The organism is Pseudomonas sp. NFACC39-1, from assembly GCF_900110355.1.
Lineage (GTDB): Bacteria > Pseudomonadota > Gammaproteobacteria > Pseudomonadales > Pseudomonadaceae > Aquipseudomonas > Aquipseudomonas tehranensis.
On record NZ_FODL01000002.1, the window covers coordinates 336,807 to 394,477 of the forward strand.

Here is a 57,671-nt window from a genome sequence, read left to right on the forward strand (position 1 = left end):
TGGCGGGTATCGGCATCGCACACCTGCCCGGCGTGGTGGTGCGCGAGGACCTGGCGGCTGGACGACTGGTGGAGTTGGTACCGGGCTGGACGCCCAAGTGCGGGATCGTCCATGCGATCTTCGCCTCACGGCGCGGGTTGCTGCCGTCGGTGCGTACGCTGATTGATTTTCTGGCCGAGGAATTCAGTCACAGCGACATGGCGTAGCGTGGAGGCAGCCATGCCAGCGGATTCTCCTTGTGGGAGCGGGCTTGCTCGCGAAGACGGTGTGCCAGTCAACATCTATGTGTCTGATACGCCGCATTCGCGAGCAAGCCCGCTCCCACAGGGACTCACAGTCCAGGCTTCTCCAAGGACGTTTATCAAGGCTGCCATTCATCAGGTGCGCCGCACTGAAAAGCTGTCAGGGCCTCAAAAAGACACCACGTATCTGTTTGCAGACTCAGGAGGTCCCATGAGCCATCCTCAAGACCCAGCCACTCCCCAAGCGGTGGACAACCCCAATGACGACGGCTTTGTCCTCGGCACTGCAGGCCGTGACGAAGACCCTAACGCCGCCCCGGCCTACGCCATCGACCGCCGCCACGACCGGGACGAGCTGACCCCCGAAGACGCCCGCGGCATGCCCGGTTATCCCGAGGAAAAACCAGCGGCCAAACCCAAGGAGAAGGGGGTTGAAGAGGCAGAGCCGGGGATCGAGACGCCTGAGCAGGGCAACGACAAGGTTGGATGAGCAGGGCTCATACCCGCTCACATTGCCGGGCGTCGACACCCAGTCGGTGGTATGGGAGGTATTGAGCGGCAAACGCCAGCTCAATTTAAGGCAGATTCGCTGGTTGGCGGGGCGCTTCGGCGTAACGGTTGAAACCTTTATTTGACGGTTCGCTGTGGGAGCAAAGCTTGCTCGCGATACCGGCTCCTCGGTTTTGGGGAAGACCGAGTTGCTTTCATCGCGGGCAAGCCTTGCTCCCACATGTCTTGCCCTCGCAAGACTGAAGCCTTTACGACGAACAACTGATTTCCAGGTGCTTGCCCCACTCCGGCGGACGTTGCGCGTAGCTGTCCATACCCGGCTGTTCCTCGAACGGCTTGCTCAACACCGTATGCAGGCGGCGCACTTCGTCGTAGTCGCCTGCCTCGGCAGCGTCGATGGCTTTCTGCGCCAGGTAGTTGCGCAGCACATACAGGGGGTTCACCGCGTGCATGCGGGCGCGCCGCGTGTCTTGATCGACAGCACCTTCACGGCTGACGCGGGCGACATAAAGCTCGCCCCAGGCGTCGAAGCCCTTGAGGTCGACGAAGTCATCGCGCAGGGCGGCGACGGCCTGCTCGGGGGACTGATCGCCTAGCCGGCGGAAGAACAGGCTGTAGTCGACGCCGCTGTTTTGCATCAATTGCAGCAGGCGCTCCACCAGTTTCTGGTCATCCTCCTCGGCGCTGGTCAGGCCCAGGCGGCGGCGCATCAGGTCCAGGTAGTGGGCCTGGTACAGCGGCAAATACAAACCGAGTGTTTCACGCAAGGCCTCGACGCTGATGAACGGCGTCAGGGCCTGGGCCAGGGCGCTGAGGTTCCATTGGCCAATCGGCACCTGGTTGCTGAATGAGTAGCGGCCCTGGTCGTCGGAGTGGTTGCAGATGAAATTGGCGTCGAAGTCGTCGAGGAAGGCGAATGGCCCGAAATCGAAGGTGATGCCCAGGATCGACATGTTGTCGGTGTTCATCACACCGTGGCAGAAGCCGTAGGCTTGCCATTTGGCGATCAGTTCGGCGTTGCGCTCGACGATCTCGCGGAACATCGCCAGGTATGGCTCCGGTTGTTCGCGGCACTCGGCAAAGTGCATGTTCAGCACATGTTCCGCGAGGCTGGCATGCAATTCGGGCTTTTTGGTGTAGTAGAAGTATTCGAAGTGCCCGAAGCGCACATGGCTCGGTGCCATACGCAACACCATGGCGGCACGCTCCTGCTTCTCGCGCCACACCGGGGTGTCGGAACCGATCACGCATAAGGCGCGGGTGGTGGGTATGCCCAGGGCGTGCAGCGCTTCGGACGCCAGGAATTCGCGGATCGAGGAGCGCAATACCGCCCGTCCATCGCCCATGCGCGAGAACGGGGTTTGGCCGGCGCCCTTGAGGTGCAGGTCCCAGTGTTCCCCTGCCTCGTTGTAGACCTCCCCCAGCAACAGCCCGCGGCCGTCCCCCAATTGCGGGTTGTAATGGCCGAACTGGTGCCCCGAATACACCATCGCCCGGGGCTCGGTTTCAGCCCACAGCTTGTGCCCGCCGAACAGCTCGGCGAACAGCGGTGCCTGGGCTTCGGCCGGGTCCAGGTCCAGCAAAGCCATGGCTTGGCGGCTGGCAACAACCAGCCGGGGGTTGTCGATGGGCTCGGGGAGCACATGGGCCGAGAAACCGTCGCCGAGACGGGCGAAGCGGTTATCGAAGGTCAATGTTTCCAGGGTTTTCATGGCCGTCTCCGGCGCGATGCCCGCAGGCCTCGCGCGATCAGTCGAGGGTGGCTGCCGGCGGCTCTGGCAAGGACTTGGGCCCTGGCGTGAGGGGAGGCTCAGGCGTCGCGGTTTTGGGTTCAGGCAAGACAGGTGTCAGCTTGTATTCCAGGCCTTGAAGATTTTTCAAGGAGACTTCTACCTGCCGGAACGCAATGCTGATGCCCTGTTTCTTGAATTCGCGGCTGATGAACCGGTTGATCTCGTCCAGTACCGGGTTGCGGTCGCCCAGGTCACGCACATGCATGCGCAACTCATGGTCCAGGGTACTTTCCCCGAAGTTCAGGAAGTACACCAGTGGTTCCGGCTCCTTCAGCACGCGTGGGTTCTCACGGGCGGCCTTGAGCAGCAGTTCCTTGACCAGGTCCAGGTCCGACCCGTAGTCCACGCCCAGCTTGAGGGTCACGCGGGTGACGGTGTCGGTCAGCGACCAGTTGATCAACTGCCCGGTGATGAAGGTCTTGTTGGGGACGATGATGTCCTTGCGGTCAAAGTCGGTGATGGTGGTGGCGCGGATGCGGATCTTGCTGACCGTGCCCGACAGGTTGCCGATGGTGATTGTGTCGCCGATCCGCACCGGACGCTCGAACAGAATCATGATCCCGGAGATGAAGTTGGCGAAGATTTCCTGCATGCCGAAGCCCAGGCCCACCGAGAGCGCGGCCACCAGCCATTGCAGTTTGTCCCAGCTCACGCCCAGGGTGGAGAGTGTGGTGACGAAGCCTATGCCGGCGATCACATAGGACAACAGCGTGGTGGCGGCGTAGGCGCTGCCCTGGGCCAGGTTGAGTTTGGACAGGACAAACACTTCCAGCAGGCCCGGCAGGTTGCGCGCCAGGGCAAAGGTGATGCCGATGATGATCAGCGCGCCGAGCATGTCGCCAATGCTGATGGGCACCATGCTCATGTTGGCGCCGGTACCGCTGGTGTATTCGTAGAGGGTGATGTTGTCCAGGTAGGAGAACACGCTGATCAGGTCCGACCAGACCCAATACAGCGCGGCGATGAAACCGCCCAGCAGGGCCAGGCGGATCAGGCGCAGGGACTGTTCGTTGACCTTTTCGATGTCCAGGGTCGGCTCCTCGACCACTGCTTCGCCATCACCGGCTTCCTTGGTCGCCTGACGCTTGGCCAAGGCGCGCTGGTAGGCCAGGCGCCGCGCCGCAACCGACAGGCCGCGCACGAAGGTGGCCTCGATCACCAGCCAGAACATCAGCAGGTACAGGGTATTGATCAGTCGGTCGCTGAGTTTGAGCGCGGTGTAGTAGTAGCCAAAGCACACGGCTACGAACAAGGCGATTGGCAGCGCGGTGAACATCACCCCGACGGCCTTGCGGAACAGCGAGGTGTTCTGGTGGGTCGGGCTGCTGAGCAACAGCCGGCTGAGCAGCCAGGCCATCAGGGCGTAGCAGGTCAGCACCACCGGCATGCCCAGTACATCGTCGGCCAGGGCCGAGGGTTGCAATTCGGCCACCGCCACCACGGCGACCAGCGCCAGTACCACCAGCCCGAGCCGGCGGATCCAGCCCTGGAGGAATTCGACCTGGGGTTTTTCCCAGCGGAAATGCAACTCGGCCACGCCACCGGGCGCCAGCACCCTATAGGCGGTATAGAACACCAGCCAGGCCTGGCCGATCTGCAGCAGCGCAGCGCCGAGGTTGGCGTTCTGGCCCCGGGCGTCGATCTGCAGGGCGTAGCCGCACAGGGCCAGCGCCAGGGCTACCGGCATCGCCAGGAGGATATTGATCAGAATCGCCTGCGGGGTATGCCACTGACTGTCACGCTTGAAGTGGCCGACGTCCTGGTGAACCTTGTTCAGCCGGGCATACAGATTCTTGCGTCGCCACAGCAGAGCACCGATGAGCAGCGCCAGGGGCAGGAACAGCAGCGGCCGCTGGGTCAGGCCGTCCGCCAGCTCACTGAGGCTCGAGGCCCAGGGTAGCGAGTCGACCTGTTTTTCCAGGCGAGCCGGCACGCCCCGCATCCATTCGAAATCCAGCGGTTTGTTGCTGGGAATCCAGAACATTTGCTCTTCGAGGGTCGCCCGCAGGTTTTGCGCGGTACTGAGCAGTTGCTTCTGGTTGAGCTGCAAGGTGATGGATTCGTTAAGCACCGCGCTCAACTCGCGATTCAGGCGTTCCAGCAGGTCGACCCGGGTCAGGGCCAGTTCCAGCAGGGTTTTGCGTAGTTGCGGCGTGACTTGTTCGGCAGGCTGCGATGCCAGCAGATTGTCGACATAGGCGCTTGGATTGTTCAGCAGTTCGCGTTGCTGGCTGACCTCGAACTGGTACAGGCGGATGTCGGCAATCTGGTCCGCCAGATTCTTGTCCAGTTCCAGGCGTGGCAGGGTCTGGCGCTGTTTGTAGAGAATCTTGGAAAGCAGCAGGCTGCCCTTGAGGACGCTGATTTGCTCGTCCAGGGCCGCGTCGGTCTGGGTAACGCTGTCCAGCAGTTGCTTGGTCTGCAGGTTCTGCTGGGTGACCTCATTGAGGCGGTCGGTGCTTTTGAGCAGATAGTCGGAAAGTTTCAGGTTGGCCGTGCTTTCGGTCGCCAGCAGGCTGCTGCCGCCGGCCTTCTGGGCTTCGATGGATTGCTGGGTCACCGTTTCCTGGGACTGGGCCAGTCGCTTCTGGTTGATCAGCGTTTGCAGGTCCTGGATTTCCTGCTCCATGCGGTCGATCTTTTCCGTCAGCAAGTCGTGCTGACTGTTGCCCAAGTCCTGCAACTGGCTGTTGCCGGCCAGTTCCTGGCGTCGCAACGGAATCAGCGCATTGAGTGCTGCCAGTTCGGCGTTGAGCTGGTCGCGCTGTTCGCCGTTCAGGGTTTTACCGGCATCCTTGCCCGTCTTGAGGATGGTGTTGATCTGCTGGATGCGGGTCTGGCTGCTGGCGATTTCGGCCTGGGCGCGCTCAGGGCGGGTCTGGGCGGTGATGATCAGGCTGTTGGCATCGGCCAGGGCTTTTTGCAGGTCACTCTGCTGGGTGGAACGGTCCGTCAGCATCTGTTCGAGCTGGGGAACCGGCAGGTTGGCGTAACGCTGCGCCACCGGCACCACGGGGGTGCTCTTGAGCCGGGCCAGTTCGCGCTGGTTTTCAATGTTTTGCTTGGGGGCACTGGCCAGCTGCTGTTTGAGATCGACCAGCTTCTGCTCGTATTCGTCTTTGCTGGTGAGCTGAGCCAGGGTCTTTTGCAGTATCTCCTGCAAGGACTTCTGCTCGGCTTCCGGCAGTTTGCGGTCAGCGATTTTGTCCAGGCTGGCCTGTACCGAAGCGCTGGTGAGCGGTTCAGCGGCTTGCAGTGGGCAGACGGAAAGACTCAGGCCCAGCAGGGCAATGGTGAAAAAGGAGCGCAGGGTAGGCATAGAGACCGGTCGAGCAAGTGAAAGTGGGAGCAGTTTAGAGGAACAAGCCGGGACCCGGGCGACTTCCTTCGGGGAATCTGACGCCCACTTTGCCGATCTTGTTCCCGTCCATGACCGCAACGGTCCAGAGGGTGTTGTTCCAATCCACCTGGTCACCGACCACTGGCGCGCCACCGACTTTCTGGGCGATGAAGCGGCCCAGGGACATGTCCGGATCGATGCCGTCCAGCTTCAGCCCGTACAGGGCCGCAACCGCGGCCAGCTGGGCGTCTCCTTCGAGTACGAAGTCGCCGAAGAAGCGCAGATCCAGGCCCCTTTGCGGTGCCTGGCTGAACAGTTTTCCAAGGGCCGGCAAATCGTGTTCATGGCCGATGACACACAGCAAATCACCGACCTCCAGCACCGTACTACCCGACGGATGGAGCAGTTGCTGGCCACGAAACAGTGCCGCGATCCGCGTGCCGTCGGGCATTTTCAGATCCCGCAGGGGCGAGCCGATGCACCATTTCTCCGCACCGAGGCGATAGATGAACAGTTCCCACTCGCTGGTGACGTGGACCTCCAGCGCTGCCCGGGAGATCGGCAACGGTTCTGGCGGGACGGTGACGTGCAGAAGTTTGGCGACCCATGGCAGGCTCGTGCCCTGCACCAGCAGCGACACCAGCACGATAAAGAACGCCAGGTTGAAGTACAGCTGCGCGTGAGGCAGGCCGGCCATCAGCGGGAACACCGCCAGAATGATCGGCACCGCACCGCGCAGGCCGACCCAGGAAATGAACGCTTTTTCGCGGCCATGGAAGGCCTTGAACGGCAACAGCCCCACCATCACCGACAGCGGACGTGCTATCAAGATCATCCACAACGCCAGACCCAGGGCAGGCAGGGCGATCGGCAGCAGGTCATGGGGCGTGACCAGCAGCCCCAGCACCAGAAACATGCCGATCTGCGCCAGCCAGGCCATGCCATCGAGCATGTGCAGGATGCCGTGACGGCTGCGCACCGGGCGGTTGCCGATCACCAGGCCGCACAAGTAAACCGCGAGGAAGCCGCTGCCATGCAAGGCGTTGGTCAGGGCGAACACCGCCAGGCCGCCGCTGATGACGAGGATCGGGTAGAGCCCGTTGGCCAGGTTGATGCGGTTGACCAATTGCAGCATCAGCCAGCCACCGCCCAGGCCGATTACCCCGCCAATGCCGAATTCACGCAACAAGTGCCCCAGCAGGTTCCAATGCAGACCTGTTTCACCGCTGGCGAGCATGCCGATCAGGGTTACGGTCAGGAACACCGCCATGGGGTCGTTGCTGCCGGATTCGATCTCCAACGTCGCGCTGACCCGCTCGTTCAGGCCCTTGCCGCCCAACAGCGAAAACACCGCCGCGGCATCGGTCGAGCCGACAATGGCACCAATCAGCAGACCTTGCATCAGGTTCAGATTGAACAGCCACGCTGCCGCCAGGCCGGTCAGCCCGGTGGTGATCAGGACGCCGACGGTGGCCAGCGACAAGGCTGGCCACAACGCCACGCGAAAGCTCGACACCCGCGTGCGCAAGCCACCGTCCAGCAGAATCACGGCCAGCGCGAGGTTGCCGACCAGATAGGCCGTGGCGTAGTTATCGAACAGAATCCCGGCGCCGTCGACACCGGCAACCATGCCCACGGCCAGGATGATCACCAGAATCGGGATGCCCAGGCGGGACGAAAGAGAACTGACCAGAATGCTCGCACCTACCAGCAACGCGCCGATCAAGAACAGGCTGTTGATGGTCGTCGCAGTCAAAGGCAGTACTCCGAGCAAGCGTTGGGGGCGGGCGCAAACTGACCATGCAGTCTGCGTGCCAGCGATTCTAACCTGTTGAAATGTGATGCTGTCAAAAAAGGTTGGGTACAAGCGCGGCAGCACCGTGGCGAGAGGGCTTGCTCCCGCTGGGCCCTGTAGGAGCTGGCGAAGCCTGCGATCTTTTGATCTTTATCTTTCGCTTTCGACTCAATGGGTCGTGGAAAGATCGCAGCCTCGTTGCACTCGACAGCTCCTACACAGCTCCTACAGGGCCCCGCGGGAGCAAGGTCCCTCGCCACAAAAGCCAGAGAGTTAAAGGCTGAACCGCCCAACCATGCTGTTCAAGTCTACGGCCAGGCGCGACAGTTCGGCGCTGGCGGCGCTGGTCTGGTTGGCGCCGGTGGCCGATTGCACCGACAGGTCGCGGATGTTCACCAGATTGCGGTCCACTTCACGGGCCACTTGGGCCTGTTCTTCGGCGGCGCTGGCGATCACCAGGTTGCGTTCGTTGATCTCGACGATGGCGGTGTTGATCGTGTCCAGGGACATGCCCGCGCCGCGCGCGATGTTCAGCGTCGACTCAGCGCGTTCGGTGCTGTTGCGCATCGAATCCACGGCGTGTTCGGTGCCGCTCTGGATGCTGCCGATCATGCGTTCGATCTCGCTGGTCGACTGCTGGGTGCGATGGGCCAGGGCGCGTACTTCGTCGGCCACGACGGCAAAACCACGACCGGCCTCACCGGCACGGGCCGCTTCGATGGCGGCGTTCAGGGCCAGCAGGTTGGTCTGGTCGGCCAGGCCGCGGATCACGTCCAGCACTTTGCCGATGTCGCGGGACTCATCGGCCAGGTTGCCGATCAGCGTGGCGGTGCTTTGTACATCGGCGCTCATGCGTTCGATGGCGCTGACGGTTTCCTGCACCAGGTCGCGACCATCGCCCGCAGAGGCTGTGGCGTCTTTCGAGGCTTCGGAGGTGCTCACCGCGTTGCGCGCCACTTCTTCGACGGCGCTGGTCATTTCGTTGACCGCCGTGGCGGCCTGTTCGATTTCATTGTTCTGCTGGGTCAGGCCACGGGCGCTTTCGTCAGTGACGCTGTTGAGTTCTTCGGCGGCGGAGGCCAGTTGGGTGGCCGAGCCGGAGATCCGTTGCAGGGTGTCGCGCAGTTTGTCCTGCATGGTCGACATCGCCCGCAGCAGGCGACCGGCTTCATCGCTGCCATCCACGGTAATCGGTCGGGTCAGGTTGCCCTTGGCGATTTCTTCGGCGGCGTCCAGGGCGCTGCCGATCGGGCGGGTAATGCTGTTGGTCAAAAGCCAGGCGAACAGCAGGGTCAGGCCGGTGGCGATGACCAGCAGCGTAACCACCCAATTGAAGGCCGTTGAGTACTGGTGTGTCGCGTTCTGATTGAGGGCCTCGGCTTGCTGGTTGTTGATTTCTACCAGCCGATTGATTGCCACGTTGATGGCGTCGGAGTTGCTCAGCAGTTCAGTGTTGAGCAGGGCGCGCAACTCATCGAGCTGATTGTTGCGCGAAAGGGTTTTCATCCGCTCTTCGAGCTGGCGGTATTGGCCCAGCAATTGAACGTACTGCTCGTAGGCGGCCCGCTCTTGCGGGGAGCTGATGAGTTTTTCGTAGGCGCTTTGAGCAGCCTTGATCTGCTGGTTGCGTTGCTCGAACAAGCTGAAGGTTTTCTGCTGGATGTCCGGTTCGCGGTTGACCAGCAAGCGATAGGACAGCACGCGCAGGCGCAGGGTCAGCGAGGTGAATTCATCCAGAGCCTTGATGCTGGGCACGCTGTTCTGGACGAGGCTTTCGCCGGACGCACGGATTTTGCTCATCTGGCTCAGGGCGAACACCCCGAGGGCCAGCATCAGGGCGCCGATCAGGGCAAACCCCAGGAACGCCCGCGGCGCGATATTCATATTACGTAGGGACATGGAAAGTACCGGAAGAGGGCGCGTCCGTGCGGGGGCTGTGACAGGTGTTCCCTGACTTATCGGTCATACGACTAAAGTCTTGAGTCGCTGCGTGCTTTTGTCGCAGGGCAGCGCCTGCTGCGCGACGAAGGGCGGGAACCAGATCTTCCATTCACAGTCTTTACAGCTCGCCAGCGAAGCACCGCCGCCCAAGCCGTGGCATTGACGGTGACTTTTCTTTATCGTACGCGCCCCTTTGAAAAAGCCTGGAAATCAATATGTTGGAAACATCCCTCAGCCAACTGGAACAACTGGTCAACGACCTGGTGCAACAGAACCGCCACCTCGCCGGCCTGAATGAGACGCTGAACGCGGAACTGGCCAAGGCCAAGGATGAAAATGAAAGCCTGCAACTGAGCCTGATGGAACAGGAAGAGCTGCACGGCACCACCGCCGCGCGCATCCAGGCCCTGATCGAGCGCGCCAGCGCCGGTCCTGTCAGCGCATGAAGCATGGTGCCGACGGGGTGACAGTCGTCTCGATCCTGGGAGAAGACTATTCAATCAAGGCACCGGCCGGGCAGGAACAGGCCCTGCTGGACGCCGCTTCGATGCTCAAGGCGGCCCTGGCCGACACCAAGAGGAAATACCCGACGCTGATCGGTGATCGCCTGCTGGTGCTGGCGGCCATGAACCTGTGCTCGCAACAGATGGAAATGCAGAAGCAACATCAAGCGGAACTCGACCGTTACCAAGAGCAAGTCAGCGCCACGGTCGAGGTCATTGCCAAGACGATTCAGCAGGCTTGAAGTCGCAACTTGGCTTACAAAGTGTCGTTGTCTGTACTTAAGTCATCGCGAGCAGGCTCGCTCCCACATGGGGCTGAGTGAACGCAATATCCGTGTTCACCGCCGATCCACTGTGGGAGCGAGCCTGCTCGCGATTGGATTTCAGCCTCGCCGCAAGAACTGGATCAGAACCACTCATCCCGCATCCCAAGGCATGTATCATCCCGCGCCTCGAGAATCGCCAGCTCATGGTGGCACCCTGGCACTTCCCAGGTCAGGAAATACCGCGCCGCTTGCAGCTTGCCTTTATAGAAGTCGGTGTCCGCCGCGCTCCCCTTGGCCAGACCTTCCTCGGCCCGAATCGCCTGTTCCAGCCAGCGCCAGCCAATCACCATGTGACCAAACACCTTGAGATACAGCGCCGAGTTGGCGAGGCTGCTGTTGACCTTGCCCTGGGCCAGGTCCGTCAGCAATCCCAGGGTGACCGTTTGCAGGCGCGCCACCAGCGCCTCCAGTGGCTGACGCAATGGCGTCAGTGATTCGTACGCCTGAGCGCGTTCGCTGGTGTCGGCCACGAGGCGGATCAGTTGCTTGAGCCCGGCACCGCCGTTTTGCGCCAGTTTACGGCCCAACAAGTCCAGGGACTGGATGCCGTGAGTGCCTTCGTGAATCGGGTTCAAGCGGTTGTCGCGGTAATACTGCTCGACCGGGTATTCGCGGGTATAGCCGTGGCCACCCAGAATCTGGATCGCCAGTTCGTTGGCCTTCAGGCAAAACTCCGATGGCCAGGATTTGACAATCGGGGTCAACAAATCCAGCAATTCATGAGCGCGTCTGCGCTCGGCTTCGCTTTCAAGGGTGGTGGTGTCGTCGAACAGGCGCGCCGCGTATAGGCCCAGGTCAAATGCGCCTTCAACGTAGGCCTTCTGAGTCAGCAGCATGCGACGTACATCGGCGTGCTGGATGATCGCCACGGGAGTGGTGGTGGGGTCCTTGCTGTCGGGCACCCGGCCTTGCGGACGTTCGCGGGCGTATTCAAGGGAATACAGGTAGCCGGCGTAACCCAGCATGACCGCACCCATGCCAACGCCGATTCGCGCTTCGTTCATCATCTGGAACATGTAGCTCAGGCCGTGGTGCGGTTTTCCTACCAAGTAACCGACGCATTCGCCGTTGTCGCCGAAGTTCAGCGCCGTGGAGGTGGTGCCGCGCCAGCCCATCTTGTGGAACAGCCCGGCCAGCAGCACGTCGTTACGCTGGCCAAGGCTGCCGTCGTCGTTGACCAGGAACTTGGGCACGATAAACAGTGAGATGCCCTTCACGCCAGGTGGCGCGTCCGGCAGTTTCGCCAGGACCATGTGCACGATGTTTTCCGACAGTGGATGATCGCCGCCGGAGATGAAGATTTTGTTGCCCTTGAGCCGATAAGTGCCGTCGGATGCCGGCTCAGCACGGGTACGAATATCCGACAGCGAAGAGCCCGCGTGGGGTTCGGTCAGGGCCATGGTGCCGAAGAAACGGCCCTCGATCATCGGTTGCAGGAAACGTTGTTTCTGCTCTTCGCTGCCGAAGCTTTCGATCAGGTTTGCCGCGCCCATGGTCAGGAACGGGTAAGAGGTCGACGCGGCGTTGGCCGATTGGAAGTGCGCGAAGCAGGCTTGGGACAGCAGCGTCGGCAATTGCATGCCGCCGGCGTCGAAACTGCGCGCGGCATTGAGAAAACCGGCCTCCAGGAAAGCATCCACCGCCGGCTTTACTTCCGGAATCAGGATCGCCTGACCGTCCTCGTAGCGCGGCTCGTTTTCATCGTTTTTGCGGTTATGCGGTGCGAAACATTTTTCGGCGATGCTGCGGGCGGTGCCGATGGCCGCGTCGAAGGTTTCGCGATTGTGCTCGGCGAACCGCTCGCGCTGGGTCAAGCCCTCTGCATCAAGGACTTCATACAGCTCGAAAGCCAGATTTCGGGAACTGAGCAACGTCTCGGACATGGCGGCTTACCTTTTCTTGGAATGGGCCGAGTCTAGGTGGGGGAATAGAGGGTGAACAGGAAGATTGATGACGGTGATGGAGGGGTGAGGGCGACACTAATCCATGTGGGAGCGGGCTTGCTCGCGAAAGCGCTGGGTCAGGCAAATCGATTGCGACTGATACACCGCTTTCGCGAGCAAGCCCGCTCCCACAGGATTCGATTGCCAGGCACCCATTGCAGGTGCCTGGCCTACAGCGGGTTTAGCCGATAGTCATCAGACTGGCGTTACCACCCGCTGCGGCGGTGTTGACGCTCAAGGCGCGCTCGATCACCAAGCGTTCCAGCGCAATGTTGGTTTCACCCTGGGACAAACCGTGCACCCCGACGATGGCGCCAGCGCGCTTGGCCACTTGCTGGCAAACGCTGCGCAGTTGATCCGAGTCGCCATGATGCAGGACGGCGTCGTACGCCACTTCGTCCTTGGCCCAGTCGGAAACCCGCTGGATGCGCGTTTGAATTTCTTTCGGCAAGCGTGCGAACAAAGCCTTGCTGGTGTCGGTTTCCGGCCACACAGCCGAGCCACCGACCGCCAGCACCGCCGCCAATTGCGTCAACAGATCGCCCTCTACGTCCGCCAGGCACAGCACGTGCTCGCGGGGCAGGATGGCGTAGCTGTTGCGTTCACCGGTCGGACCGGTCAGTTGGCGGGTGATACCGCTTTGCGACTGAGCCGCGAACTGTACGCACAGGGCGCTCAATTCGGCGAGTTTCTGGCTGTCTGCCCAGGCTTGCAGGGCGGTCAGCGGCTTGCTCATGGCGTCACGCAAACGCAGGTCTGGCGCATTGAGGGCGTCGTCACGGACGAACGACTGCTGGATCGCATCGGTAGGGCGGGTCGACAGCAAGCGGTACAGGTACAGCGGACCACCGGCCTTGGGACCGGTGCCCGACAGGCCTTCGCCGCCGAACGGTTGCACGCCGACCACGGCACCCACGATGTTGCGGTTCACGTAGACGTTACCGGCATGGACGTTATCGATCACCTTGGCGATGGTCTCGTCGATGCGGGTGTGTACGCCCAGGGTCAGGCCATAACCGGAGGCATTGATCTGGTTGATCAGTTGATCCAGTTCCTTGCGCTTGTAGCGCACCACGTGCAGCACTGGGCCAAAAATCTCACGCTGCAGCTCGTCGAAGCTTTCCAGCTCGATCAGCGTTGGCATCACGAACGTGCCGCGCTTGCACTCGGCGCTGTCAGCGATTGCCATCTGATAAACCGTGCGACCTTTGTCGCGCATGGCCTGGATGTGTTTCTCGATACCAGCCTTGGCTTCGGCATCGATCACCGGGCCGATGTCTACCGACAGGCGTTCAGGGTTGCCGAGGCGTGATTCGGCCATGGCGCCCTTGAGCATTTCGATGACTCGGTCGGCCGAGTCTTCCTGCAAGCACAGGACCCGCAGGGCGGAGCAGCGCTGGCCGGCGCTGTCGAATGCCGAAGAAACCACGTCGATGACCACTTGTTCGGTCAGGGCCGAGGAGTCGACGATCATCGCGTTCTGGCCGCCGGTTTCGGCGATCAGCGGGATCGGTCGCCCCTGGTTGTCCAGGCGCCCGGCGATGTTGCGTTGCAACAGACGAGCGACTTCGGTGGAACCGGTGAACATCACGCCTTTGACCCGATCGTCACCCACCAGGCGGGCCCCAACGGTTTCGCCACGTCCCGGCAGCAGTTGCAGCACGCCTTCCGGAATACCGGCTTCGAGCATCAGTCGCACGGCTTGGGCAGCCACCAACGGCGTCTGCTCGGCAGGCTTGGCCAGTACCGGGTTGCCGGCGGCCAGTGCGGCTGCCACTTGTCCGCTGAAAATCGCCAGCGGGAAGTTCCACGGGCTGATGCAGACCACCGGGCCCAGTGGGCGGTGGGCATCGTTGGTGAAGTCGTTGCGGGCCTGCACGGCGTAGTAACGCAGGAAGTCCACGGCTTCACGCACCTCGGCGATGGCGTTGGCGAAGGTCTTGCCGGCTTCGCGGGCCAGCAGCCCCATCAACGGCTGGATCTCGCCTTCCATCAGGTCGGCGGCGCGCTCCAGGATCGCAGCGCGTTCGGCCGGTGGCGTAGCCTGCCAGATCGGCGCCGCGTTGAGGGCGCACTGGATGGCGTTGTCGACGTCAGCGACCGTGGCTTCCTGCACATGGCCGACCACGTCACGGTGATCGGACGGGTTCAAAACCTGCGCCGGTGTTTCTTCGCTGGCTGGGCAACCGAGCATCGGCGCCGCTTTCCAGTTGTTGTGAGCGGTAGCCAGCAGGGCGCAGGACAGCGAGGCCAGGCGATGTTCGTTGGCCAGGTCGATGCCGCTGGAGTTGGCGCGTTCGCTGCCATACAGGTCGCGCGGCAGCGGAATACGCGGGTGCGGCAGGCCGAAACCGCCTTCCAGGGTTGCCATCTGCTCGATGCTGGCCACCGGATCGGCCACCAGCTCCTGAATGGAAATGGACTGGTCGGCGATGCGGTTGACGAACGAAGTGTTGGCGCCGTTTTCCAACAGGCGACGAACCAGGTACGCCAGCAGTGTCTCGTGGGTGCCGACCGGAGCGTATACGCGGCACGGACGGTTCAACTTGCCTTCGGAAACTTTGCCTACAACCTGCTCGTACAGCGGTTCACCCATGCCGTGCAGGCACTGGAACTCATACTGGCCCGGGTAATAGTTCTGACCGGCGATGTGATAGATGGCGGACAGGGTATGGGCGTTGTGCGTGGCGAATTGCGGGTAGATGGCTTCCGGCACCGACAGCAGTTTGCGCGCGCAGGCGATGTAGGAAACGTCGGTGTACACCTTGCGGGTGTAGACCGGATAGCCTTCCAGGCCTTCGACCTGGGCGCGTTTGATCTCGCTGTCCCAGTACGCGCCTTTCACCAGGCGGATCATCAGGCGGTGACGGCTGCGGCGGGCCAGATCGATGACGTAGTCGATCACGTACGGGCAACGCTTCTGGTAGGCCTGGATCACGAAGCCAATGCCGTTCCAGCCGGTCAGCTGTGGTTCGAAGCACAGACGTTCCAGCAGGTCCAGAGACAGCTCGAGGCGATCGGCTTCTTCGGCGTCGATGTTCAGGCCGATGTCGTATTGCTTGGCCAGCAGGGTCAGTGACAGCAGGCGCGGGTACAGCTCTTCCATGACGCGCTCGTACTGGGCGCGGCTGTAGCGGGGGTGCAGGGCCGAGAGCTTGATGGAAATGCCCGGACCTTCATAAATCCCGCGGCCGTGGGACGCCTTGCCGATCGAGTGGATGGCTTGTTCGTACGAGGCCAGGTACTTCTGGGCGTCATGTTCGGTGAGTGCGGCTTCACCCAGCATGTCGTAGGAATAGCGGAAACCCTTGGTCTCGAATTTGTTGGCGTTGGCCAGGGCTTCGGCGATGGTTTCGCCGGTGACGAACTGCTCGCCCATCAGGCGCATGGCCATGTCGACGCCCTTGCGGATCATCGGCTCGCCACTCTTGCCAATGATGCGGCTCAGAGAGGAAGTCAGGCCCGCTTCATTATGGGTGGCGACCAGTTTGCCGGTCAGCAGCAGGCCCCAAGTGGCGGCGTTGACGAACAGCGATGGGCTGTTGCCCAGGTGTGGGTGCCAGTTGCCGGTGCTGATCTTGTCGCGGATCAGTGCATCGCGAGTACCTTTGTCCGGGATACGCAGCAGCGCCTCGGCCAGACACATCAGCGCCACGCCTTCCTGAGACGACAGGGAAAACTCCTGCAACAGCCCCTGAACAATACCGGCACGGCCGCCGGCACTCTTCTGGTTACGCAGTTTTTCAGCAATCGAGGCGGCCAGTTTGTTGGTGGCTTCGGCCATGTCGGCCGGCAGGCGCGCCTGCTCGATCAGCATCGGCACCACTTCTGGCTCCGGACGACGGTAAGCGGCGGTGATAGAGGCGCGCAGGACCGATTGCGGCAAAATGCTTTCGGCAAACTCCAGGAAGCACTGGTGCGCGTGGTCGACCTGGACGTCGCCGGCTTCATCGTTGTCGGCACGGGTCGAACCGTTCAGTTCGGTCAGGGTTGCACCACCCTCGAGTTTTTCCAGGTAATTGAAAATTGCCTGCTTGATCAGCCAGTGGGGCGTGCGATCAATCGAGGTTGCGGCCGCCTTGAGGCGTTCGCGGGTCGGGTCATCGAGTTTGACCCCAAGGGTGGTGGTAGCCATATTTTTATCCTCATGTTTACCACGTATTGCGTGGCATCAGCTGGCGGCAAGATTAGCTGTGAGCTGGTCGAGGTGCAACCGGGTGCAACCTTTTTTCGACGAAAAAATAAGCAGCTCATCAGGAAAGTAAAATTCGTGACTCCAGCGGTGCCTCTGCTTAGTGCATTGGCTTCTAGCCAAAGGTTGATACCGCACTAAAAGGGAGCAAAAAACCGTCATTGGGCGAAAAAACCGACTAGGTGCAACTGATTCGAGCGAAACTGGTTGCACCTTATTTCATTTGTTGAATAGCATTCGCCGCCAAGGTGCAACCGGCTCGAAGTCGAGGGGCATCGGCTGATGGCTTTCCTGGGGAAACATCAGTCATAAATTCGCGGGTCCTGGAAACGTCAAACAAGGTCTATGGTTGACTTGTCGACGCTTCCTACTGCCACCGCTACATAAAAACAAAGCCAGGGCGTAACTCATGAGTGTTAGTAATCCCACCCTGATCACTTTCGTGATCTATATCGCAGTAATGGTCCTGATCGGCCTGATGGCTTATCGCTCCACCAATAACCTTTCCGATTACATCCTGGGCGGTCGCAGCCTGGGCAGCGTCGTGACTGCACTGTCCGCCGGTGCCTCCGACATGAGCGGCTGGCTGTTGATGGGTTTGCCCGGTGCTATCTACATGTCCGGCCTGTCGGAAGGCTGGATCGCCATCGGCCTGATCATCGGCGCCTACCTGAACTGGCTGTTCGTGGCCGGTCGCCTGCGGGTACAGACCGAGCACAACGGTGATGCGCTGACACTGCCGGATTACTTCTCCAGCCGTTTTGAAGATACCAGCGGCCTGCTGCGGATCATCTCTGCGGTGGTGATCCTGGTGTTCTTCACCATCTACTGCGCCTCCGGCATCGTGGCCGGTGCCCGTCTGTTTGAAAGCACCTTCGGCATGTCCTACGAGACAGCGCTGTGGGCCGGTGCGGCGGCAACCATTGCCTACACCTTCATCGGTGGTTTCCTGGCCGTGAGCTGGACCGACACCGTACAAGCGACACTGATGATCTTCGCGCTGATCCTTACGCCGATCATCGTGCTGCTGGCTACCGGCGGCGTGGACACCACGTTCCTGGCCATCGAAGCGAAAGATCCTACTGCCTTCGACATGCTGAAAAACACCACGTTCATCGGTGTGATCTCGCTGATGGGTTGGGGCCTGGGCTACTTCGGCCAGCCGCACATCCTGGCGCGTTTCATGGCTGCCGATTCGGTCAAGTCCATCGCCAAGGCCCGTCGTATCTCGATGGCCTGGATGATTCTCTGCCTGGGCGGCACAGTGGCTGTCGGCTTCTTCGGTATCGCTTACTTCTCGGCACACCCGGAAGTGGCCGGTCCCGTGACCGAGAACCCTGAGCGCGTGTTCATCGAGCTGGCCAAGCTGCTGTTCAACCCATGGGTGGCCGGTGTGCTGCTGTCGGCGATCCTGGCGGCTGTCATGAGCACCCTGAGCTGCCAGTTGCTGGTGTGCTCCAGTGCGCTGACCGAAGACTTCTACAAGGCTTTCCTGCGCAAGGGTGCGTCCCAGCTGGAGCTGGTCTGGGTCGGTCGCGCCATGGTGCTGCTGGTGGCGGTGGTTGCCATCTTCCTGGCGGCCAACCCGGAAAACCGCGTGCTGGGTCTGGTGAGCTACGCCTGGGCCGGTTTCGGTGCGGCCTTCGGTCCTGTGGTCCTGATCTCGGTGATCTGGAAAAACATGACTCGTAACGGCGCGCTGGCAGGCATCCTGGTGGGGGCGATCACCGTGATCGTCTGGAAACACTTCGAGCTGCTGGGCCTGTACGAAATCATCCCAGGCTTCATCTTCGCCAGCCTGGCTATCTACTTCGTCAGCAAGATGGGCTCGCCTACCGCCGGTATGCTGCAGCGCTTCGAAGCGGCTGAAAAAGATTTCCGCCTGAACCAGTAAGGCTTTCAGCGAGGCCTCGACGGCTCGCGCGAAGGTTCTGAAATAAAAAACGGCCCGTCCTCCATGAAGACGGGCCGTTTTTTATAGGGATCAGTCCAGCTCCGCGTCGGGCTGATTGAGAAATATCAGCACGCCCAGCAGCGCCATGTAGAACCTGAAGGCTGCGTCCTGGCCATTCCAGATTTCTGATTGCCACATCAGAAACCATTCCCCGCCGATGACCATGAAACCAAAGAACCAGACGAAAAAACCCATCGTCAAACCGATGATGGCCCAGCGCTTGGCCTGGGTGAAAACCACGCTCGGGAATTTACGTGCCTGCCAGAGACTGAGCGCGCCATAGCCCAGCAAGCCTGCGGTGAGCGCTTCGCCGAGGATGATCAGCCAGTAGGCACCGTGCCATGCCCAAGGCTGGTCGATGGCGCGATAGCGCGCGGCATTGTCGGGAAAGGTGGTGTCCATACTCAGCACGTGATGGACGAAATTGAAATTGGAGTGGTAGTCGGTGATGTTGTTGAACACGGTCAGCAAGGCGAAAGCGGCGAGGGCCAGGGTCATTGCGATTTTTGCGTAGCGAGTCGTCATGGGTTGCGTCCTTTGCTTTTTTGCGACGCGAGGAAGTTATCACGGCCTATTGCCGTACCGGAGGCTGCACGTTGTAGGAAGTTGCTGATTGTTTCGTGTAGCGACTCCGGTTGCTCGCCGTGCGCGGAATGTCTGTCGGAAAACGCAGCGGGCAATGCGGCTTTAATCTCCTTGAATGTAAGGCAATTCTGTTTTTCCTGAGGTCCGGTCAACTCCCCCTGGTGCTCATGCAGAATCGCCCGCTTTTATTCAGCAGAGGCACATCGGATGTTCGCGCCTGCCAACCAACCGCGTTTCACCCTGGCACTCGACAGCGGGCCGAATGAACTCAAGGTGCTTGAGTTCAGGGGCAAGGAAGCCATCAGTCAACCCTATTGCTTTGATCTGGAATTGGTCAGTGAGCGGCCGGATCTGGCGCTGGAAGACCTCCTGCATCGTCAGGCCTTTCTGGCATTTGATGATCAGGGGCGGGGGATACACGGCCAGGTGTATAGCGCGGCCCAGGGCGACTCGGGCAAGCGCTTGACCCGTTACCAGATCAGTCTGGTACCACGCCTGGCTTACCTGGACCATCGAATCAACCAGCGGATCTTCCAGCACCTGAGCGTGCCGGCAATCATTACCCTGATCCTGACCGATCACGGAATTCAGGGCGACGCGTTCCAGTTCAACCTCGGCGGGCAATACCCCGAGCGCGAATACTGTGTGCAGTTTGCTGAAAGCGACCTGGTCTTCATCGGGCGGATCTGCGCCGAGGTGGGGATCCACTATCACTTTCGGCACAGCCGCGACGGCCATCTGTTGGTGTTCGGTGACGACCAGACGGTGTTTCCCCGTCTGCCCGAGTCGACGCTGTACCTGCCCGGCAGTGGCATGGCCGCCAGCGAGCCGGCGATCAAGCGCCTGGCTGTGCGACTGCAGACCCGGACCACGGCGGTGACGCTGCGTGACTACGATTTCCACAAGCCCGGCCTGCTGTTGCAAGCCAATCTGGACAGTCAGCAGCAACCGGTTCTGGAGGCGTATCACTACCCCGGCCAGTTTACTGATCGCGACCATGGCCGGCACCTTACCCAACGCGCACTGGAGCGCCATGGCGCCGATCACCGTCTGGCCGAGGGGCGCAGCGACCAATGCGCACTCGTCAGTGGGCACTTCCTCCAAATCAACGGGCATCCCCGAGCGCAATGGAACGATCTCTGGCTGCTCACGCAAGTCACCCACCATGGGCACCAGCCACAAGTGCTGGAGGAAATGGTCAGTGACAGCCCGGATGAGTTCCAGGGCTACAGCAATACGTTCCTCGCCACCCCGTGGGATGTTTTCTTTCGTCCGCCCTTGTCCCACGAAAAGCCACCCGCCCATGGTTATCAGTCGGCGGTGGTGACGGGCCCCGTGGACAGCGAGATTCATTGCGACGAATACGGACGGGTCAAGGTGCAACTGATCTGGGATCGCCACGGTCAGCGTGACGAGCACTCCAGTTGCTGGCTAAGGGTGGCTTCGGGTTGGGCTCATGATCGCTACGGCAGCGTGATGATTCCCCGGGTCGGCATGGAGGTGCTGGTGGGTTTCATCGACGGTGACGTGGACAAGCCATTGGTCGTGGGCTGCCTGCCGAATGGCGCGAACCCGGTGCCCCTGGACCTGCCGGCCGATAAAACCCGCAGCATATTGCGCAGCCAGAGCAGCCCTGGCGGGGGCGGCTATAACGAATTGCGCATCGAGGATCGCCAGGGCGCCGAGGAGATTTACCTGCGGGCTCAACGCAACTGGACCCAGCATGTGCTGCATGATCAACGGGTTCAGGTTGATCACGAACGCAGCATCGTCGTCACCGGCACTGCGCGGCATGAGCTCAAGGCCGATGAGTTGCGCATCACCCATGGTCTGCGCCAGGTTGAGGTCAGGCAGGATGATCATCTGGTGGTGGCCGGCGAGCGGTCCATTCGGGTAACCAGTCAGGCCCTCAATGCCACCCAGCAATTTCACGTCAGCGCCGGGCAGCAAGTGGTACTGGATGGTGGCGTCAGCGCGACCATTCAGGCCGGCGGGCATTGGATCAACATAGGGGCCGGGGGGATTTTCAGCAGCGTGCCGATCCAGGTGGGTGGGGCACCGATAACCGCCAGGAGTGCCGCGCCAGGTTCACCTGGCAGTCCCGAAACACTTGTCGCGGCGGCAGCCGCTCAACTTTCCCTCGCGCAAGTTTTCAGCCTGCAGGGCCTGGCGCCATTCTGTGAGGAGTGTGAGCGTTGCAAAGGAGGCGTCTGCGAACCATTACCGGTGATGCCCAGGCGGGCTGATGTCCAGGAGCGTCCATGAGCATCGGTCAATCTCCCCGCGCCTGGCTTGAGCAACACCCCTTGCGGGCATCCGAGCAGCTCTACGCCATTTTCAGCTGCGCCAGCGCCGCCGGGCCGCTGATGGCCTGGAGGCGTTCGATGACGGTGGCGCCCAGCCCGATCTGGGCCGATACACCTTACGCCGATTGGGAAGCGGTCATGCCCTATGTCGGAGCTGTCGCCCCGGACAGTGAGTTTCTTGACTGGGTAGAGACGACCGACTCGCCCGATTGGGGCTGGCTGGCGGTGACCGCTTGCAGCCAGCAAAGCCTTGCCGAACATCTGCGCGGGCTCACCCAGGTTCTGCTGCCCGGTGGCAAATCGGTTTTTTTCCGCTTTTGGGATGGGCGTTTTATCCAGCCGATCCTGCGATCGAATGCGGTGGAGGTCGGCCAGTTATTACCGGCCATCAGCCGTTGCCTGATCAACGGTCGGTCTTTCGAGATCCCGGGAAGTGCCCTGCGCCCGGCCCGGGCGTTCCCCTGGTGGGAAGTGCCTGCGCTGTTGTTGCAGGAACTGGCCGGGGATACGACGGACTGCCTGCTCAATAACCTGCTCAAGTGGTTGAGCGAAGAGCATCCGTATTTGTTCGAACAGGCCGACGAGGACATCCTGCGCTGCAAGATCAGGCATTTTCTTGGGACGCCAGGGGTGGCCCATGGGCCAAAAGTCCCTCTGCAAGCATACTTGATGCAGGAATTGGGCAGATGACCACCGGGTGTGGTCACGGCCCGTCCACTCGGCTGCGACCCCCTGACGTTGGGCGCGCTTCAAGGTAAACTCCTCGGCCTTCGCAGGAGCCGCCATGAATTATCGCCATGCCTTCCACGCCGGCAATCACGCCGATGTGTTCAAACACCTGACCTTGACCCGTCTCATCGCTTTGATGTCGCGCAAGGAGCAGCCCTTTGCCTATCTCGATACCCATGCGGGCATCGGGCTTTACGACTTGCAGGGCGATCAGGCCAGTCGTACCGGCGAATACCTTGAAGGCATCGCGCGGTTGTGGGACCAGAAGGATCTGCCCGCGCTGACAGCCGACTACATGAAAGTGCTGCACGAGATGAACCCGGACGGGCAGTTGCGTTACTACCCGGGGTCACCGGAACTGGCGCGGCGCCTGACCCGGCCGCAGGATCGGGTGCTTCTGAACGAAAAACATCCAGAAGACGGTGTTCTGCTCAAGGACAACATGAAAGGCGATCGTCGCGTGGCGGTGCACCTGGGGGAAGGCTGGCACGTGCCCCGGGCGCTGCTGCCAGTGGCGGAAAAACGCGGCCTGATGTTGATCGATCCACCTTTTGAGCAGCTTGACGAGATGCAGCGCTGCGCCGCGTCACTCAAGGAGGCTATTGGCCGGATGCGCCAGACAGTGGCAGCAATCTGGTATCCGGTGAAGGACCAGCGGATGTTGCGCCGTTTCTATCAGGACCTGGCCGGCACCGGTGCGCCGAAATTGTTGCGAGTGGAATTGCTGGTGCATCCGCTGGCCACGCCCAATAGCCTGAACGGCTCCGGTTTGGCGATTGCCAATCCGCCATGGGGGCTGGAGGAAGAGTTGCGCGAGCTGCTGCCTTGGTTGTCGAAGAAGCTTGGTCAGACCCAGGGCGGCTGGCAGATGGATTGGCTCATCGCTGAAGGCTGATGGTTGGCCAGGTGCACTAATGGCATCGACGCCGGACATGTGGGAGCGAGCCTGCTCGCGATGGCGGAGGTACATTCAACATCAATGCAAGCTGACCCACCGCTATCGCGAGCAGGCTCGCTCCCACATTGGCTCCAAGGTGTACCCAGGAATCAGATCGGGCAAGTCACGCCCGTGCCGCCAATCCCGCAATAGCCTTCAGGGTTCTTCGCCAGATATTGCTGGTGATAAGCCTCGGCGAAGAAGAACGTCGGGGCTTCTTCGATTTCGGTGGTAATGACGCCTTTCCCGGCCTTGGTCAATTCAGCTTGAAATACTTGCGCGCTGTGCTTGGCGGCAGCCAGTTGGGTTGGGTTGGTGGCATAGATCACCGAGCGGTACTGGGTGCCGATGTCATTGCCCTGGCGCATGCCCTGGGTCGGATTGTGCAGCTCCCAGAACATCTTCAGAAGTTGCTCGTAGCTGACTTTTTCCGGCTCGTAGACCACCAGGACCACTTCGCTGTGGCCGGTAAGGCCCGAGCAGACTTCTTCGTACGTCGGGTTCGGCGTAAAGCCACCGGCGTAACCCACCGCTGTGCTGACCACGCCTTCGCGCTGCCAGAACTTGCGTTCCGCGCCCCAGAAACAGCCCAGGCCGAAGATCGCGAAATCCACGTCCATGGCAAACGGACCCAGCAGCGGCGCATCGTGGACGAAGTGTTTTTCCGGCACGGTCATTGGGGTTTCGCGGCCAGGCAGAGCTTGTTCTTGAGTAGGGAGCACGTTTTTGTTCACCAGGATTTCCGAGCGCAAGACCATCATCAGTCCTCTCAGTCAGATTGAATTGAGCGAATAAGACCGTCAGTGTGCCCAATGCCGATTAGTTAAGAAAGCGACAACTGTGGCGAGGGATTCAGCCCTGTTGGGCCGAGTCCTGCGGGCGCTGCCGACGGCCGTGACCCTTTGATCCTTCACTTTGGACTCAATTGGCGCGGGAAAGATCGCAGCCTCGTTGCACTCGACAGCTCCTACTGGCGTCAGACGAGCGGCCCCCGCGGATAGCGCTTGAGCTTTTCGATCAGCTCCGCGCCAGGGATCGGACGGTCGAACAGGTAGCCCTGGCCGACGTCGCAGCGATGGCGCCGCAGGAACGCCAGTTGCTGTGCGGTTTCGATACCTTCGGCCACCACCTTGAGTTTCAGGTTGTGGGCCATGGCGATCACCGCGGAGGTGATTTCCATGTCGTCCTGGTTGTCCGGGATCTCGTGGATAAAGCTGCGATCGATCTTGATGATGTCGATCGGGAATTTTTTCAGGTAGCTCAGGGATGAATAACCGGTGCCGAAGTCGTCCATGGCCAGGGTCAGGCCCAGGCGCTTGAGTTGGTCGAGCTGCAGGTGGGTGTCTTCGGTGGCCTCCAGCAGCAGGCCTTCGGTCAGTTCCAGTTCCAGCAGGCGGGCCGGCAGTTGTTCTTCCTTGAGGATGCTGGCGATCGAGGCGACCAGGTCCGGGTCGGAGAACTGCTTGGGCGAGAGGTTGATCGCCACTTGCAGGTTGCCCAGGCCGGCGGCGGTCAATTGCTTGCTCATGCGGCAAGCCTGACGGGCGATCCATTTGCCAATGGGGATGATCAGGCCGGTTTCTTCGGCCACGCTGATGAACTGGTCCGGGCGAATCATGCCCTTCTCGGGATGGTTCCAGCGCAGCAGCGCCTCCATGCCCAGCAAGCGACCGCTGCGCAGGCACAGTTTTGGCTGGTAGAACACGTCCAGCTCGTTCTGGGTCAAGGCGCGGCGCAGGTTGTTTTCCACGAACAGCTTGTAGCTGGCCTCGGCGTTCAGCGCCTCGGTGAAGACCTGGACCTGATGTTTGCCGTTGGCTTTGGCCTTGTGCAGGGCGAGTCCGGCGTTGCGCATCAGGGTCTGGGGGTCGCGGCCGTGCAGTGGCGCGCAGGCCAGGCCCACGGAGCCGGTCACGCTGATCAGCTGGTTATCCACGAACATCGGCTTGTCGAGCGTCATCAGCAACTGGCTGGCGATCTGCTGCCCGGCCTCCAGGTCGGTGTCGTCCAGCAGTACGGCGAATTCATTGCTGGCGAAGCGTGCCAGGCTGCCGCTGGGGCTCAGGCTGTTGCGCAAGCGTCGGGCCAGGCTGATCAGCAGCTTGTCTCCGGTCTGATGGCCGAGGCTGTCATTGATGCGCTTGAAGTTGTCGATGTCCACCAGCAACAGGCTGATGGGCGAATCGCTGTCCCGGGCAAAGCGCTCATCGAGGTTGCGGATGAACGCCGGGCGGTTGCCCAGGTTGGTCAGGTTGTCGGTGTAGGCCAGGCGTTCGATGCGCTGTTGGGCCAGTTTGGTCTGGGTGATGTCTTCGTAAATGCCGATGTAGTGGGTCAGTTCACGGTTATCGCCATAGACCTTGGAAATCGACAATTGGCCCCAGTAGGGTTCCAGATTCTTGCGCCTGCTCTTGAATTCACCTTGCCAGCTATTGCTCTGGGCCAGGGCCGACGGTGCATCGAACAGCAGCTCGCTGAGGTTTTCCAGGGCCGGCAGTTCCGAGAGGCGCTGGCCGTGGACTTCCTCGGTGGAATATTGGGTGATGGCGGTGAAGCTGGGGTTGACGTATTCCACCACGCCGTCGCAATTGACCAGCAGGAACGCGTTGGCGCTTTGCTCCACGGCGCGCTGGAACAAGTGCAGGGCGTTGGTGGCCGTCCGTCGGTTGTGGTTGTTGATGACCTGGGCGAACTGGTCCGCCAGTTCACCGGCAAAGGCGATTTCGTCGGACTGCCAGGCGCGGGTGACGCCTATTTGCTCCAGGCACAGTACGCCCACCACCTGGCCGTCGATACGAACGCTGGCGTCGAGCATGGCATTGACTTCGCGGGAGCGCAGGCTTGCGGCCATTTCCCGGGTACGCGGGTCGCGCATCGCATTGTGCGCGTCGATGGCGCGGCAGGTCTGCAGAGCCTCCATATAGTCAGGAAACTCGTTGGCGTTGATCACGTCCGGCAGAAAGTAGTCCTGGGAGGCGCGGTTATAAGCCGAAATCGGCACCAACTGGCCGTCTTCCAGGTTCCAGATGCTGGCGCAATCAATCTGGTAGATGTCGCAGGCGCTGCGGGTGATGAGTTCGGCGGCTTCCTGCAGGGAGTTGTTGGCGCTGTAGCGCTGGCGGGTCAGTAGCAGGATCAGGTCCTGCTGGGCGCGCACCCGGTCCAGGTGTTGAAGCTGCTCCTGCTGGGCGCGCTGGTTCAGTTCCAGGGCAATTTGCAGGCGCGAGTTTTGCGTTTCCAGGTCCAGGGCCGGCATCGACGGCTCGCTTGCCAGCAAATCGTCCACGGCCAGCAGATAGCCGCGTAGTAGATGGCGATTGTGCTGTTTATAGGGCTCGCCCATTTCCAGCAGGTTCATGGCGCCCTTGGCGGTGTGGAGCGTGTAGCGGACCTGGTAATGCGGGGCCTGGGCCAGTTGCTGCTGGATCGCATCGTGGAGTTGATAACGCGCTTCGGGCTCCATCAGGCTGGCGTAGGGCGAACTGACCAGCGAGCAAAGCTCGACGGCCGGCACGCCGAAATACCGTTCGCAGTTGGGATCGAGGAACAGCAGTGCCCAGCTTGCTTCATTCAGCCGTTCGAAACGCAGCATGCCGAGCCGCGAGGGCACCGGTAACTGCGTCACTACCTCGGCCGCCATACGGCTGGCGGCATCGGGTTGGCTTTTCATGGGGAAACTCGCTTCGAAAATGCTGATCGCGCCGGGCTGACGCCCTCGTTATTACGGACTGGCGCAAGGTTGCATCATTGCGGCACTGGCTGACAAGAGAGATGAAGGCCAAGTGCTATAAACCTTTTATCGGCCGACGAAGGGATTTCTCCAGTCGCCCGCCGATCAGACGGCACGGGTGGTTATACCACCCGTCAGCGCAGCGGGATATCTACTGTCTGTAATGGGGTGCCATCACGGTCGTGAAACGTGACCTGAACGCTCTGCGCCGTGACCTGCAGGTGGGCGAAGTTGTCCTGGCTGATGACCTTGCCGCTTAACCCATAGTGATAGTCCCCGCTGGGCGTGCGGGCCATGGCATCACCAAAAATAAAACTCGCGGCGCTGGCATAAGGAAGCAATTTGCTGTTGCAAAACGGCGAGGAAACGATGGTATGCACCTCGAAGTCAGAATCCTGGCTATGACTCAGGCGACTGGTAAGAGAACCATGGACGTCGCCGGACACGAAAATAACGTTCTTGATCCGATGGCGACGAACGGTTTCCAGCAGGCGCAGACGCTGTTCCGGGAAGGCCTGCCAGGCGTCCGAGGTATTGAGCTTGCGGTCCGGGTAGAACATCACGCCGGTCACGATGAACTTGACCCGCGCCGGACTGTTGACCAGCCATTTGATCAGCGATCGTTCCTGCGCTTGATCCAGGATACGTCGATCATCCGCCGACAGATTGCGCTGGGTCCGACTATCGGTGACGAACCATTCGATATCGCCGTGAGCGAACTGATACCAACATTGTCTCAATGGTTTGCTTAATGTTCCGTCACTTAAAAGTTCATGTGCCGGACTATGGCTGGCTTGATAAAGCGCATAGGCATCCATGGCATTGGCATAAAAGTTTTCGTCGCCTTTTTTCTTGCTGGCAGGCCAATTGTCTTTGATTTCATGGTCGTCGAGAATCATGTAGCTCGGTGTTCCAGCCATCAACTTTCTGATGTGCGGCTGGGAAAAGGCGGTGCGGTATTTGAAAAGAATATCCTTTGGATTCCGGTCCGGGGCGACAATATTCAAATCGTCTAGATAAACCTGGTCGCCGGTCATCACTACAGCACTGATCGGCGGGTCGGCCTGGGCCACGATGCGGTTGATGCCGGCGAAAGTCCGGTCGCCCAGTTCAGGTCTGGACGGGACGCCGGCCGTCACCCGCAGGTAGCGGCAGGAACCCACGATATAGCTGTGCGGTGCACTGCTTTTGCTGGACGGCGTGCGCATTTGATAAATATCCCGAGGCCATTGCAGCGGCAGTTCCTGAACGGTTTCGATTGTATGAGTAGGGCTCAGGCGGCTGAACCAGCCGGCTTGGTATTCATAGACGGTATCGGCTTGAAGGTTCTTCAATACGATGACATCGGACATGTCACGGTAAGCATGCAACTGAACAAAGTGTCCTTTCGACCAGATTGACTCTCCCTGGCGCCGGTAACGGATGGCGGCAAATACCAGGCTGTTCTTATCGTTATCCCCTCGCAGGAATATCCGCGTGTGATGAGGTGTCGTGTGGCCGACAATAGGGCCAACAGTGGGTTTGAACATCATTCGAGTCCATTCGAAGTTAAAGTTTTTTTCGGTTTTTGAGGTAAGTAGTTAATGGCTTCCCTGAACTCATCCTAAAGCGATGCATGAGATAAATATTGATAGGGGAGGGGGCGTGAGTTGTGGGAAACGTCCAATAGATGACGTAGTCATCTAGGTGGAGTGCAGTAGGAAAGTTGGGCCATGGAACGGGCTGCTCTGCACGTTCGATTTTATTTCAGGCAAAAAAAAGCCCCGCCAAACGGGCGGGGTTGAGGTACGAGCGTGGCGCTCGGAAAACAGCGGTCCGAAAGGCCCTCCGTGGGGAGGGCCGCCCGGTGTTACAGCAAGATGGTACGGATGTCGCCCAGCAGGTCGCTCAGACGCTTGGTGAAGCGAGCAGCGGCGGCGCCGTTGATCACACGGTGATCGTAGGACAGCGACAGAGGCAGCATCAGCTTTGGCTGGAAGGCTTTACCGTCCCAGACGGGCTGGATGGTGGCTTTGGAGACCCCCAGGATCGCCACTTCCGGCGCGTTGACGATCGGCGTGAAGCCGGTGCCGCCAATGTGGCCGAGGCTGGAAATGGTGAAGCAGGCGCCCTGCATGTCGTCGGCGGTGAGCTTTTTGCTCCGGGCTTTTTCGGCCAGGGCAGCGGCTTCGCCAGCCAGTTGCAGCAGGCTCTTCTGGTCGACGTTGCGGATGACCGGTACCAGCAGGCCTTCCGGGGTGTCGACGGCAAAACCGATGTGCACGTATTTCTTGCGGATCACAGCTTTGCCGCTTGGGGCCAGCGAGCTGTTGAAGTCCGGCAGTTCCTTGAGCAGGTGTGCGCAGGCCTTGAGCAGCAGTGGCAGCACGGTCAGCTTGACGCCGGCCTTCTCGGCCACGGCTTTTTGCGCGACGCGGAAAGCTTCCAGTTCGGTGATGTCGGCCTGGTCGAACTGAGTCACGTGCGGAATGTTCAGCCAGCTGCGGTGCAGGCTCGACGCGCCGATTTGCATCAGGCGAGTCATTGCCACTTCTTCGGTTTCACCGAAGCGGCTGAAATCCACTGCCGGGATCGGCGGGATGCCCGCACCACCGGTAGCGCCTTCGGCCGGAGCGTTCTTGGCCTTCTGCATCATGGCCTTGACGTAAGCCTGCACGTCTTCCTTCAGCACACGACCGTGTGGACCGCTTGGGCCGACGGCAGACAGTTCGACGCCAAATTCACGGGCCAACTGACGTACCGCAGGGCCGGCGTGCACCTTGGCACCGCTTGGGGCGGGAGCGGCAGCTGGTGCTGGTGCAGCCTCGGTTTTGGCGGCCGGCGCGGCAGCCGGAGCCGGAGCCGCTTCGGCCTTGGCGGCCGGCGCAGCAGCCTGGGCTGGAGCAGCAGGCGCCGCAGCACCAGCCACTTTCAGCTTCAGGATCAGGTCACCGGTGCCCACTTCGTCTTCCAGCTTGATCTCGACGCTTTCCACCACACCGGCAGCCGGCGACGGGATTTCCATGCTGGCTTTGTCGGATTCCAGGGTGATCAGCGACTGGTCGGCTTCGACGGTGTCGCCGGCCTTGACCAGCACTTCGATGATCTTGGCCTTGCCCGACGAGCCGATGTCCGGAACATGAATGTCCTGGACCGTGGCTGCGGCAGGCGCGGCAGCAGGGGCGGGAGCCGCCTCGGCAACCGGTGCGGCGGCAGGCTTTTCAGCCGCCGCCGGGGCAGCAGGAGCCGCCTCAGGCGCCGCAGCGGCGCCCTCGACTTCCAGCTCCAGCAGTTCGTCGCCTTCTTTCAGGCGATCGCCCAGCTTCACTTTCAGGCTTTTGACGATACCGGCCTTCGGCGCAGGCACTTCCATGCTGGCCTTGTCCGATTCAAGCGTCAGGATGCTCTGCTCGGCTTCGATGCGGTCGCCGACCTTCACAAACAGTTCAATGACTTCACCTTCACCGCTGCCGATGTCAGGTACGCGAATGAGTTCGCTCACAAAAATTCTCCTCAGCAGTCCAGTGGGTTGCGTTTTTCCGGATCGATGCCGAACTTGACGATGGCCTCGGCCACCACCTTGGGTTCGATATCGCCACGGTCAGCCAGGGCTTCCAGGGCTGCCAACACAACGAACTTACGGTCGACTTCGAAGAAGTGACGCAGCTTCTTGCGGCTGTCGCTACGGCCGAAACCGTCGGTGCCCAGCACCTTGAATTCCTTGGAAGGAACCCACTGGCGGATCTGCTCGGCGAACAGTTTCATGTAGTCGGTCGAGGCGATGACCGGACCTTTGCGGCCGTTCAGGCATTCTTCGACGTAGCTCAGTTTCGGCTTCTGGCCTGGGTGCAGACGGTTGCTGCGCTCTACGGCCAGGCCGTCGCGACGCAGTTCGTTGAAGCTGGTGACGCTCCACACGTCAGCGCCGACGTTGAACTCTTCACGCAGGATCTTCGCTGCTTCACGCACTTCGCGCAGGATGGTGCCGGAGCCCATCAGTTGGACGTGGTGCGCCGCTTCGCGGGTATCTTCTTCGAGCAGGTACATGCCCTTGATGATGCCTTCCTCCACGCCGGCCGGCATGGCTGGCTGCTGGTAGGATTCGTTCATCACGGTGATGTAGTAGAAAACGTCCTGCTGCTCTTCGGTCATCTTCTTCATGCCGTCCTGGATGATCACCGCCAGCTCGTAGCCGTAGGTTGGATCAAAGGTGCGGCAGTTCGGGATGGTGGCAGCCAGGATGTGGCTGTGGCCGTCTTCGTGTTGCAGGCCTTCGCCGTTGAGCGTGGTTCTGCCGGCGGTGCCGCCGATCAGGAAGCCACGGGTCCGGCTGTCGCCAGCGGCCCAGGCCAGGTCGCCGATACGCTGGAAGCCAAACATCGAGTAAAAGATGTAGAACGGCAGCATCGGCTGGTTGTGGCTGGAGTACGAAGTACCGGCTGCGATGAACGAGCTCATGGCGCCCGCTTCGTTGATGCCTTCTTCGAGGATCTGGCCCTTCTTGTCTTCCTTGTAGAACATCACCTGGTCTTTATCGACTGGCTCGTAGAGCTGGCCGACGGAGGAGTAGATGCCCAACTGACGGAACATGCCTTCCATGCCGAAGGTACGGGCTTCGTCCGGGATGATCGGAACGATGCGCGGGCCGATTTCCTTGTCCTTGACCAATTGCGCGAGAATCCGCACGAACGCCATGGTGGTGGAAATCTCACGGTCGCCCGAGCCGTCAAGGATGGCCTTGAGGGTATCGAGCGATGGGGTCGGCACGCTGAAGCTCTGGGCGCGGCGCTGGGGCACGAAACCACCCAGTGCGGTGCGACGCTCGCTCAGGTAGCGGGCTTCGGCGCTGTTGGGCTCCGGCTTGAAGAACGGCAGGTTTTCCAGTTCCTCGTCCTTGACCGGGATGTCGAAGCGGTCGCGGAACAACTTCAGGCTGTCGACGTCGACTTTCTTGGTGTTGTGCGCAGTGTTTTTCGCTTCGCCGGCACCGGTGCCATAACCCTTGATGGTCTTGGCCAGGATGACGGTCGGTTGTTCCTTGTGGTTGACCGCTTCGTGGTACGCCGCGTAGACCTTGTACGGGTCGTGGCCGCCACGGTTGAGCTTCCAGATCTCGTCGTCGGACAGATCGGCAACCATTGCCTTGAGTTCAGGCGTGTTGAAGAAGTGCTCACGGACGAACGCGCCGTCCTTGGCCTTGTAATTCTGGTATTCGCCGTCGATGACTTCGTCCATGCGGCGTTGCAGGATGCCGTCGACGTCCTTGGCCAGCAGTGGGTCCCAGAAACGGCCCCAGATGACCTTGGTCACGTTCCACTGAGCGCCGCGGAACACGCCTTCGAGTTCCTGGATGATCTTGCCGTTGCCGCGAACCGGGCCGTCGAGGCGCTGCAGGTTGCAGTTGATGACGAAGATCAGGTTGTCCAGCTTCTCGCGGCCGGCCAGAGAGATGGCGCCCAGGGATTCCGGCTCGTCGCACTCGCCGTCGCCCAGGAAGCACCAGACTTTCTGCTTGCCTTCGGGAATGAAGCCACGGGCTTCCAGGTACTTCATGAAACGCGCCTGGTAGATGGCCTGAATCGGGCCCAGACCCATGGATACGGTCGGGAACTGCCAGAAGTCCGGCATCAGCCAAGGGTGCGGATAGGACGACAGGCCCTGACCATCCACTTCCTGGCGGAAGTTGTTCATCTGCTCTTCGCTGATGCGGCCTTCCATGAATGCACGGGCGTAAACGCCTGGCGAGGTGTGGCCCTGGAAGTAGATCAGGTCGCCGCCGTGTTCGCCGGTCGGGGCCTGGAAGAAATAGTTGAAGCCGATGTCGTACAAGGTTGCGCTGGAGGCGAAGCTGGAGATGTGACCGCCCAGGTCAGAATCTTTCAGGTTCGTACGCATCACCATGGCCATCGCGTTCCAGCGTACCAGCGAGCGAATGCGGCGTTCCATGAACAGGTCGCCGGGCATGCGTGCTTCGTGGGTAACGGGGATTGTGTTGCGGTATGGCGTGGTGATGGCGTAAGGCAATTGCGAACCGCTGCGGGTTGCGAGTTCGCCCATACGGGTCATCAGATAGTGAGCACGGTCTTCGCCTTCTTTGTCGAGAACCGATTCCAGGGCGTCCAGCCATTCCTGGGTTTCGACGGGATCGAGGTCTTGCATGGCTTGCTCCAGGGCGGAAAGGCTACCAGAATCGGTTGCCTGAGTTTGCGACTGGCCTTGTGGGCAGACGGTATAAATTCTTGGATTGCCGAAGGTTGTTTCGGCGGCGTGTAGTTTTACTACAAATCGTCGGCCGTTTCAGCCTTTCGAATGTATAGACGAGTAGTAAAACTACACATGAGCGGCTTGTGGCCCCTCGTTTCGTTGTGAGAATAATCGTTACTGTTGGTCGTTAGCCAACTCGTACAGGTAAAAACTTGATGTCGGCTGCCAATAAAATCAGATTTTCAGCTATTTATCATCTTTGTTCGACAGTCGATCAGGTAGTGTCATCTGAAAAAACACTACATCCAGCCTTCCCCGCGCCGATCAAGGATAGACCATGAGCCTGCCCTCGCTTACCGAAGTTCCGGCCATTCTCCAGTCATTGGTCAGTCGTGCCGAGCAGTCGTTCCGTGCGGCGGTCGCTTCCCTGGACGACGACCATGGGCTGTCCACCTGGGCGCCCGAACGCTGGAGCGAGTTCAACCGTGTCGCCGCCGCCAGTGATTTTTTTATCGAGCAGAGTGTTCGTGACCCCTCGATGCTGCTGGAGCTGGTGCGCAGCGGTGAACTGGACCGCCACCTGGCGCCCGGCGAAATGTGCGCTCAGATTGGCGCCGCCGTCCAGGCCGCCGAGACTGAAGACGAACTGGGCCGCGTCCTGCGTCGCCAGCGCACCCGCCAACAGGTGCGGATCATCTGGCGCGACCTGACCCGCCAGGCCGACCTGGTCCAGACCTGTCGCGATCTCTCCGACATGGCCGATACCTGCATCGACCAGGCCTATCAATGGCTGTACCAGCGCCATAGTCAGCAATTCGGTACGCCTACCGGACGGCGCAGCGGTGAACCGCAGCACATGGTCATCCTGGGCATGGGCAAGCTTGGCGCGGTGGAGCTGAACCTGTCGTCGGACATCGATCTGATTTTCGCCTACCCCGAGGGCGGCGAGACCGTTGGCGCCAAGCGGGCACTGGATAACCAGGAGTTTTTCATTCGTGTGGGGCAGCGCCTGATCAAGGCCCTGGATCCGATGACCGTCGACGGCTTCGTATTCCGCGTCGACATGCGTCTGCGCCCTTATGGTTCGGCCGGAGCGCTGGTGCTGAGTTTCAACGCGCTGGAGCAGTATTATCAGGACCAGGGCCGTGACTGGGAACGCTACGCGATGATCAAGGCGCGGGTGGTGGCGGGAGACCAGGTGGCCGGCGCGCAACTGCTCGACATGCTGCGCCCGTTCGTTTATCGCCGTTACCTGGACTTTTCTGCCATCGAAGCGCTGCGCACCATGAAGCAGTTGATCCAGCAGGAAGTGCGGCGCAAGGGTATGGCCGACAACATCAAGCTGGGTTCGGGCGGCATCCGCGAGGTGGAGTTCATTGCCCAGGCGTTCCAGTTGATCCATGGCGGTCGTGACTTGAGTTTGCAGCAGCGTCCGCTGTTGAAAGTACTGGCGACCCTGGAAGGCCAGGGTTATCTGCCGGCCAAGGTGGTCGACGAGCTGCGCCAGGGTTATGAGTTTTTGCGTTACACCGAACACGCGATCCAGGCCATCGCCGACCGTCAGACCCAGATGCTGCCGGACACTGCGCAGGACCAGGCGCGCATTGCGTTCATGCTGGGTTTTGCCGACTGGGCGGCCTTCCATGAGCAATTGATGTACTGGCGCGGTCGCGTAGCCTGGCACTTCGGCCAGGTCATCGCCGACCCGGATGAAGAGCAGGACGGCGAAAGCGAAGTAACGGTGGGCGGCGAATGGTTGCCGCTGTGGGAAGACAGCCAGGATGAAGGGGCGGCGTGTCGTCAACTGGAGGAGGGCGGCTTTGCCGACGCACCCAAGGCGCTCAAAGCCCTGGCCGCCTTGCGCGGCAGTGCGCAGTTGCGCGCCATGCAGCGTCTGGGGCGCGAGCGTCTGGATGCATTCATTCCGCGTCTGTTGGCCCAGGCAGTGGAACATGCCAACCCGGACCTGGTGCTTGAGCGCGTATTGCCACTCGTGGAAGCCGTGGCGCGCCGATCGGCCTATCTGGTGCTGCTGACGGAAAATCCCGGCGCCCTGCGACGTCTGCTGACGTTGTGCGCGGCGAGCCCGTGGATTGCCGAGCAGATCACCCGCTTTCCACTGTTGCTCGATGAATTACTCAACGAGGGACGCCTGTTCAAGCCGCCCCTGGCGCCGGAGCTGGCGGCAGAGTTGCGTGAGCGCCTGACACGCATCCCCGAAGATGACCTCGAGCAGCAAATGGAAGCCCTGCGGCATTTCAAGCTGGCGCACCGTTTGCGGGTGGCCGCCTCTGAAATTGCCGGCAGCCTGCCCTTGATGAAAGTCAGCGATTACCTGACCTGGCTGGCCGAGGCCATTCTTGAGCAAGTGCTGGCCCTGGCCTGGCGCCAGACCGTGGCCAAGTATGGCGTGCCACTGCGCACTGACGGCAGCCTGTGCGATCCGGGCTTTATCATTGTCGGTTATGGGAAAGTCGGCGGTCTGGAGTTGGGGCATGGTTCCGACCTGGATCTGGTGTTCATCCACGATGGCGATCCGCAGGCGGAAACCGATGGCCCGAAACCTATCGACGGCGCGCAGTTCTTTACCCGGCTCGGCCAGCGAATCATCCATTTGCTGACGGCCCAGACCAACTCCGGACAGCTCTACGAAGTGGACATGCGCTTGCGGCCGTCCGGGGCGTCGGGGTTGCTGGTCAGCTCCCTCGGGGCTTTTGCACGTTATCAGGAGAAAGAGGCCTGGACCTGGGAGCATCAGGCCTTGGTGCGGGCCCGCGTGCTGGTGGGCAGCCAGGACGTGGGTCAGGCGTTCGAGAAGGTTCGTGCCCAGGTGCTGGCGCGCAAGCGTGATTTGTCGACGTTACGCCAGGAGGTCAGCGAGATGCGCGCCAAGATGCGCGATAACCTCGGCAGCAAGGCCACCGCAGCCGGAACCGCAGCGAATGCCTTCGAAGCCTCGGCGCCGTTCGACCTCAAGCAGGATGCCGGAGGTATCGTCGACATTGAATTTATGGTGCAATACGCGGCCCTGGCGTGGTCCGAGGAGCACCCATCGCTGCTGCGCTACACCGATAACATCCGCATTCTGGAAGGGTTGCAGGAGGTCGGGCTGATGCCGGCCGAAGACGCTACCCTGCTGCGCGAGGCCTACAAAGCCTACCGCTCCGCCGCCCACCGCGAGGCCCTACAGAAAGACGCCGGGGTGATTGCAGGCGACCAATTCGTGGATGAGCGCCGGCAGGTGCTGCGGATCTGGCGTGAGCTGGGGCTGAGTTGAAGATTTAAATGTGGGAGCGGGCTTGCTCGCGAAGGCGGAGTCTCAGGCGACATTGATGTTGGATGTGATGGCCCCATCGCGAGCAGGCTCGCTCCCACAATGGATTTGTGGTGCTGCACCATACTTGAAGCAGATGATTTTCCCCTGTGGGAGCGGGCTTGCTCGCGAAAGCGGAGTGTCAGGCAATAGGGATGCTGGATGTGACGGCCCCTTCGCGAGCAAGCCCGCTCCCACAGGTTTGGATTGGCGGTGTGTTGTAGAGTGATGGCAACAGGCAGCGTCCTAAGCCACAGTGATTGTCGAGGCGGGGAGGCGTAGGCCTCCCCGCATCGTTTTTGGAAGCCACATGAATATTCTGATTGTAGGGCCCAGTTGGGTCGGTGACATGGTGATGGCGCAGACACTGTTCCAGTGCCTCAAGCAGCGTCACCCGCAGTGCGAAATCGACGTGTTGGCCCCCGAGTGGAGCCGGCCGATTCTTGAACGCATGCCCCAGGTGCGCAAGGCCTTGAGCTTCCCGCTCGGCCACGGTGTGCTGGAGCTGGCGACCCGTCGACGCATCGGCAAGTCCCTGGCCGGTCAGTACGACCAGGCGATTCTGTTGCCCAATTCGTTGAAATCGGCACTGGTGCCGTTCTTCGCCAGTATCCCCAAACGCACCGGCTGGCGCGGCGAGTTCCGCTACGGCCTGCTCAATGACGTGCGCACGCTGGATAAAGAGCGCTACCCGCTGATGATCGAACGCTTCATGGCCCTGGCCTACGATCCGGGTGCCGAGTTGCCCAAGCCGTATCCGCGCCCAAGCCTTGCGATCGACTCGGTGACCCGCGAAGCGGCGCTGGCCAAGTTCGGTCTGAGCCTGGACCGCCCAGTGCTGGCTCTCTGCCCAGGCGCTGAATTCGGTGAGTCCAAGCGCTGGCCGGCGGAGCATTACGCCCAGGTCGCCGAGACGAAGATTCGCGAAGGCTGGCAGGTCTGGTTGTTCGGTTCGAAAAACGATCATTCGGTGGGCGAGGACATCCGCTCGCGCCTGATCCCGGGCCTGCGGGAGGAGTCGGTGAATCTCAGCGGCGATACCTCCCTGGCCGAAGCCATCGACCTGTTGTCCTGCGCCGATTCGGTGGTGTCCAACGACTCCGGCCTGATGCACGTGGCCGCCGCCCTGAACCGGCCACTGGTGGCGGTGTATGGTTCCACCTCGCCGGGCTTTACGCCGCCGCTGGCCGAAAAAGTCGAAGTCGTACGCCTGGGCATCGAATGCAGCCCGTGCTTCGATCGCACCTGCCGCTTCGGTCATTACAACTGCCTGCGCCAGCTCATGCCGCCGTCGGTGAACGATGCCCTGGGGCGTTTGCAGGGCGCACCGGTGGAGGTTCAGTAACTTGCGGGTATTGCTGATCAAGACCTCTTCGCTGGGGGATGTGGTTCACACCCTGCCGGCGCTGACCGACGCGGCGCGGGCGATTCCCGGCATCAGGTTCGACTGGGTGGTGGAAGAAGGCTTTGCCGAAATTCCCACCTGGCACCCGGCGGTGGATACCGTCATCCCGGTGGCGATTCGTCGCTGGCGCAAGAACCTCTGGCAAACCATCAAAAGCGGCGAGTGGCGACGTTTCAAGCAAAGCGTGCGTGCCAAGAAGTACGATCTGGTGATCGACGCCCAAGGTCTGCTGAAAAGCGCCTGGCTGACTCGCTACGTCAAAGCTCCGGTGGCTGGCCTGGATCAGCACTCGGCTCGCGAACCTTTGGCCGCGCGCTTCTATTCCCGTCGCCTGGCCGTGGCTCGCGGTCAGCATGCGGTAGAGCGCGTGCGCCAGTTGTTTGCCGTGGCGCTGGGTTATGACCTGCCCAAAACCATGGGCAGCTACGGCCTGAATGTCGACCGCCTGGTTGAATTGCCGCGCAGCTACCCCTACGTGGTGTTCCTGCATGGCACGACTTGGGAATCCAAGCACTGGCCTGAGCTCTACTGGCGTCAACTCGTTGAGCGCATGGGCCAGTTCGGCGTCGTGGTGAAGCTGCCATGGGGCAGCCCGCTGGAGAAAGCCCGGGCCGAGCGGATCGCCAATGGCATGCGCAACGCCCTGGTACTGCCAAAACTGAATCTGGGCGGGATGGGCAAGGTGCTGGCCGGCGCGCAGGCCTGTGTGGCCGTGGACACAGGCCTGGGCCATCTGGCCGCTGCCCTGGATGTGCCGACCATTTCACTGCTCGGCCCCACTAACCCGGTGCTGACGGGTGCCTATGGCAAGGGGCAAATTCACCTCGCCAGTGATTTCCCTTGCGCGCCCTGCATGCAGAAACAATGTACTTACCCGCCGACCGCCGAAGATGCCCGTCGGTTTGACCTGAAACGCGAGCAGCCCCTGTGCTTCACGCGTCTGAATCCCGAGCGTGTTGCCAGCCACTTGAGCACGTTATTGGCTGAGGAGCCGCGCTGATGCAATTGGCTTTTGTCCTTTATAAATACTTCCCTTTCGGCGGCCTGCAGCGTGACTTCATGCGCATCGCCCTGGAGTGCCAGCGGCGCGGTCACCAGATCCGCGTCTACACGCTGATCTGGGAGGGTGACGTCCCGCCGGGCTTCGAAGTGCTGGTGGCGCCGGTCAAGGCGCTGTTCAACCACCGTCGCAATGAGAAACTCAGTGCGTGGATGGAAAAAGACCTGGCCAAGCGTCCGGTCGACCGTTTGATCGGCTTCAACAAAATGCCCGGCCTGGACGTGTATTACGCCGCTGACGGCTGCTTTGAAGACAAGGCGCAGAACCTGCGCAATTCGCTGTACCGGCGTTGGGGGCGTTACCGCCACTTTTCCGAGTACGAGCGAGCGGTATTCGCCAAGGATGCCAAGACCGAAATACTGATGATTTCCGAAGTGCAACAGCCTTTGTTTATCAAGCACTACGACACGCCGCTGGAGCGCTTTCACCTGCTGCCACCGGGCATCGCCCAGGATCGTCGCCGGCCCGCCGACGCCGATGAGGTTCGTGCCGCGTTTCGTGCCGAATTTGAACTGGCCGATGATGATCTGCTGCTGGTGCAGATCGGTTCCGGGTTCAAGACCAAGGGCGTGGATCGCAGCCTCAAGGCCCTGGCCGCGCTACCTTCGCAGCTTAAAAAACGCACCCGCCTGTTTGTAATCGGCCAGGACGACCCCAAAGTATTCCAATTGCAGAGCGCCGCGTTGGGACTTGGTGACAACGTACGCTTCCTCAAGGGCCGCAGCGACATTCCGCGTTTCCTGCTGGGCGCCGACCTGTTGATTCACCCGGCGTACAACGAGAACACCGGCACCGTACTGCTTGAAGCGCTGGTGGCCGGCTTGCCGGTGCTGGTCAGCGCGGTGTGTGGATACGCCCATTACATCGCCGAGGCCGACAGTGGCCTGGTGTTGGACGAACCGTTCGAACAGGCGCAGCTCACCGAGTACCTGGGGCGGATGTTGGGTGACGCCGACGCACGCGCGGCCTGGAGCCGCAACGGTCTGGCCTTCGCCGAGACGGCCGACCTCTACAGCATGCCGCAGCACGCGGCCGATGTGATATTGGCGGAGCACGCACAATGAAATTGATGCTGGCCGAACCGTTCAAGAGCCTTTGGGCCGGACGCGATGCGTTCGCCGAAGTCGAGGCGCTCAAGGGCGAGGTCTATCGCGAACTGGAAGCCCGGCGCACCTTGCGCACGGAGGTGGATGGTCGTGGCTTTTTCGTGAAAATCCACCGTGGCATCGGTTGGCGCGAGATCTTCAAGAATCTGCTGACCGCCAAGTTGCCGGTACTGGGCGCGGGACAGGAATGGAAAGCCATCCAGCGCTTGCAGCAAGTCGGTGTGCCGACCATGACCGCCGTGGCGTATGGAGAGAAAGGCAGCAACCCGGCCGACCAGCATTCGTTCATCGTCACCGAAGAGCTGGCGCCGACCGTCAGTCTCGAAGATCTCAGCATGGACTGGGTCAAGCAGCCGCCACAGCCGAAGCTCAAGCGAGCCCTGATTGCCGAAGTGGCGCGCATGACCGGCATGATGCACCGGGCCGGGGTCAACCATCGCGACTGCTATATCTGCCACTTTCTGCTGCACACCGATAAGCCCGTGACCGCCACGGATTTCAAACTTTCTGTGATCGACCTGCACCGTGCGCAGATCCGCCCCACCATCCCCCTTCGTTGGCGCAACAAGGACCTGGCGGCGCTGTATTTCTCTGCACTGGACATCGGCCTGACCCGTCGTGACAAATTGCGTTTCCTCAAGGGTTATTTCCAGCAGCCGCTAAGGCGGATCCTGGCCGAAGAAGCTTCGCTGCTGACCTGGCTCGAAAGCAAAGCCAACAGGCTTTACGCGCGCAAGCTGCGGTACGGGGGCGCGCTCTGATGTCGGGTTGGGTACTGGAGCCTTCCTACGCTGAGCTGGCAGAGGATTTCGGCAGTCTTGATGCAGTGTTCGCCCTGGAGGGCGAGCGTTTGACGCGGGACCCGCTGTCCGAGGTGATTCGGGTACAGCGCAATGGCGTGAATTACTATGTAAAACGCTACACCGGGGCCGGCAAGGGGCTGCGGCGATACTTGGGTAAGCCTCGGGTCAAGTCCGAATGGCAGAACCTCAAGCGCTTCGCCAAGTGGGGCATCCCCACTGCCGAAGTCGTGGCCTGGGGACTGGAGCGACGTGGCGCAGCCTATGACCGTGGCGCGATGATCACGCGCGAACTGCCTGGCACCGAAGATCTCTCGGCATTGGCCAGTCGTCACGATCCGAGGCTGGCCAATCGTGCCTGGGTTGACGGGGTGAGTCGGCAACTGGCTGGCTATACCCGGACCATGCACGAAAATCGCTTCACCCATAACGACCTGAAATGGCGCAACTTGCTGATCGACGATCAGTCACGGCTGTTTTTTATCGATTGTCCAAATGGTGATTTCTGGCGCGGCTTCTGGCTCAAGTATCGCATCACCAAAGACCTGGCGTGCCTGGACAAGGTAGCCAAGTATCATTTGTCGGCCACTCAGCGCCTGCGTTTTTACCTGCAGTATCGCCAGCGTAACCGGCTCGATGCGTGTGACAAGAAGCGCATCCGTCACGTAGTGAGATTTTTCGAGGGGCGTGAATGACTGATTTTCTGGCGACTGAAGACCAGTCATTGTTGCAACGCCACGGCCTGGATAGCTTCGAAGCCCTTTGGGAGCTGCAATTGGATGCGGTGGATGAACCCAACACCGCGGGCGGCGGTTGGAGCAGTGTCTTCCGGCTGGAACTGGAAGGGCGGGGTTATTACCTCAAGCGCCAGAGTAATTACCTGACCAGGACGTGGTCCCACCCCTTCGGCGAGCCCAGCTTTTCCCGGGAGTTTCGCAACATCAGCCGTTACCGCCAGCTGGGGATTCCGGCCCTGCAAGCGGTGTTCTATGGTCAGCGCGATGTGGGCGGGGAGGTGCGGGCGATTCTGCTGACGCGTGCCCTGGACGGTTGGGATGATCTGGATTCATTGCTGCAACGCTGGTCGAGCCTGGCGGCGACGCAACGCGCCACCGTCCTGCAGGCTTGCGGGCAGTTGGCGCGACGCCTGCATGGCATGCGTCAGGTCCATGGTTGCTTCTACCCCAAGCACATTTTTCTGCAAGCCACCGCCAGTGGCTATCAGGCGCAGTTGATCGACCTCGAAAAGACCCGGCCGCTATTGTTCGGTCAGCGGGATCGAATCAAGGACCTGGAGCCCTTGCTGCGGCGCGCGCGAGTCTGGAGTGACGACGATGTGCGTCAGATGCTCTGCACCTACCTGGATCAACCGCTCAAGAGTGCACTGGTTGACCGCTGGATGACCCGTCTGACCGCCCGGCGCAGCCATAAGGAGGCTCGTTGATGCATTTATCCGAATTGAAGAACGCCGGCCGCAGCCCCAGCCTGCCTTTGAGCCTGGAACTGGCGGACGCCGCCGGCCCGGCGCAATTGCAGTTGCTCTCCCTGTTGCGTGTGTTGCCGGGACAGCGCTACGTAGGTGCTGGCGTCTGGCGCGGCCGTCCGGTGTTGGCCAAGTTGCTGGTCGGCAGCAAAGCGGGCAGGCACTTTCACCGCGAACTGCAAGGCGTGCGGCTGCTAGCCGAGCAGGGGCTGACTACGCCGCTGTTGCTGGCCGATGGCCTGAAAGAAGGCGAGGGTGGCTGGCTGCTGTTCGAATTGCTCGAGGGGGCCGAAAGCCTTGGGGACGCCTGGAAACAGGTCGAGGGCCTGCCATTGCTCGCCGACGAACAAACGGCGGTATTGGCCGAGGCGTTGGGAGCGATTGCACAACTGCACAGCAAAGGCCTGTGGCAGGAAGATCTGCACCTGGACAATCTGCTGCGCCACGGCGGCAAACTCTACTTGATCGACGGCGCCGGCATCCGCGCAGAAACGCCGGGTCACCCGTTGTCGCGCAACAAAGTGCTGGAAAACCTGGGAGTGTTTTTCGCCCAGTTGCCCAAATCCCTCGAACCTTTCAACGAAGAGTTGTTGGTGCATTATCTGCTGGGCAACGCCGAGCACGCATTGCCCATGGAGGCGCTGCAAAAACAGATCGACAAGGTATACGCCTGGCGCCTGAATGACTTTCTGGAAAAAGTCGGGCGTGAGTGCAGTCTGTTCAGCGTTCAGCGTGGTCCATTCGGTCTGCGGGCGATTCGTCGTGATGAAGAGGCGGTCATGGCGCCAGTGCTGGAGCAGGCCGATGCCTTGCTTGACCAAGGTCACTTATACAAGACCGGTGGGTCGGCGAGCGTGGGTAAAGTCGATGTGAACGGGCGCTCCGTGCTGATCAAGCGCTATAACATCAAAAATTTCGCCCACTGGCTCAAGCGCTTCTGGCGTCCGAGCCGCGCCTGGCATGCCTGGCGCGAAGGTCATCGCCTGACGTTCCTCGGTATCGCCACACCCAAGCCGCTGGCATTGCTGGAAAAGCGTTTTCTGTGGCTGCGCCGCGGCGCCTACCTGGTGACCGAGCACCTGCCAGGGCCTGACATCATTGAGCGCCTGGCCCCTTACGTCGAAAGCGGCGCCGCTCCCGAGCCAGAGTTGCAGGCGCTGGACCGGTTGTTCGCCGGCCTGATCCGCGAACGCATCAGCCATGGCGACTTCAAGGGCCACAACCTGCTCTGGCAGGACGATCGCTGGGCGCTGATCGACCTGGATTCCATGTGCCAGCACCGCAGCCTCTCCAGCTTCACCCCGGCCTATGCCCGGGATCGCGCGCGGTTCATGCGCAACTGGCCGCAGGACAGTGCGTTGTATCGGGTGATTGATCAGCGGGTGCCCAAAGATGCATCGGGGTCTGGTTTGTGCTCAATACCCCTTGAAAAATGAGACGTGACGGTATGCCAGATTACCCCGCGTCGGCTCAGCAATTTTCACTTTTTGAGACTGAAGCCGACAAGCCTGGCGGTCAGCATAAGCCGACGCCGCCGGATGGCAAATTCAGCGACTTTATCGTGTACGTGGATGAAAGTGGCGATCATGGGATGCAGTCACTGGATCCCAACTACCCGATGTTCGTACTCGCTTTTTGCGTTTTTCATAAGCGCCATTATTGCGAGAAGGTCATCCCTGCTTTGCAGAAATTTAAGTTTAATCATATGGGGCATGATCTGGTCGGACTGCATGAGCTGGAGATCCGCAAGGAAAAAGGCGCATTCTCGAGTCTGTTTTTATCCAGGCAGCACAAGCACGCATTTCTTGACGAGCTGACCAGCATTATTGAGGCGAGCAATTTTATCCTGATCAGTTGCGTGATCGATAAAGCGAGGCTGCGTGATAAACAAGGCGGTGCAGATAACCCATACCACGTTGCTTTGGGGTTCTGTCTGGAAACACTTTATGAGTTTCTGAAAGAGAAGACCCAACAGGATGCGTTAACTCATGTGATTGTCGAGCGCAGAGGAAAAAAAGAAGATAACGAGCTTGAACTGGAGTTTCGCCGTATGTGCGACGGCGCTAACCGTATGGGTATTCAGCTTCCATTTGATATTGTCTTTGCGACTAAACAGGTTAACTCTACTGGCCTGCAGCTGGCAGATCTCGTTGCGAGACCTATTGGTATGAGTGTCCTACGTGCAGGACAGGAAAACCGGGCTTTTGATGTGCTCAAGCGTAAGTTCTACTGCAGCGGCGGGCGTGACAAGGTAGGGGAAGGTTTTGAAAATTGGGGGTTGAAGATATTCCCGCTTCCAGAAAGCGAAAAGCCCCGGTGAAACTCACCGAGGCTTAGACGCCGACCGGGATCCCCCAGTCCATTTGCGCGAAGTTTAGGTTGGTAGCCATTAGCTGTCAATGAACACTCCCCCAAGGGCCTGCCGTTTGCAGCTAGAGGCTTGCCGCTGCTTTTAAGCTATAATCCCGCCCTTTAGCTGCCCCGCGCCCCGGCGTGCGGCACATCTTTTTTCGAGGCGTTTGTCGCCTCGCATGCAGACATTAAGAGGCTAGACCCCTGTGGCATTGACGATTCTTGGCCTGTCCGGCGCCCTTAGCCATGATCCTTCCGCAGCGCTGTATATCGACGGCAAGCTGATCGCGGCAGCCGAGGAAGAGCGCTTCGTACGCGATAAACATGCAAAGAACCGCATGCCCTATGAATCGGCGAAGTTCTGTCTGGAACAGGCCGGTATCAAGCCGTCCGACGTCGATGTGGTGGCGATTCCGTTTGCGCCGATCAGCTTGTTCGGCGAGGCGCGCTGGCACTACGCCAAGCGTTACTGGTACGCCCCGGATCGCGCCCTCGATGCGATCCTGATGGGCAACCGTCGTTATAAGCGTTATCGCCGCAAGATCGTCTGGTGCCTGGAACAACTGGGTTTTGATCCGAAAAAAATCAAGATCGAGCCGGTCGAGCATCACCTGGCCCACGCCTCCAGTGCCTACCACTGCTCCGGATTTCAGGAGAAAACCGCGATCCTGGGCATCGACGGCAAGGGCGAATACGCCACGACCTTCTTCGGCTATGGCGAAAACGGCAAGATCCACAAGATCAAGGAATTCTTCGACCCGGATTCCCTTGGCGGCCTGTACGGCGCGATCACCGAGTTCCTGGGCTTTGAAATGCTCGACGGTGAATTCAAGGTCATGGGCATGGCGCCTTACGGCGATGCCAGCAAGTACGACTTCTCGCGCCTGGCCTCGTTCGAAAACGGCGAGTTGGTGATCAATACCGACTACGCCAACGTGATCGGCCTGCGTCGCTATAAAGAGAAGGGCAAGGGCTTCTACTTCTCGCCGAAGTTGATCGAATGGCTCGGCCCGAAACGGGAAGGCGACATCGCCGACGAGCCGTATATCCACTACGCGGCCAGCATGCAGGCGCTGTTCGAAAAGCTCGCGCTGCAGATGATCGACCACTATCTGGGCGACGTGCTCAAGGAGACCGGCAAGCTGGCGTTCGCCGGTGGCTGTGCGTTGAACGTCAAGCTGAACCAGAAAATCATCGCCCGTGACGACGTCAAGGAACTGTTCGTGCAACCGGCTTCCGGCGACGCCGGCACCGCCGTGGGGGCGGCAGCTTATGTGTCCCACGCCCGTGGCGTGCCGGTGGAGAAAATGGAACACGTCTACCTCGGCCCGGCCTACAGCAACGAAGACGTCATCGCCGCCTGCGCCCGCCATCCGAGCAAGCCTGCATGGCGCAAGATCGACAACACCCCTGAGCGCATCGCCAAGATCATGGTCGACGGCAACCCGGTGGCCTGGTTCCAGGGGCGTATGGAGTTTGGCCCGCGTGCCTTGGGCGGTCGCTCGATCATCGGTTGCCCGAGCGCCAGCGGCGTGGCCGATCGCATCAACGAACAGATCAAGTTCCGCGAGCGCTGGAGGCCTTTCTGCCCGTCGATGCTCGACACGGTTGCACCGCAGATGATCAAGGTTGATCACCCTGCGCCGTTCATGACGTTTACTTTCGAAGTGGCCGAAGAGTGGAAAACCCGCGTGCCGGAAGTCGTCCACGAAGACGGCACATCCCGGGCCCAGGTACTCAAGCGCGAATACAACCCGCGCTACTACGACATGATGAAAGCGCTGGAAGTCCTGACCGGCAATGGCGTGTCCCTGAACACCTCGCTCAACCGCCGTGGCGAACCGATGATCTGCTCGCCCACCGACGCACTGAACATGTTCTTTGGCTCAGACCTGCAATACCTGATCATGGAAGATATTCTGGTGGTCAAAGACGGCGTGGATGCCTATGACACGTTCGGCTGAGCGGCACGTATTGCAGTTCTGTCACGGTTACGATGGACCGTTCCTCGACTGCGCCCGTCAATATGCCAGTCTGTTCGCGGGCACTGGCTATCGCGTGACGACGGTGTTTCTCACAGGGGCGGCCGATACGGAAGTGGCCGCCCGTTGCGCCTCTGACGAGGTGCTGTTCATGGAGTACAGCTCCAGTGCGATCAGAGGCCTGAAGCTGGGCGCGATCGGCGATCTGAGAAAGATTGTCGCCTCGCGAAACTTCAGTTTTTGCATCGCCCATCGCTTTAAGCCGATCTATATCACCTTGCTCGCTACCGGCCTGCCGGTAATCGGAGTGCATCATGCGTTGGGGGACTATCAGCGGTTGACCCGACGGGTGTTCGTCCAGTTTTTCCGCAAACGCCTGAGCCTGCTTGGCGTTTCCGATGCAGTGCGTGACGACATTCGCTGTCACTTGCCTAAATGGCCGGTTAGCCGGATTCAGACCCTCTACAACCGTATCGACCTGGAAGCCGTGCAGGCTGGCCTGGTGTCCCGCGACGAAGCGCGGCATAGCCTGGGGTTGGATGCTCACGCCTGGATTGTCGGCAATGTGGGCCGTCTGCACCCGGACAAGGACCAGGCTACGCTGTTGCGAGGATTTGCCCTGGCGCTGGAGTATTTGCCCACCAATAGCCAGTTGGTGATTCTCGGCAAGGGACGCCTGGAACAGGACCTTAAGGAACTGGCGCTGGAATTGGGCATTGCCGACCGTGTGCTGTTGCTCGGTCAGGTGCCTGAAGCGCGTCGCTATTTTCGCGCCTTTGATGTATTTGCTCTGAGTTCTGACCATGAGCCGTTCGGCATGGTGCTGCTCGAAGCCATGGCCGCTGGTGTGCCGCTACTGGCCACCGCCTGCGGGGGAGCAAAGGAAGTGGTAGAGGGGGTCGGCATTTTGTTTCCGCTAGGCGATGCCGAACATATGGCGCAGGGCCTGCAGCACTTGGCGGCCATGGACGACTTGCAGCGTCGCAGGTGTGCAGAACTGATGCTTGATCGCTTGCGTGAGCGCTTTTCCGACCGGGCTGCTCGTGAGGCTTTCTGGCGTTTGCCCCTGGTCGCCGAACTGGCGCCCAGGACCTGATGCGCAATAAGACTTCCCGTTATTTATCAAGTCGTTCGGTGCTGCAAGGAAGACGATGAAAGTTTTATTTTTGGTCCAGAAAGAGCAGCGGGCCATCTTGGACCGCCTCTATGAAGGCGTGGCAGCCCATTGCGAGTGTGACCTGCGCTGGCTCGACAGCAAGGAGCAGCGTAACTTGCGAGGGTATTTCCGGCGTCACGTGGACGTATCGCGTTACGACCGGATCGTATTTTTCCTGCGCTTCAAGCAGGAGATCCGCCAGGCGGCATTCATTCGCACGATCCCTAATCTGGTGATCCTGGAACACGACGCCTATCAGAACTACATACCGTGCAAATACACTGGCAAGTTCAGTGCCCATTATCGTCGTCTGCCATGGGTGCGGGTCATCAGCTCCGGCTTCATGGTTGCTCAACGTCTTCGCGCCGAAGGTTTCGATGCGGTGTTCGTACCCAAAGGCTACGATCAATCGTTATTGCAAAATCAGCATCGCGAGCGGGATATCGAGCTGGCCTTTGTAGGAAGCACCAACAGTGCCGCCTACAGTGGGCGCAAGATACTGCTGGATGAGTTGGCACGCGTTGAACCGCTGGTGGTAACCCGTACCAAGTCCGGGGAAGAGTATTGCGAAACCCTGAACCGCATTCGTTTTTTTGTCAGCGCCGATGTGGGTATGGGCGAGTTCATGATCAAGAATTTCGAAGCCATGGCCTGTGGTTGTGTGCTGCTGGCTTTCGATCAGGGTGTCGATGAAGCGCGTGCGCTGGGGTTGCAGGACATGCATAACGTGGTGTTGTATGGCGACGTTGCGCAGCTTCAGGAAAAGCTTTCCCGGCTGCGAGCTGACCCCGAACTGGCCCATCGTATTGCGCGCAACGGCCATGAACTGGCGCTGGAGCAGTTCAGTTTCGCACGCATTGGGCAGAAAATCGTTGAGGCACTGGAGCCGACCTTGCGGCCTCGTGCACCGTTGAGTCTGCTGGAAAAATTGCGCCTGAAACTGGGCGTTTGACGGGAACCGTTCAGCCATCTGGCGTTCGGATGGCGTTTGACTAAATGGTATTTCAGGTGCAGTTTTCCGACGAAAGTGACATTACCCTGGTGGTGACCAGTTGCGGTCGGCTCGATCTGCTCAAGCGAACCCTTGAGAGCTTCGACCATTTCAACACCGCGCCGATTCGTGAGGTCTTCATTACCGAAGATGCCGGCGACGAGGGTGTAAATGCAGTTATCCCAGCGCATTGGAGGGATCGCTGTACCGTATTCGTCAATCGACCGAAGCTGGGGCAATTGGCGTCTATTGACCTGGCGTACGGGCATGTGAAGACCCCTTACATCTTTCACTGTGAGGACGACTGGGAGTTCTATCGCCCGGCCTTTGTAGAAGACTCGCGCAAGATTCTCGAATTGCGTCCCGAGATCCTACAAGTCTGGCTGCGCAACTATGTTTACGACCTGTGTGTACACAGCCCTTACATTCGCCTGGGCGAGCGTGAGGTGGTCGGTGGTGTACCGTGTTATCCGCTCATATCCGACAAGCCTGAGTGGCAGAGTTTTTCCCTCAATCCTGGCCTGCGACGTCTGAAGGAATACCAGCTGTGTGCCCCGTTTGCGGGCTATGGCGGCGAGAAGGCACTGTCGCTTCGCTATGCGCAACTGAACTTGACGGCGGTCACGCTGGAAGGGGATGCTGTTTTGCATACTGGATTCGGCGTCCATGTCGAGGTCCCTGTCGAGCGTCAGCGCAAAGCGCGTCGCAGACGCAGAGAGCAAATCAAGCTCTTTCTGGTTCTTTTGCTCGGAGTCTGCGTTGGCTGGCTTATCAACTATTAGATGTCTCGAAGCACGAATCCTGGTCGGCGATAAAAGGTTTGCTGCTTGATGAGCATTATCAATGTTATGTGGGCAGGCGGTTTGCCGTTTGCTTCGGTACACAAGGTCCATCATCAGATCCTTTCGCGAATCGAGCCCGGGATGCCCGTAAAAACCTGGCTTTTGCAGGGATCGGCTTCTGACTGTCAGGTCGATGTCGGGCCGGCGCGTGAGTGGAATCTGACGTCAGCCCGACTCAAGGGGCGGCACATCTGGCGCCTGTTCAGGCCCTGGATGCGAAGCCGTTTTCGGGAGGCTTTGCTCGACAGTGATGCCCGCGTGGTATTGCTCGATGGCCTGGGCGTGGCCCGGACTCTCTTGCCGGTGCTCAAGGACATGCCTCAGATCCGCGTGGTGGTGATCTTCCATGGCGCGACACGCCTGCACATTACAAGCCGTGAGTTGCTGCGCGGGTTTCCTGCTTCGCGCCTGAGTCTGGCGGCTGTCTCCGAGACCTTGGCTACGTCGCTGCAGGACGAACTCGGCCTTCCGGTCGTTGCATTACGCAGCGCGTTCGATCCGGTTGCCTTTCAGGCTTCACTCAAGCCACGTGAGGAGGCGCGCGCTCGTTTGGGGTTGTCCTCTACAGATCAGCGTGTATTTGGTGCCGTCGGCCGGTTGGTGGGTAAAAAGGGATTTGCCAGCTTGTTGGACGCGTTCGCGCGAGCGGCGTCGGGCCATGGTGATTGGCGCCTGGTCATTGTAGGTGAAGGGCCGAGACGCGATGCGCTCCAGGCTCGGATCGCCCAGCCGGATCTTGTTGGCAAGGTCTTGTTGACTGGGCATCTGGAAGATGTCGCGACGCTGTATAAGGCATTCGATTGGGTGTTGATTCCATCACTCGACGAAGGGCTGGGTCTGATCCTTCAGGAAGCGATACTGGCAGGCATCCCGGTGCTGGCCAGCGAACTCGCTGTATTCCGTGAGCAACTGGGGGATACCGGCTGGTACGCACCGGCCAATGACGAAGAGGCATGGAGTGAGGTGATTACCCAGGCCTCACAGGCTCCAGCCGACGCCGTAGCGCAGGCCCAGTACCAGGCGCTGGCCCCGGAGCAGGCTTGGCTGAGTTTCAGCCAGACCGCTCGGAACTTGATCTCAGGCAGGCAGTAAGGCGCTTTCCAGCGCCTGCATGGGAAAGCTCTCGTTCAGGTTCTCCCTGGCAATATAACGAGCGAAATGCTGCAGGTTGCGACGCACAAGGCGGCGTGGCAGTGGAGAGCGCAGGAAACGCATGTCGGCTACATCGATCAGTCCCAGCTTGTTCTCAGGCGTGACGACGATGTTACCCAGGTGCAATGAGCGAAAATAAATGCCGCGAGCGTGAAGGCTGCGGATCAGCTCGACCAGTGTCGGAAGGGTCTGCTGCCAGCTGAAATTTTCCTGATTCGATAATTGACGCAGGGTTTTTCCTGGCAGAGGTCGATACAGTACGGCTGTCATGCCGGGTTTTTGCAGTTTGTAGAAGGCCAGCACTTCGAGCGTAGGCACGCCGAGTTCCTGCAATCGGACCGCGTTGTTGATGAACCGCGCTGAATAAGGCCGTAAAAGGGCTGAAGAAAAAAACCGCTTGAGGCGAAACAACTTGAGGATATTCCCATCCTGCAACAGATAGACCTTCGGGCCGTGGCCGTCGGCCTCCAGAATACTGGCGCCTTCAATCAATTGATTCAAAGCGGCTTGGGGAAGCCGTGAGGATTGCATCGTAGGAAAGCCTTGTTGAAAAAAGAACCGGTGCCGTAGCGGGCCATGATGCCCAAAAGTTTGTGTTTTAACCATGCCGGTTTTGGCTGGTAGACCGTTTAGGAGCGATAGATGTACGCGACGCGTTGGGCACAGGTGTGGATGGCCTTTGGCTTGTTATGGTTTTTGATGGCGATAGCCCTGGCACCGACCAACAAGGTCTATCAGCAAGGTTTGATAGCGTTTCTCTGGTTGCCGGTGATCATCTTCGCTTGGTCAGCGCGCCATCGGCTGTTGGAGGTGTGGCGTGCCCAGCGGTTGATTTACCTGGCGCTTCTGGCGTTGGCAGCCTGGGCGCTGATTACACTATTATGGTCCGAGGTGCCGGAGCCGGGCCGCGAAGCCAAGCGACTGCTTTATATCCTGGCGTTCCTGTTGTTTTTCCCAATGCTTGCCAATGGTCAGCCCGAGCGAGTGATTCGTATCATGCAGTGGGGTGGCCTGGGGCTAGCGCTCGTCGCGCTGGTTTCCATCGTCGATTTCTATGGCTTTGAAGGGCGCAATTGGGTGGCGCGCCTGGAGGGGCTGGGCAAGCTTTCCCATCCGATCCTGGGCACCTACGTGATCGGGCTGGCGGCGGTCTGGATGCTGCACTGGGTGCCGCGCCGGATCGGGTTGCAGGTACTTTGGGCGTTAGCGCTGGCTGTGTTGGGTGTCTTTGTTGTGATGTCCCAGAGTCGCGGCGCGGCGCTGGCCTTGTTGCTGAGTGTGCTGGCAATGCCTCTTTACTGCGCCGACCAGCGTACGCGCGTCATCGCCGCCATGACGCTGGTGCTGGCCATGCTGACCTTCTGGTTGCTTGAGCCGCTGGTGATGGCCAGAGGTGCGTCCTTTCGGCCCGAGATTTTAATGTCGAGCCTGCATATGATCGCCGAGCGGCCGTGGGGTGGCTTGGGATTGGCGGCTGACTACAGGGTCGCGACGCCAGGCCACTTTTTTGATCATGCGCATAACCTGTTCAGCCACGTCGCCATTGAGCTCGGACTACCGGGGCTGCTGCTTTGGTGCATGGTCTGGTTTGCGGTGCTGCGCGAAGCCTGGCGGGCCCGGGACACCCTGCTGGGCCGAGGCGTACTGGGTATGTGGGTGTTTTCGTTCCTGGCGATGCAGTTCGATGCCGCGAGCCTGACCGGAACCCCTCGCGCGGAATGGTTCATCAGTTGGCTGCCGATCGGCTTGGCCGGGGTTTTGGTCTGGGCACGGGCCAAGCCGGGCGCCTGTGATAAAGTTCCGTGTTCTTCTTAATCAGTGAGCTCGACAATGAGTGACGCACCGCCCAAAACGGAACAGGATTCCAGCCTGAAGATCTATTTTCGTTTGCTGGGATACGTCAAACCCTACGCTGGCATTTTCCTGCTGAGTATCCTGGGCTTCGTGATATTTGCTTCCACCCAACCCATGTTGGCGGGGATTCTCAAATATTTTGTCGATGGTCTGAGCAATCCCAATGCGGTGCTCTTTCCCACCGTTCCGTATCTCAAGGACTTGAAACTGCTGATGGCGGTGCCGCTGCTGATCATTCTGATCGCCGCCTGGCAGGGCCTGGGGTCGTTTCTGGGAAACTATTACCTGGCCAGGGTATCCCTGGGACTGGTGCACGACCTGCGAGTCGAGCTGTTCAACAAGCTGCTGGTGCTGCCCAACCGCTACTTCGATACCCACAACTCCGGGCATCTGATTTCCCGAATCACCTTTAACGTAACCATGGTGACCGGTGCCGCCACCGATGCTATCAAGGTGGTGATTCGTGAAGGCCTCACCGTGGTCTTCCTCTTCGCTTACCTCGTCTGGATGAACTGGAAGCTGACGCTGGTGATGTTGGCGATCCTGCCTCTGATTGCATTAATGGTAAGCAGCGCCAGTAAAAAATTCCGCAAACAAAGCAAAAAAATCCAGGTGGCCATGGGCGACGTGACGCATGTAGCGTCCGAGACCATCCAGGGTTACCGCGTGGTGCGCAGTTTTGGTGGCGAGGCCTACGAAAAGCAGCGCTTTGCCAATGCCAGCCAGGGCAACACCGATAAACAACTGCGCATGACTCGCACCGGCGCTGTCTATACACCCATGCTGCAGCTGGTGATTTACACCGCCATGGCGGCTCTGATGTTTCTGGTGCTTTTTCTGCGTGGCGATGCGACGGCCGGAGATCTGGTGGCCTACATTACGGCAGCGGGCTTGTTGCCCAAGCCGATTCGCCAGCTTTCGGAAGTCAGCTCCACCATCCAGAAAGGCGTGGCCGGTGCTGAAAGCATTTTTGAACAACTGGATGTCGAGCCGGAAGTCGACAGGGGTACGGTCGAGAAGGAGCGCGTCAGCGGCCGTCTGGAGGTTCGCAATCTGAGTTTCACCTACCCTGGCGCTGATCGCGAGGTGCTCAAGGACATCAGTTTCACGGCGGCACCCGGGCAGATGATTGCGTTGGTGGGGCGTTCCGGTAGCGGTAAGTCGACGCTGGCGAGCCTTATCCCGCGCTTCTATCACCATGACGTCGGGCAGATTTTTCTCGACGAGGTGGAAATCGAAGACTATCGCCTGCGCAACCTGCGTCGACATGTCGCCCAGGTCACCCAGCACGTCACACTGTTCAACGACACGGTGGCCAACAATATCGCCTACGGGGATCTGGCCGGCGCGCCACGGGCCGATATTGAAAAGGCGGCTCAAGACGCCTACGCCATGGACTTTATTGCGCAGTTGCCCAAGGGCCTGGACACCGAGGTGGGTGAAAACGGCGTGCTGTTGTCCGGCGGACAGCGTCAGCGTCTGGCCATTGCCAGGGCCCTATTGAAGAACGCACCGTTGCTGATTCTCGATGAAGCCACGTCGGCCCTGGACACTGAGTCCGAACGGCATATCCAGGCTGCGCTGGATCAGGTCATGAAAGGCCGCACTACGCTGGTCATTGCTCATCGTTTGTCGACCATCGAAAAGGCCGATCTGATTCTGGTGATGGATCAGGGCCGAATTGTCGAGCGCGGTGTCCACAGCGAGCTCTTGGCGCAGAATGGCTACTATGCTCGTCTTCACGCCATGGGACTGGACGCTCCCACTCAGGATATCGCCTGAGTACCGCTCAAACCTGTGGGAGCTTGCGCTCCTGCAGGCATTGGTACGGCGAGTGTACCAACGTGACTACGAGATGCTCGGCTATGAGTGAAGCGCCAAAGGTGTTGATGCCAAAGTCAGAGATTCGCCCTTGCGCACTGGCTGTTGCGCCTGCGGACCGGGCTGCGATCAAGTCCCAGAGGCCACGTTGCATCTGGCTGACTGGGCTTTCAGGTGCGGGCAAGTCTGCGCTGGGCAATGCTTTGGAGGTGCAGCTCAACCAGCAAGGCTTGCACACCTGCCTGCTCGACGGCGACAACCTGCGCCAGGGGTTGTGCCGTGACCTGGGGATGGACGCCGAGGCGCGCAAGGAAAACATCCGGCGGATTGGCGAAGTGGCGCGCTTGATGGTCGATGCCGGGCTGATTGTGATAGTCGCGGCAATCTCACCGTTTCGCGCGGACCGGGAGGCAGCCCGCGCGTTGTTCCCCCAAGGCACCTTCCTGGAGGTTTATGTAAGCACGCCTTTTGAGGTTTGCGCCCAACGTGATCCCAAGGGGTTGTACCGGGAAGCGCGTGCTGGGCGGATCAAGAACTTCACCGGGCTCGACAGCCCCTACGAAGCGCCGCTGTCGCCCGACTGTGAGATCAATACCAGCGAGGTGGAACTGGCCCAAGCCGTTAGCCGACTTTTGGCACTGCTGCAAAAGGAATGAAAAAAGCGCAGGTCAGGAGGGCCATGGACGAGCCTTCGCCAACCCTGTGCTAATATCGCGGCCCTGTTCATTTTGTATGTGGGATGCTCCATGAAGTTGTCCATGCCGCGATTCGATCAAGCCCCTGTATTGGTGGTCGGCGATGTCATGCTCGACCGCTACTGGCATGGCGGTACCTCACGGATTTCCCCTGAGGCGCCGGTTCCGGTGGTCAAGGTCGAGCACATCGAGGACCGTCCCGGTGGTGCCGCCAACGTTGCCTTGAACATCGCCGCCCTCGGTGCTCCAGCCTCTCTGGTGGGGGTGACCGGTGACGACGAAGCCGCCGACAGCCTGACCAACAGCCTCAATGGCGCAGGCGTGCGGGCGATATTCCAGCGTGTTGCGCACCAACCGACCATCGTCAAGCTGCGGGTCATGAGCCGTCACCAGCAACTGTTGCGGATCGATTTCGAAGAACCGTTCGCCACCGATCCCCTGGCCCTCGGCGCTGAGGTCGATAACCTGCTCGAAGGCGTCAAGGTGCTGGTGTTGTCGGACTACGGCAAAGGTGCGTTGAAAAACCATCAGGCGCTGATCCAGGCCGCTCGTGCCCGTGGCATTCCGGTACTGGCTGACCCCAAGGGCAAGGATTTTTCGATCTACCGCGGCGCGAGCGTGATTACGCCGAATCTCAGCGAGTTTGAAACCATCGTCGGCGGTTGCGCCGATGAGCATGAACTGGTGAGCAAAGGCGCACAGCTGATGCAGGACCTCGATCTCGGCGCTTTGCTGGTGACCCGTGGCGAGCATGGCATGACCCTGCTGCGTCCCGATCATCCGGCGCTGCACCTGCCGGCTCGTGCCCGTGAAGTGTTCGACGTGACCGGTGCCGGCGATACCGTGATCTCCACCCTGGCCGCGGCCATCGCCGCTGGCGAGGATCTGCCCCATGCAGTGGCCCTGGCGAACCTGGCGGCGGGTATTGTCGTCGGCAAGCTCGGTACCGCCGCCATCAGTGCCCCTGAGCTACGTCGCGCGATCCAGCGCGAAGAGGGTTCCGAGCGGGGCGTGCTGGGGCTGGAGCAGTTGCTGCTGGCCGTCGACGACGCCCGTGCTCACAACGAGACAATCGTGTTCACCAACGGCTGCTTCGACATCCTGCATGCCGGCCACGTGACCTATCTCGAGCAGGCCAGGGCCCAGGGCGGTCGCTTGATTGTCGCGGTCAACGACGATGCATCCGTGAGTCGCCTCAAGGGGCCGGGTCGGCCGATCAACAGTGTCGATCGGCGCATGGCGGTGTTGGCCGGTCTTGGTGCGGTGGACTGGGTGATCAGCTTCAGCGAAGGTACGCCGGAAAACCTGCTGCGCGAGGTCAAGCCGGATGTGCTGGTCAAGGGCGGTGACTACGGCATCGATCAGGTCGTGGGAGCGGACATCGTCGCGGCCTACGGCGGCACCGTGAAGGTGTTGGGGCTGGTGGAAAACAGCTCGACGACGGCGATTGTGGAAAAGATCCGCAATCACTGAGTGGATGTCACGCCGGGCTTGGTGTCGGGTGAGTCCATGGATGAACGCTTTTCTTGTGGCGAGGGAGCTTGCTCCCGCTGGGTTGCGTAGCAACCCCCTTTTTATGGGCGCTTCGCACTGCAGAGCCAGCCCAGCCAAGCGGGAGCAAGCTCCCTCGCCACAACAGCGCTTCAGGTGCTGGGACAGTTAACGCGCCACCTTGCGCGGCACGATCTTCTTGAGCAACTGTCGGGCCTTGCCCCTCAATCGGGTCAGCCCCGACTCCTTGCCCGGTGGCGTCAGCCCCTGCTGGCGCAGCCAATCCTTCCAGCGAATCCGCTCGTCTCGTACCAGCCAGCCGTCCTGCCTGGCGAAACTCTCCGCCAGGTACAACCCACGGGTGCTGGCCGGGTACAGTTGATCCTTTTTCAAGGTGTACAGCTCGGGCAAGGGCTGACCGTCCTGTAGCGGCATCAGATAAAGATCGGGTCGCTTGCGGTCCAGGCGCGCCACCAGTTGGTCTCCCTCCAGTCGCTCATCCACATGAAACAGGCTCAGGGATTTGGCTTCCTTGGGCACATCCAGGCGCAAATCGTAAATCAGTTGCAGCGAAGCCGTGGGCAGGTGCACGTAGGCCCGTGGCCGCTCGATCAGTTGCAGGTTGGCACTGCGCACCGGGCGGGCCGAGCCGGACAGCGGCGTCAGGCGAAACGGCAAGGCTTCCCGATAATGCAGGGCGCTGGCGTAGGGCGCCGGCAACCAGGTGTCATTGAAACGCCCGCCCAGCCAGCCCTCGGGGGTTTCCAGCAGGCATTCTTCGGCAATTTCGCTGATGGCGGTGAGCAGCGGCAGGTTCAGCTCATGGGCCGGGACATAACCGGAAATCAGCTTGAGCACCACATCGCCACGGTCCTGTCGGCGCTGGCGCACCAGTACCCAATAGTCGCGGTTCTGCCAGTGCAGGGTGAGGCGCACCGAGACGCCCAGGTTTGCCAGTTCCAGGGAAAAACGCTCGGCGTCGTCCACCGTCACCGGGCGACGCCGTTGCAGGGTCTGGGAGAAATTCAATGGCATCCCGACGCTCTGGTAAGTCAGGCCTTCAGGTGTCGCTTCGACGAACAGGGGCAGGGTCTTGAAGTCGCTGGGGTTTTTTCTGATGAGCGTACGCGGCATGTCGGCTCCTTCCTTAAGGCCGCGC

General features: G+C 60.4%; 40 protein-coding genes and 2 pseudogenes (1 of these 42 only partly in view). 27 read left to right on the forward strand and 15 right to left on the reverse strand.

Features of this window, described 5'->3' with window-relative positions; all coding sequences use genetic code 11:
* From BMY45_RS05870 to BMY45_RS05880, 3 genes and pseudogenes are all read left to right on the forward strand, one after another.
* A protein-coding gene (locus BMY45_RS05870) for a LysR family transcriptional regulator (protein ID WP_218189640.1) crosses the window boundary here: on the forward strand, positions 1-206 show its 3' portion. Its footprint begins 700 nt before the window's first position; 206 of the gene's 906 nt are visible here — the last part of the coding sequence; its start codon lies beyond the left edge, outside the window; it ends in the stop codon at positions 204-206.
* A 247-nt stretch (positions 207-453) separates the two neighbouring features.
* Entirely contained in the window at positions 454-732 is a 279-nt protein-coding gene (locus tag BMY45_RS05875) for a hypothetical protein (RefSeq protein ID WP_092395620.1), read from the forward strand.
* 19 nt (positions 733-751) lie between these two features.
* Positions 752-877, forward strand: a pseudogene (locus tag BMY45_RS05880) (transcriptional regulator); the annotation flags it as partial.
* Positions 878-1,000: 123 nt separating this feature from the next.
* On the opposite strand, the gene selO reads toward BMY45_RS05880, so the two are convergent.
* The 5 genes and pseudogenes from selO to BMY45_RS28585 form a co-directional block, all read right to left on the reverse strand.
* Positions 1,001-2,464: a protein adenylyltransferase SelO gene (gene selO / locus BMY45_RS05885; RefSeq protein WP_092395622.1), complete on the reverse strand. Its 1,464-nt coding sequence runs from the start codon at positions 2,462-2,464 to the stop codon at positions 1,001-1,003.
* 37 nt (positions 2,465-2,501) lie between these two features.
* Entirely contained in the window at positions 2,502-5,864 is a 3,363-nt protein-coding gene (mscK, locus tag BMY45_RS05890) for a mechanosensitive channel MscK (protein ID WP_092395624.1), read from the reverse strand.
* A gap of 34 nt (positions 5,865-5,898) precedes the next feature.
* Complete coding sequence (locus BMY45_RS05895) at positions 5,899-7,641, reverse strand: potassium/proton antiporter (protein ID WP_092395626.1); 1,743 nt, start codon at positions 7,639-7,641, stop codon at positions 5,899-5,901.
* Between the two features lie 312 nt (positions 7,642-7,953).
* Positions 7,954-8,826: a methyl-accepting chemotaxis protein gene (locus BMY45_RS28580; protein WP_371913916.1), complete on the reverse strand. Its 873-nt coding sequence runs from the start codon at positions 8,824-8,826 to the stop codon at positions 7,954-7,956.
* 30 nt (positions 8,827-8,856) lie between these two features.
* A pseudogene (locus tag BMY45_RS28585) lies at positions 8,857-9,579 on the reverse strand (MCP four helix bundle domain-containing protein); the annotation flags it as partial.
* A 257-nt stretch (positions 9,580-9,836) separates the two neighbouring features.
* Between BMY45_RS28585 and BMY45_RS05905 the strand changes: the two are divergent.
* Both BMY45_RS05905 and BMY45_RS05910 read left to right on the forward strand, forming a co-directional pair.
* Complete coding sequence (locus BMY45_RS05905) at positions 9,837-10,067, forward strand: hypothetical protein (RefSeq protein ID WP_092395630.1); 231 nt, start codon at positions 9,837-9,839, stop codon at positions 10,065-10,067.
* The gene (locus BMY45_RS05910) at positions 10,064-10,366 is read left to right on the forward strand and encodes a cell division protein ZapA (protein ID WP_092395632.1); all 303 of its coding nucleotides are present in this window, start codon (positions 10,064-10,066) and stop codon (positions 10,364-10,366) included. Before BMY45_RS05905 ends, BMY45_RS05910 begins: the two co-directional genes overlap by 4 nt.
* Before the next feature lie 164 nt (positions 10,367-10,530).
* On the opposite strand, the gene BMY45_RS05915 is transcribed toward BMY45_RS05910, so the two are convergent.
* Positions 10,531-12,333 carry an acyl-CoA dehydrogenase gene (locus BMY45_RS05915; RefSeq protein ID WP_092395634.1) on the reverse strand — a complete coding sequence of 601 codons (1,803 nt, stop codon included), beginning with the start codon at positions 12,331-12,333 and terminating at the stop codon, positions 10,531-10,533.
* Between the two features lie 241 nt (positions 12,334-12,574).
* Positions 12,575-16,528 (reverse strand): trifunctional transcriptional regulator/proline dehydrogenase/L-glutamate gamma-semialdehyde dehydrogenase, encoded by a 3,954-nt coding sequence (gene putA / locus BMY45_RS05920; protein WP_092395636.1) that lies wholly within the window; start codon positions 16,526-16,528, stop codon positions 12,575-12,577.
* Positions 16,529-16,994: 466 nt separating this feature from the next.
* On the opposite strand from putA, the gene putP reads away from it, so the two are divergent.
* A complete protein-coding gene (gene putP / locus BMY45_RS05925; RefSeq protein ID WP_092395638.1) occupies positions 16,995-18,479 on the forward strand; it encodes a sodium/proline symporter PutP in 1,485 nt (494 codons plus the stop codon).
* Positions 18,480-18,569: 90 nt separating this feature from the next.
* On the opposite strand, the gene BMY45_RS05930 is transcribed toward putP, so the two are convergent.
* Positions 18,570-19,064, reverse strand: a complete 495-nt coding sequence (locus BMY45_RS05930; RefSeq protein WP_092395640.1) for a DUF2165 family protein — start codon at positions 19,062-19,064, stop codon at positions 18,570-18,572.
* Between the two features lie 267 nt (positions 19,065-19,331).
* Between BMY45_RS05930 and BMY45_RS05935 the strand changes: the two genes are divergently transcribed.
* From BMY45_RS05935 to BMY45_RS05945, 3 genes are all read left to right on the forward strand, one after another.
* Positions 19,332-21,389, forward strand: a complete 2,058-nt coding sequence (locus BMY45_RS05935) for a type VI secretion system Vgr family protein (RefSeq protein WP_092395642.1) — start codon at positions 19,332-19,334, stop codon at positions 21,387-21,389.
* Positions 21,386-22,120, forward strand: a complete 735-nt coding sequence (locus BMY45_RS05940; RefSeq protein ID WP_092395644.1) for a DUF4123 domain-containing protein — start codon at positions 21,386-21,388, stop codon at positions 22,118-22,120. Before BMY45_RS05935 ends, BMY45_RS05940 begins: the two co-directional genes overlap by 4 nt.
* Before the next feature lie 94 nt (positions 22,121-22,214).
* The gene (locus BMY45_RS05945; RefSeq protein ID WP_092395646.1) at positions 22,215-23,054 is read left to right on the forward strand and encodes a 23S rRNA (adenine(2030)-N(6))-methyltransferase RlmJ; all 840 of its coding nucleotides are present in this window, start codon (positions 22,215-22,217) and stop codon (positions 23,052-23,054) included.
* 152 nt (positions 23,055-23,206) lie between these two features.
* Here BMY45_RS05945 and msrA read toward each other — a convergent pair whose 3' ends face one another.
* The 5 genes from msrA to aceE form a co-directional block, all read right to left on the reverse strand.
* Entirely contained in the window at positions 23,207-23,854 is a 648-nt protein-coding gene (gene msrA / locus BMY45_RS05950) for a peptide-methionine (S)-S-oxide reductase MsrA (protein WP_047226186.1), read from the reverse strand.
* Between the two features lie 218 nt (positions 23,855-24,072).
* Positions 24,073-26,766, reverse strand: coding sequence for a putative bifunctional diguanylate cyclase/phosphodiesterase (locus BMY45_RS05955; protein WP_092395648.1), 2,694 nt, complete (start codon positions 26,764-26,766; stop codon positions 24,073-24,075).
* A gap of 194 nt (positions 26,767-26,960) precedes the next feature.
* On the reverse strand, positions 26,961-28,355 hold the full coding sequence (locus BMY45_RS05960) for an alkaline phosphatase D family protein (protein WP_092395650.1): 1,395 nt from the start codon (positions 28,353-28,355) through the stop codon (positions 26,961-26,963).
* A 320-nt stretch (positions 28,356-28,675) separates the two neighbouring features.
* Positions 28,676-30,307 carry a dihydrolipoyllysine-residue acetyltransferase gene (aceF, locus tag BMY45_RS05965; protein WP_092395652.1) on the reverse strand — a complete coding sequence of 544 codons (1,632 nt, stop codon included), beginning with the start codon at positions 30,305-30,307 and terminating at the stop codon, positions 28,676-28,678.
* An 11-nt stretch (positions 30,308-30,318) separates the two neighbouring features.
* The gene (gene aceE, locus BMY45_RS05970; RefSeq protein ID WP_092395654.1) at positions 30,319-32,964 is read right to left on the reverse strand and encodes a pyruvate dehydrogenase (acetyl-transferring), homodimeric type; all 2,646 of its coding nucleotides are present in this window, start codon (positions 32,962-32,964) and stop codon (positions 30,319-30,321) included.
* Between the two features lie 382 nt (positions 32,965-33,346).
* Between aceE and glnE the strand changes: the two genes are divergently transcribed.
* The 14 genes from glnE to BMY45_RS06040 all read left to right on the forward strand — a co-directional run bounded on the left by glnE (position 33,347) and on the right by BMY45_RS06040 (position 50,591).
* Positions 33,347-36,286 carry a bifunctional [glutamate--ammonia ligase]-adenylyl-L-tyrosine phosphorylase/[glutamate--ammonia-ligase] adenylyltransferase gene (gene glnE, locus BMY45_RS05975; protein WP_092395656.1) on the forward strand — a complete coding sequence of 980 codons (2,940 nt, stop codon included), beginning with the start codon at positions 33,347-33,349 and terminating at the stop codon, positions 36,284-36,286.
* 346 nt (positions 36,287-36,632) lie between these two features.
* Positions 36,633-37,667 carry a lipopolysaccharide heptosyltransferase II gene (gene waaF, locus BMY45_RS05980; protein ID WP_092395658.1) on the forward strand — a complete coding sequence of 345 codons (1,035 nt, stop codon included), beginning with the start codon at positions 36,633-36,635 and terminating at the stop codon, positions 37,665-37,667.
* A 1-nt stretch (position 37,668) separates the two neighbouring features.
* Positions 37,669-38,727 carry a lipopolysaccharide heptosyltransferase I gene (waaC, locus tag BMY45_RS05985; protein ID WP_092395660.1) on the forward strand — a complete coding sequence of 353 codons (1,059 nt, stop codon included), beginning with the start codon at positions 37,669-37,671 and terminating at the stop codon, positions 38,725-38,727.
* Complete coding sequence (locus tag BMY45_RS05990; protein ID WP_092395662.1) at positions 38,727-39,851, forward strand: glycosyltransferase family 4 protein; 1,125 nt, start codon at positions 38,727-38,729, stop codon at positions 39,849-39,851. The genes waaC and BMY45_RS05990 overlap by 1 nt, the downstream gene beginning before the upstream one ends.
* Positions 39,848-40,654: a lipopolysaccharide core heptose(I) kinase RfaP gene (gene rfaP, locus BMY45_RS05995; RefSeq protein ID WP_092395664.1), complete on the forward strand. Its 807-nt coding sequence runs from the start codon at positions 39,848-39,850 to the stop codon at positions 40,652-40,654. The genes BMY45_RS05990 and rfaP overlap by 4 nt, the downstream gene beginning before the upstream one ends.
* Positions 40,654-41,388, forward strand: a complete 735-nt coding sequence (locus BMY45_RS06000) for a lipopolysaccharide kinase InaA family protein (protein ID WP_092395666.1) — start codon at positions 40,654-40,656, stop codon at positions 41,386-41,388. Before rfaP ends, BMY45_RS06000 begins: the two co-directional genes overlap by 1 nt.
* Positions 41,385-42,137 carry a lipopolysaccharide kinase InaA family protein gene (locus tag BMY45_RS06005; RefSeq protein WP_092395668.1) on the forward strand — a complete coding sequence of 251 codons (753 nt, stop codon included), beginning with the start codon at positions 41,385-41,387 and terminating at the stop codon, positions 42,135-42,137. Before BMY45_RS06000 ends, BMY45_RS06005 begins: the two co-directional genes overlap by 4 nt.
* The gene (locus BMY45_RS06010) at positions 42,137-43,612 is read left to right on the forward strand and encodes a lipopolysaccharide kinase InaA family protein (RefSeq protein ID WP_092395670.1); all 1,476 of its coding nucleotides are present in this window, start codon (positions 42,137-42,139) and stop codon (positions 43,610-43,612) included. The genes BMY45_RS06005 and BMY45_RS06010 overlap by 1 nt, the downstream gene beginning before the upstream one ends.
* Before the next feature lie 11 nt (positions 43,613-43,623).
* Entirely contained in the window at positions 43,624-44,496 is an 873-nt protein-coding gene (locus BMY45_RS06015; RefSeq protein WP_092395672.1) for a DUF3800 domain-containing protein, read from the forward strand.
* Positions 44,497-44,734: 238 nt separating this feature from the next.
* Positions 44,735-46,492 carry a carbamoyltransferase family protein gene (locus BMY45_RS06020; protein WP_047225903.1) on the forward strand — a complete coding sequence of 586 codons (1,758 nt, stop codon included), beginning with the start codon at positions 44,735-44,737 and terminating at the stop codon, positions 46,490-46,492.
* The gene (locus BMY45_RS06025) at positions 46,476-47,606 is read left to right on the forward strand and encodes a glycosyltransferase (protein WP_092395674.1); all 1,131 of its coding nucleotides are present in this window, start codon (positions 46,476-46,478) and stop codon (positions 47,604-47,606) included. The genes BMY45_RS06020 and BMY45_RS06025 overlap by 17 nt, the downstream gene beginning before the upstream one ends.
* 55 nt (positions 47,607-47,661) lie before the next feature.
* Positions 47,662-48,618, forward strand: a complete 957-nt coding sequence (locus BMY45_RS06030; RefSeq protein WP_092395676.1) for a glycosyltransferase family protein — start codon at positions 47,662-47,664, stop codon at positions 48,616-48,618.
* Positions 48,619-48,674: 56 nt separating this feature from the next.
* Positions 48,675-49,439, forward strand: a complete 765-nt coding sequence (locus BMY45_RS06035; protein ID WP_092396006.1) for a glycosyltransferase family protein — start codon at positions 48,675-48,677, stop codon at positions 49,437-49,439.
* Between the two features lie 48 nt (positions 49,440-49,487).
* Positions 49,488-50,591 carry a glycosyltransferase gene (locus BMY45_RS06040; protein ID WP_092395678.1) on the forward strand — a complete coding sequence of 368 codons (1,104 nt, stop codon included), beginning with the start codon at positions 49,488-49,490 and terminating at the stop codon, positions 50,589-50,591.
* Here BMY45_RS06040 and BMY45_RS06045 read toward each other — a convergent pair.
* Positions 50,577-51,182 (reverse strand): BUD32 family EKC/KEOPS complex subunit, encoded by a 606-nt coding sequence (locus BMY45_RS06045; RefSeq protein ID WP_092395680.1) that lies wholly within the window; start codon positions 51,180-51,182, stop codon positions 50,577-50,579. The genes BMY45_RS06040 and BMY45_RS06045 overlap by 15 nt on opposite strands.
* A 111-nt stretch (positions 51,183-51,293) precedes the next feature.
* Between BMY45_RS06045 and BMY45_RS06050 the strand changes: the two genes are divergently transcribed.
* From BMY45_RS06050 to hldE, 4 genes are all read left to right on the forward strand, one after another.
* The gene (locus BMY45_RS06050) at positions 51,294-52,466 is read left to right on the forward strand and encodes an O-antigen ligase family protein (RefSeq protein ID WP_092395682.1); all 1,173 of its coding nucleotides are present in this window, start codon (positions 51,294-51,296) and stop codon (positions 52,464-52,466) included.
* Between the two features lie 15 nt (positions 52,467-52,481).
* On the forward strand, positions 52,482-54,287 hold the full coding sequence (msbA, locus tag BMY45_RS06055; protein ID WP_092395684.1) for a lipid A export permease/ATP-binding protein MsbA: 1,806 nt from the start codon (positions 52,482-52,484) through the stop codon (positions 54,285-54,287).
* A gap of 83 nt (positions 54,288-54,370) precedes the next feature.
* Positions 54,371-54,982, forward strand: a complete 612-nt coding sequence (gene cysC / locus BMY45_RS06060) for an adenylyl-sulfate kinase (RefSeq protein ID WP_177193306.1) — start codon at positions 54,371-54,373, stop codon at positions 54,980-54,982.
* Positions 54,983-55,072: 90 nt separating this feature from the next.
* Complete coding sequence (hldE, locus tag BMY45_RS06065; protein ID WP_092395686.1) at positions 55,073-56,494, forward strand: bifunctional D-glycero-beta-D-manno-heptose-7-phosphate kinase/D-glycero-beta-D-manno-heptose 1-phosphate adenylyltransferase HldE; 1,422 nt, start codon at positions 55,073-55,075, stop codon at positions 56,492-56,494.
* A 186-nt stretch (positions 56,495-56,680) separates the two neighbouring features.
* Here the strand turns inward: hldE and BMY45_RS06070 are convergent, their stop codons facing one another.
* Positions 56,681-57,646, reverse strand: coding sequence for a metal ABC transporter ATPase (locus tag BMY45_RS06070; RefSeq protein WP_092395688.1), 966 nt, complete (start codon positions 57,644-57,646; stop codon positions 56,681-56,683).
* Between the last annotated feature and the right edge of the window lie 25 nt (positions 57,647-57,671).

Excerpts from the sequence above, each read along its gene's own strand:
- BMY45_RS05875 (WP_092395620.1), top strand. The coding sequence starts at position 454 with ATGAGCCATCCTCAAGACCCAGCCACTCCCCAAGCGGTGGACAACCCC.
- selO (WP_092395622.1), bottom strand. The coding sequence starts at position 2,464 with ATGAAAACCCTGGAAACATTGACCTTCGATAACCGCTTCGCCCGTCTC.
- mscK (WP_092395624.1), bottom strand. The coding sequence starts at position 5,864 with ATGCCTACCCTGCGCTCCTTTTTCACCATTGCCCTGCTGGGCCTGAGT.
- BMY45_RS28580 (WP_371913916.1), bottom strand. The coding sequence starts at position 8,826 with ATGTCGACCATGCAGGACAAACTGCGCGACACCCTGCAACGGATCTCC.
- BMY45_RS05905 (WP_092395630.1), top strand. The coding sequence starts at position 9,837 with ATGTTGGAAACATCCCTCAGCCAACTGGAACAACTGGTCAACGACCTG.
- BMY45_RS05910 (WP_092395632.1), top strand. The coding sequence starts at position 10,064 with ATGAAGCATGGTGCCGACGGGGTGACAGTCGTCTCGATCCTGGGAGAA.
- BMY45_RS05915 (WP_092395634.1), bottom strand. The coding sequence starts at position 12,333 with ATGTCCGAGACGTTGCTCAGTTCCCGAAATCTGGCTTTCGAGCTGTAT.
- putA (WP_092395636.1), bottom strand. The coding sequence starts at position 16,528 with ATGGCTACCACCACCCTTGGGGTCAAACTCGATGACCCGACCCGCGAA.
- putP (WP_092395638.1), top strand. The coding sequence starts at position 16,995 with ATGAGTGTTAGTAATCCCACCCTGATCACTTTCGTGATCTATATCGCA.
- BMY45_RS05930 (WP_092395640.1), bottom strand. The coding sequence starts at position 19,064 with ATGACGACTCGCTACGCAAAAATCGCAATGACCCTGGCCCTCGCCGCT.
- BMY45_RS05935 (WP_092395642.1), top strand. The coding sequence starts at position 19,332 with ATGTTCGCGCCTGCCAACCAACCGCGTTTCACCCTGGCACTCGACAGC.
- BMY45_RS05940 (WP_092395644.1), top strand. The coding sequence starts at position 21,386 with ATGAGCATCGGTCAATCTCCCCGCGCCTGGCTTGAGCAACACCCCTTG.
- BMY45_RS05945 (WP_092395646.1), top strand. The coding sequence starts at position 22,215 with ATGAATTATCGCCATGCCTTCCACGCCGGCAATCACGCCGATGTGTTC.
- msrA (WP_047226186.1), bottom strand. The coding sequence starts at position 23,854 with ATGGTCTTGCGCTCGGAAATCCTGGTGAACAAAAACGTGCTCCCTACT.
- BMY45_RS05955 (WP_092395648.1), bottom strand. The coding sequence starts at position 26,766 with ATGAAAAGCCAACCCGATGCCGCCAGCCGTATGGCGGCCGAGGTAGTG.
- BMY45_RS05960 (WP_092395650.1), bottom strand. The coding sequence starts at position 28,355 with ATGTTCAAACCCACTGTTGGCCCTATTGTCGGCCACACGACACCTCAT.
- aceE (WP_092395654.1), bottom strand. The coding sequence starts at position 32,964 with ATGCAAGACCTCGATCCCGTCGAAACCCAGGAATGGCTGGACGCCCTG.
- glnE (WP_092395656.1), top strand. The coding sequence starts at position 33,347 with ATGAGCCTGCCCTCGCTTACCGAAGTTCCGGCCATTCTCCAGTCATTG.
- waaF (WP_092395658.1), top strand. The coding sequence starts at position 36,633 with ATGAATATTCTGATTGTAGGGCCCAGTTGGGTCGGTGACATGGTGATG.
- BMY45_RS05990 (WP_092395662.1), top strand. The coding sequence starts at position 38,727 with ATGCAATTGGCTTTTGTCCTTTATAAATACTTCCCTTTCGGCGGCCTG.
- rfaP (WP_092395664.1), top strand. The coding sequence starts at position 39,848 with ATGAAATTGATGCTGGCCGAACCGTTCAAGAGCCTTTGGGCCGGACGC.
- BMY45_RS06000 (WP_092395666.1), top strand. The coding sequence starts at position 40,654 with ATGTCGGGTTGGGTACTGGAGCCTTCCTACGCTGAGCTGGCAGAGGAT.
- BMY45_RS06005 (WP_092395668.1), top strand. The coding sequence starts at position 41,385 with ATGACTGATTTTCTGGCGACTGAAGACCAGTCATTGTTGCAACGCCAC.
- BMY45_RS06010 (WP_092395670.1), top strand. The coding sequence starts at position 42,137 with ATGCATTTATCCGAATTGAAGAACGCCGGCCGCAGCCCCAGCCTGCCT.
- BMY45_RS06015 (WP_092395672.1), top strand. The coding sequence starts at position 43,624 with ATGCCAGATTACCCCGCGTCGGCTCAGCAATTTTCACTTTTTGAGACT.
- BMY45_RS06025 (WP_092395674.1), top strand. The coding sequence starts at position 46,476 with ATGACACGTTCGGCTGAGCGGCACGTATTGCAGTTCTGTCACGGTTAC.
- BMY45_RS06030 (WP_092395676.1), top strand. The coding sequence starts at position 47,662 with ATGAAAGTTTTATTTTTGGTCCAGAAAGAGCAGCGGGCCATCTTGGAC.
- BMY45_RS06040 (WP_092395678.1), top strand. The coding sequence starts at position 49,488 with ATGAGCATTATCAATGTTATGTGGGCAGGCGGTTTGCCGTTTGCTTCG.
- BMY45_RS06045 (WP_092395680.1), bottom strand. The coding sequence starts at position 51,182 with ATGCAATCCTCACGGCTTCCCCAAGCCGCTTTGAATCAATTGATTGAA.
- BMY45_RS06050 (WP_092395682.1), top strand. The coding sequence starts at position 51,294 with ATGTACGCGACGCGTTGGGCACAGGTGTGGATGGCCTTTGGCTTGTTA.
- msbA (WP_092395684.1), top strand. The coding sequence starts at position 52,482 with ATGAGTGACGCACCGCCCAAAACGGAACAGGATTCCAGCCTGAAGATC.
- cysC (WP_177193306.1), top strand. The coding sequence starts at position 54,371 with ATGAGTGAAGCGCCAAAGGTGTTGATGCCAAAGTCAGAGATTCGCCCT.
- hldE (WP_092395686.1), top strand. The coding sequence starts at position 55,073 with ATGAAGTTGTCCATGCCGCGATTCGATCAAGCCCCTGTATTGGTGGTC.
- BMY45_RS06070 (WP_092395688.1), bottom strand. The coding sequence starts at position 57,646 with ATGCCGCGTACGCTCATCAGAAAAAACCCCAGCGACTTCAAGACCCTG.